We start from the raw sequence: 57671 nt of genomic DNA, 5'->3' as shown, positions 1-57671 counted from the left end.
GCGTTTAGGAGAGAAATTTCAGTATTTCTTTATAGATGAAATGCAAGATACTTCTGAATTGCAATGGCAGAATTTAATTCCGTTAATTCATAACACGCTATCGCAAAACAAAGGTGGATTAATGTTGGTGGGAGATGCTAAACAATCTATTTACAGATGGAGGGGAGGAAAAGCATCGCAATTTGTGGAATTGTCTAATGAAAACGAAAATCAGTTTTTTGTAGAAAAAGAAATTTTAACACTAAACACAAACTTTCGTAGTTATAGCAATGTCATCAACTTTAACAATCAGTTTTTCTCTTTTATTTCATCTTATTTAAAACAGCCTACTTATCAAGAAATATATGATCAAGAAAAAAATCAAGGAGTAAATAGCAAAGAAGGTGGTTATGTAAAATTAGAGGTGTTTGAAAGGGATGAGGAGTTTGAAGCTCATGAATTTTATTCAGAAAAAATTTATCAGCAGATTTTAGATATAGAAGCAAAAGGTTTTAATAGAGGAGATATTTGTGTGTTAACCCGTAAAAAAACAAATGGAATTGCTGTTGCAGATTATTTGGTGTCTAAAGGTGTTGAGGTAATTTCTCCAGACAGTTTGTTGTTAAAAAACAATCAACTTGTACAGTTTTTTATTCGTTTTATGCGATGGTTGGAGAACAATGATGACAAAGAAGAATTGATAGAGATATTGTGTTTTTTTAAAGATCATTTGGGGATTCAAATTCCGGAACATGAGTTTTACGAAACCTGTATTAAAGCAAATAACATAGATGAGTTATTAGTATACTTAGAGGTAGATTTTAAACTATCAGAGTTTTTTGCTCAGTCTTTATATGATGGAGTTGAATATATTATTAGAGCGTTTAAGCTGCAACCCATCATTGATATTTTTGGACAAGCCTTTTTAGATTTGGTTTTACAATTTCAATTAAAAGAATCTGGAGGATTGCAGTCCTTTTTGCAGTATTGGAATAGAAAGCGAGAAAAATTAACAGTAGAGGTTTCGCCAAGTAAAAATGCTGTTCAGATTATGACGATTCATAAATCCAAAGGACTAGAGTTTCCCGTAGTAATTTTCCCTTTTGATTTAGATACAGAATACATTCAGAACGAAAAAGTTTGGTACAATACTAAAGGAAGAGAGCTGTTTCAAGATTTTGAGAGTTTTCAAATTCCAGTTTCTAGTAAGTTAGAACTATATGGAGCTCAAGGAAAAGAATATTTAGATAAAGTAAATGAAGAAATTCAGCTAGATAATTTTAATTTATTATATGTGGCTTTAACTAGGGCTGAAGAACAGTTATTTATTTTGTGCGATACAAAGAATACTAAATCCAATACGGTAAAAAACTATTCAGACTATTTTAAATTGTTTGCTACGGAAAAAGGAGGTGAATTAAGTTACGAAGTTGGAAATCCGGAAAGGTTATCTAAAGTTAAGGATAGTGAAGAGAATTGGGTATTAGATGATTTTTTAAGTATTGATAAAAAAGAGAATCAAATTTTTGTGGTTCAAAATCAAGAAACTGAAGATGAGGCAAGATTGTTTGGAAACCTAATACATCATGCTTTTGAAAAAATTGTATCTATTAAAGATGTTCCATTAGCTTTTAGTTATATAGATCAACAAGCGCTTTCTAGTCAGGTATCTGCAAAAGCTAAACAAATTATAAATAATGTTGTTCAACATAAAGACTTAGTAACTTATTATAAAGAAGGTTTAGAGGTTTTTAACGAACGCTCTTTTATAACTCAAAGTGGTGAAGTTAATATTATGGATAGAATTATTTTTAACCATAAAGAGGTAACTATTATAGATTATAAAACAGGAGTTTTTAATTCCCAACATCAATTACAAATAGAAAATTACGGTAATGTTTTAAGTTCTATGGGCTATGTTGTTAAAAATAAATTTTTGGTTTATTGTAATGATTCTATAGAGATAAGGATTTCATAATTTTATACTATGTGTAGTAAAGCTTGTTATTTTTTTTATATTTGTTAGAATAAAACATAATAAATCATGAAAAATTTAAAAGTATTATTATTGTTCTCATTGTTTGTGTCGTTAACGTCTTTAAAGGCAAATGCACAAGATGAAGAAAATAAATGGGCTATCGGTTTTGGTATTAACATGGTAGATGTTAGTGCTGCAGGTTTGGGAGACTTGGGTTCTCAGGTTTCTGATTATTTTAGTGCTGGAGATTGGAATACATTGCCATCTTTATCTAGATTATCTGTTGCTAGATATTTAGACAAAGGAATTATTGTAGATGGTGCTGTTGCCATTAACACAATTAGTAAATCTCCTTTTGGAAGTCCAGATGATGCAGCGTATTATTCTGTTGATTTTGGTGCTAGATATGATTTAAACGAGTTAGTAGGAGATACTGCTTGGTTTGATCCTTACGTAAAGTTATCTTTAGGTGGAGCATGGGTTGATTCTGAATCTGTAGGATTTGTAATTTCTCCATCTTATGGATTTAACACTTGGTTTAATGAAAATGTTGGTTTAAACTTTGAATCATCGTACAAAACTAGTTCATTAGTAGGAACAAACAATTCAGCTATTGTTTCTTCAGGATACCATTTTCAACACTCAATTTCTTTTGTATTAAGGTTTGATGAGTAATTACTATAAAGAATAAATAACATGCAAAAGGCTATTTCGTAATGAAATAGCCTTTTGTTTTTTTGTAACATAGGTTAATAATTGATGTATGTTAATTTCGTATATTTGCAGTAATTTTAAACTAAAAACTAAAATTAATATGAAAAAAATTAAAATAGTATCGCTTTTAATTGTAATGATTTTTTCAATAAAGTCATTTGCACAAGATGAAAAAAATCCATGGGCTATTGGAGTCGGGATTAATATGATAGATGTTTCTGGATATGGGATATCTAAACCTTTTGATCAGTTGAAAGATTATATTGGTGTAAAAGACTTTAATGCATTACCTGTATTAAGTAGATTATATGTTGCAAAGTATTTAAACAAAGGTTTTACAGTAGATGTTGTTGGGGCATTAAACTCTATTGATGAAATTCCTTCTGGAGAAGTAAGTGAAAAAACATATTATTCTTTAGACTTTGGTTTAAGATATGACTTAAATGAATTGTTTGGACAAACAGGATGGTTTGACCCTTATGCTAAATTTAGTATTGGTGGTGCTTGGGTAGATAGTAACTCTGCTTTAGAATTATCTCCAACTTTAGGTTTTAACACATGGTTTAATGATAAAGTAGGTTTGAATTTTGAATCTGCATACAAAACAAGTTCTTTGTTTGATGCTAACGGAGTTGGTAGTGCACCATACATTGGAGCGTACCATTTTCAACACTCTATTTCTTTAGTGTTAAAGTTTGGAGCTAAAGATACCGATTCTGACGGAGTGTTAGATGCAGATGATGCTTGTCCTCAAATAGTAGGTAAAAAAGAATTACAAGGTTGTCCTGATATGGATGGTGACGGAGTTTCTGATAAAGATGACGAATGTCCTGAATTAGCAGGTACTGTTGCAACTAAAGGTTGTCCTGATGCAGATGGAGATGGTATAGCTGATAAATTTGATGCTTGTCCAAACAAAGCTGGAGAATTTGGTGGTTGTCCTGATACAGATGGAGATGGTGTTGCTGATAACAAAGATTTATGTCCAACATTAGCAGGTCCTAAAAAAGATGCTGGATGTCCAGATTCTGATAAAGATGGATTGTCTGATAACAATGATAAGTGTCCTAAGACTTTTGGAGCAGTTGCTAACGGTGGTTGTCCATGGGCGGATACAGATGGTGATGGTGTAACTGATAATTTAGATAACTGTGTAAACGAAAGAGGACCAAAATCTAACAATGGATGTCCTGTTAAGTTAACAGAAGAAGCAAAAAAATCATTAGGTACATATGCTAAAACAATTCAGTTTAATTCTGGTAAAGCAGCTTTTAAACCTGGAGTAACAAAAACTTTAGATGTAATTGTTAAAGTAATGAGAGAATTTGACGGAGTTCGTTTTGATGTAGAAGGACATTCTGATAGCTCTGGTAACGATGCTAAAAACTTAAAGCTATCTCAAGAAAGAGCACAAGCTGTTGTAGATTATTTAACATCTCACGGAATTGCTAACTGGAGATTAAACGCTGTTGGTTATGGTGAAACTAAACCTATTGCAAGTAATAATACTGCAGCAGGTAGAGCTTTAAACAGAAGAGTTGTTTTAAGTGCAATTGAAAAATAATAAGTTTTAAAATATTCTAAAAGCCGTCTCAATTTGAGACGGCTTTTTTTATGCCTAATTTTTTATACTCTTTAAAAAAACCGTTCCTTTATATAACAGCTTTTTGAACATATATATGAAGACATTTTTAAAAGAAACAGCGAAAGCTGTAATAGATAAACAACAAGATTTAAAAAACACAACTTGTATAGTTCCTAGTGAACGTGCAGGTATTTATCTTAAAAATTGTTTTAAAGATGAGCTAAATGGTAAGGTGTCTTTTTTGCCAAAAATAGTTAGTATAGAAAAGTTTATCAAAGAGATGTCTGGCTTAGAAAGTATGGATCAGGTTTCTTTGGTTTTTGAGTTTTTTAATATTTATAATCAAGAATTTAAAGGCACAGAACCCGATACCTTTGAAAGATTTATTGGTTGGGCAACTATTGTAATTCAAGATTTTAATGAGATTGATAGGCATTTGGTAAATGGAAAAGAAATTTTTTCTTACTTAACAGATCTTCAGAATATAAAAGATTGGTCTCCAGAAAAAGAAACGGAAACAGATACAATTAAAAATTACATGAATTTTGTAAAAGACTTGTATGTGTATTATCAAAAACTGAGCAGTACTTTATTAGATAAAAAAGCAGGATATCAAGGTTTAATTTATAGAGAGGCTTATCACAATCATAAAGAATATTTAGAAACGCGTAAGAATGAATCGTTTCATTTTATCGGATTTAATGCTTTAAACAAAGCCGAAGAAGAAATTTTTAAAAGTTTTTTAGCCAAAGATCACAATCATATTTATTGGGATGTAGATGAATATTACTTAGATGACGAGCATGAGGCTGGTATGTTTGTAAGAAAGTTTTTTAACGAGTGGGAATGTTTGCAAAAAGAAGGACGAAAGAATTTTGTAAACAATCATTTTAAGCAAAAGAAAAATATTCAGGTTTTAGGAACTCCTCTAAATGTTACCGGAATTAAAGCTGCTACGTCGTTTTTAGGAAAGCAAATAGATCCAAAAGATACTGCCTTTGTATTGGCGGAAGAATCTATTTTACCCGTAGTTTTAAATTCGTTGCCAAGTGAGGTGAATAAGGTAAATATTACAATGGGATATGCGTTGAGCAATATTCCTTTAGCAGGTTTGTTTCAGTCTTTGTTTGATTTGCATTTGAATAAGCAAAAATTAGGGAAAGAATCTTTTTATTACAAAGATGTTTTGTCATTTTTTAGACACCCATATGTCAATAAAATTACGGAAAACACCAATAGTAAAGTTATAGACAATATCACCAAAAACAACTTGGTGTTTATTACACAAAATACCATCATCAATCTTTGTGATAAGCATGGTTTTCACAAATCAATTAGTGCTTTGTTTGGAGAGTTTCCTAATGTTTTAGAATTTTTATCTGCAATTATAGATTTTATCAACTACTTAAATAGCAAGTTAGAAGGTATAGAATTATTGTATGTAGAGGGGTACAGAAAAGTGTTTCAAGAAATAATCAACTTAAATAATCAATACAAATACATTAGCAATATTAAAGTATTGTATAAAATATTTAAAAAGTTATTGCCCTTAGAAACGGTAGATTTTAAAGGGGAAGCTTTAGAAGGAATGCAATTAATGGGGGTTTTAGAAACCCGTTGTTTAGATTTTAAAAATGTGATATTAACTTCTGTAAACGAAGGGATCTTACCATCAGGAAAAACAGAGCGTTCTTTTATTTCTTTTGAAGTAAAAAAGCATTTTAACATGCCTACCTATTTGGCTAAAGATGCTATTTTCTCGTATCACTTTTATCGATTAATTCAGAGAGCAGAAAATATTTATTTATTGTACAATACCAAGCCCAATGATTTTGGAGCGGGTGAAATGAGTAGATTCTTAACACAGTTGTTAATTGATAAAGAAAAAGATATTACGTATAAAAATGTAGTGGCTCCTGTTCATAAAAATACGGTAACGGCAAGAGAAGTAGAAAAAACTCCTAGAGTGATGGAATTGTTACTTAACTATTTTAAAAAAGGAGCATCGCCAAGTAGAATTATAGAATATATAAACGATCCACTTAGTTTTTACCAGAAAATTGTGTTAAAAATTAAAGAGACAGATAAGGTAGAAGAAGAAGTTGCTCACAATACCTTAGGAACTGTAGTTCACGATTCTTTAGAGTTTTTATACAAGCCTTATGTGGGTAAAATTCTTATTGCAGAAGATATCAAAAAAATGAAATCGGAAGCTAAAGAAATGGTGGCTTCTAAATTTAAAGAATACTTTAAATCCGGAGATACTACTACAGGGAAAAACAGGTTGATTAATGAAGTTGCTAATCAATTTGTGCTAAATTTCTTAAACAAAGAGTTGGAAGAGATTAAGGCAGGTAAAGAAATTATTGTTAAAGATTTAGAAGGAGAGTATAAGGTAGAGTTAACAACTCCAAATGGGCATAAAGTAGCTTTAAAAGGAAAAATAGACAGGGTTGATGAGGTTGATGGTGTAAGAAGAATTGTAGATTATAAAACGGGAAAAGTAGAGGCCAAAGATTTAAAATTGTCAGATTTGTCTTTAGTGACTTCCGATTATAAATACCATAAAATTCTACAAGTAATGACGTATGTTTTGTTGTATTCAGAAGAACATAAATTTAATTTAGATGAAAGAGTTTTAGAAACAGGAATTTATTCGTTTAAGAATTTTAAAGCAGGATTTTTAGCAATGAATTTTTCTGAAAACCCTAGAAACAAAGAATACACGGTTACAACAGCGCATTTAGAAAGTTTTAAACAAGCATTGTTTGCTTTGATTGATGAGATTTTAGATAACAAACGTACTTTTGTAGAGAATTTAGACAAAAAGTATAAAAAAGAAGTATAATGGTTCACAAAAATATTCAGGTGCAAGGAAAGCACCAAAAACCAATTTTAACAGATTTACATTATACCAAAAATGGACAAAAAAAAGCAATCGTAATTTTTTGTCACGGATACAAAGGATATAAAGATTGGGGGGCTTGGAATTTAATGGCAACTGAATTTGCCAAACAAAATTTCTTTTTTGCAAAGTTTAGTTTTTCACATAACGGAGGAACGGCAGAGCAACCTATAGATTTTCCAGATTTAAAAGCTTTTGGTAAAAATACATTCACCAAAGAAATGGACGATTTACAATCGGTAATAGATTTTGTTTTACAGAATGATGAGTTAGCATCAGAAATAGATACAGAGAATTTAACGTTAATTGGTCATTCTAGAGGAGGAGGAATTGTTACGTTAAAGGCAAATGAAGATACAAGAGTAAAAAATATAATTTCTTGGGCTGGAGTGTCCGATTTTGAAGTTCGTTTTCCTACAGGCTTTAAGTTGTGGTGGTGGAAATTAAGAGGGGTAGCACATATTAAAAATGCTAGAACCAAACAGAAAATGCCACATTACATTTCTTTTTATAAAGATTTTGTCAAAAATAAAGATCGATTTAATATTCAAAACGCTGCTAAAAATTTAAAAGCAAATCATTTATTGGTACATGGAACTAATGATGTTGTGGTAAAAGCCTTTGAATCTGAAAATGTAAAAAAATGGAATCCAAATAGCCAATTGGTTTGGATAGAAAACATGAATCATGCGCTAGGATGTTCTCAACCTTATACAGAAAAAGAAATGCCATCAGACTTAAAAAAGGTTGTAGAAAAATCAATCCAATTTATCAATGGGCAAGCGTAAATTTTCGTTTAAATACATCAATAGTATTGCAGTTCCAGCTATTGTATCTGGAGTTATAGAACCTATACTTTCTTTAACAGACACCGCTGTGGTAGGAAATGTGTCTATAAACGCCACCGAGGCTTTGGCAGCAGTTGGGCTTGCAGGTTCTTTTATTGCAACTTTAGGGTGGATTTTTACACAAAGTAAAGTAGCTATTGCGGCCTTAGTAGCCGAGTATTTAGGAAAAAAAGAATTAGATAAAATTATAGGATTGCCTGCTCAAATGATAGGAATCAACATTGTGTTGGGCTGTGCTATTTATTGTATAACGTATTTTTTAACCATTCAAATCTTTCAACTCTACAATGCTAATGGTTTGGTGTTAGATTATACCGTTTCTTATTATAGAATTAGGGCTTTGGGTTTTCCCTTGCTGTTATTTATAGTTTCTGTATTTTCTATCTTTAGAGGTTTACAAAATACTTTTTGGCCTATGGTGATTAGTGCTACAGGAGCTATTTTAAACATTCTGTTGGACTTTTTATTGGTGTATGGTGTAGATGGGTTAATTCCGGCTATGCATGTAGAAGGAGCAGCCTGGGCAAGTTTAATAGCACAGTTTGTAATGTTTGTTTTTGCTTTGGTGTTGTTATTTGTAAAAACACCTTTCCGTTTAAAAATAATATTTAAGGTACATCCGGAATTAAAAAGAACCATTAGTATTAGTTTAAACATGTTGGTTAGAACCATTGCTTTAAATACAAGTTTAGTGCTCTCTAATGCTTATGCTACCAAATATGGATCTAATTACATAGCTGCTTTTACTATTGCTTTTCAAATTTGGTTATTTTTTGCTTTTTTTATTGATGGATATGCGAGTGTTTCAGCAATTATATCAGGAAAGTTAAAAGGAGAAAATAATTATAAAGATTTAGCGTTATTGGTAAAAACAATTACTAAATATGCTTTGATTGTATCGGTGTCTTTAGCTATTTTGTTTTTTATGTTATATCCGTACATCGGAAAAATATTTACCAATGATCAAGAAGTGATAGATACGTTTGAAAATTTCTTTTGGATGGTGTTAATTATGCAACCTTTAAATGCCATTGCTTTTGTGTATGATGATGTGTATAAAGGAATGGCAGAAGCTGTTAGCTTAAGAAATACACAGCTAATAGCCACTTTTGTAGGATTTGTACCTACTTTGATTATCTTAGATTTCTTAGAATTTAAAATATATGCAATTTGGATTGCTTTTCTCATATGGATGTTGTTAAGAGCCTTACTTTTGCGTATAAAATTTGTAAAGCTTTTAAAATTAAATCTTCAATAAAATAAATAATATGGATTTAGCATATGTAAAGGCTACTTTAACAAATAGAGTAGCGGAAATAGAATTTTATAGTCCTGCTAGTAATTCACTAAATAGTGAGCAATTAAAACAATTAAGTAAGGCTATTTTGTCTTTTGATGATCGTGAAGATGTAAGTGTAATTCATTTAAAAAGTTCTGGAGAAAAAGCATTTTGTGCAGGAGCTTCTTTTGATGAATTATTAGAAATAGAAACGTTAGATAAAGGAACTGCTTTTTTTATGGGCTTTGCCAATGTTATAAATGCCATTCGTAAAAGTCATAAAATAGTGGTGACTTCTATACAAGGAAAAACCGTTGGAGGTGGAGTTGGTATAGCAGCCGCTAGTGATTACGTTTTTGCTACAGATCAGGCTAGTGTTAAGTTGTCAGAACTTAGTATTGGAATAGGTCCTTTTGTAATAGAACCCGCTGTGTCTAGAAAAATAGGATTGGCTAATTTTACAGAGTTAACCTTAAACCCTACAGAGTGGAAAACAGCTGTATGGGCAAAAGAAGTGGGCTTGTATGCTAAGGTAGCAACAAGTGTAGTAGAGTTAAATAAAGGAGTTTCTGAGTTTTTAAAACAATTAACTACCTATAATTCACAAGCTTTATCGGCACTTAAAAGAACTTTGTGGAAAGATAATACTGATGATTGGGGTGAGTTGTTAAAAGAAAGAGCTGCTATAAGTGGTAAGTTGGTGTTGTCAGAAGAAACTAAAAAAGCATTAGCCCAGTTTAAAAATAAATAGGATGAAAAAAATAAGAATTACAAAAAAGTTTGATTTTGAAACAGGTCATGCATTGCACGGTTACGATGGTAAATGTAGAAATGTTCATGGTCACAGTTATAAATTATATGTAACAGTTATTGGTTCTCCTATAGAGGATTCAAGTCATGTTAAAAACGGAATGGTGATAGATTTTACGGATTTAAAAACAATTGTAAAGTCTGAGGTTGAAGATGTTTTTGATCATGCAACAGTGTTTAATAAAAACACACCTCATGTAGAGTTGGCAAAAGAATTACAAGACAGAGGTCATAATGTAATTTTGGTAGATTATCAACCTACAAGTGAAATGATGATTCTTGATTTTGCTGATAAAATTAAAAAACGATTACCTAATCATATAGAATTACACTCCTTAAAACTACAAGAAACAAGTAGCTCTTTTGCAGAGTGGTATGCTAGTGATCAGTTGTAATACATAAAAAAGGAGCCTAATTAGGCTCCTTTTTTATTATATGTCTTCCACTTGTTTTCCGTTGTATTGATTCATAGCATTTCCAATTCCAGCGGTTCCAAAAGCAATAACCAGTTTGGCGGCTTTGTCTAATAGCTCAGGAAAGTAACGTTCTTCCTCCTTGTTCCATTCTCCTAAAACGTAGTTTACTTGTCTGCCTTTTCCAAACATAGCGCTAATTCCAAATCTAAAACGGGCATAGTTTTGATTTCCTAACTTTTCGTTAATGTCTTTTAAACCATTGTGTCCACCCGCACTACCTTTTGCTTTTAATCTAAACGTTCCAAAGTCAATATTTAAATCATCAGAAATTACTAAAATATTTTCTTGAGGAATTTTTTCTTTATCCATCCAATATTTTACAGACTTACCACTTAAATTCATATAAGTAGAGGGTTTTAGTAAAATAAATGTTCTTCCTTTAAATTTAAACACAGCAACATCTCCTAATTTATCAGTACTAAAAGAGGTGTCTTGTTGTTTGGCTAGTTCGTCTAAAACTTTAAAACCAATATTGTGTCTTGTGTTTTCGTATTCTGCACCAATGTTACCAAGACCTACGATTAAGAATTTTTTCATGGGGTGTTCGTTAGAAATTTGTTTAGGCTGAAACCATTTAGAAAAGAATGCCATTGTTGTTTTTGGCAAATATAAGGTTATTGAACAAAAAAAGAGCGTTACCTAGGTAACGCTCTTTTGATTTATATGTAAAATATAATTTATTCTTCAGCAGCAGCTTTTGCAGCGTTACGAGACATTCTTACTTGAGCAACAACAGTGTTGTCATTGTGTAAAATTTGGTAGCTATCGTTTCTTAAAGCAGAAACGTATAATTTGTTACCAATTTGTAAGTTCGTAATATCAGCTTCAATAGTATCTGGCAAGTTAGCCGGAATTGCTTTAATTTTTAACTTACGTAAGTTATGACGTAATGCACCCCCAGCAATAACCCCTTTAGAGTTACCAACTAAGTTTACAGGAATGTTCATAGAAATTTCTTTGTCAGCCTGTAACTGGTAGAAATCTGCGTGAATAATTCTGTCGTGAATTGGGTGGAATTGAATATCTTGTAAGATAGTTTCAATTTTTTCACCGTTTACTTCAATCGTAGCAGTATAAACGTTAGGAGTATACACTAAGTTTTTGAATTGTTTTTCATCTGCTGAAAAGTGTAAAACTTTGTCCCCTCCGTATATAACGCAAGGTACCTGTCCAGCATTACGTAAGGCTTTAGTCGCTGACTTACCTACGCTTTCTCTTTGAGATCCTTTGATTGTAATTGATTTCATAATATATATTAAATGATAAATTTATCCGTAATTGACTTGAAGTTCTGAACTTTATCCATTACCTCCGCAAATAAGGGAGCGCAAGATAGTACTTTTATTTTAGAACTCTGTTGTTTTAATGGAATAGTGTCTGAGGTAATTAACTCTGTTAATTGAGAGTTTTCTATTTTTTCGTAAGCATCACCAGATAAGATAGGGTGAGTTACAATTGCTCTAACACTTAATGCTCCTCTTTCCATCATTAAATCCGCAGCTTTTGTTAATGTTCCGGCAGTATCAGCCATATCATCTACTAAAACAACATGCTGACCAGTAACATTTCCAATTAATTCCATATGAGAAATCACATTGGCTTTAGCTCTTTGTTTGTAACAAATAACCACATCGCTATTTAAGTACTTAGCATAAGCATAAGCTCTTTTAGAACCTCCCATGTCTGGAGAAGCTATGGTTAAGTTAGGTAGGTTTAAACTTTCTATATAAGGTAAGAAAATTGTAGAACCGTATAGGTGATCAACTGGTTTTTCAAAGAATCCTTGAATTTGTCCAGCGTGTAAGTCCATAGTCATTACACGAGTTGCACCGGCAGCTTCTAATAAATTAGCAACCATTTTAGCTCCAATAGCTACACGAGGTTGATCTTTTCTGTCCTGACGAGCCCATCCAAAATAAGGAATTACTGCTGTTACGTGTTTAGCAGATGCTCTTTTACATGCATCTAAGATTAATAACAGTTCCATTAAGTTGTCTGAGTTTGGAAAAGTAGATCCTATAATAAAGACCCTTCTACCACGAACAGTTTCGTTGATTACAGGTTGAAATTCACCATCGCTGAATCTTGCTACAGTTAGGTCACCTAGTTCAGTTCCGTAATGTTTAGCTATAGCATTAGCCAATTCAGTACTTTGTGAACATGCAAAAACTTTTGGAGTTAATTGATTAACAGACATTTGAGATTGTATTGTTGAGTATGGATTAATTTGTTTGCAAAAGTAGAAATTTTTTTGGTTTACAATGTGTCAATACGTTGATATTTTTTTACATTTGCACCACCAAGTCCAAAAAAAGCCTAGGTGGCGGAATTGGTAGACGCGCTGGATTCAAAATCCAGTTTCTTCGGAAGTGCGGGTTCGATTCCCGCCCTAGGTACTAATCCAACTCAGCTCTGAGTTGGATTTTTTTATGCAATAAATCTTATTTTTTACTCTGATTATTAGTGTTTTACGTTTTTTGTTAACGGTTTTTATATATGTTTTTTTGAAATTTATCTAAAAAACCTACCAGTACATACTAGTTTTGTTTATATTTGCTGTATGACATTAACTCCAGTAGAAAGAAAGTTAGGTGTGCCCAAATACAAACAGATTATTACGTCTGTTGAAGAGGCAATTGCAGGAAAAGTACTTAGAAAAGGAGATAAACTTCCATCTATTAGTAAAATTCAGAATGAGAATAAGGTATCTAGAGATACGGTACTAACAGCTTTTAACGAATTAAAAACTAGAGGAATTATTCAATCCATAGCGGGAAAAGGCTACTATGTTTTAAGTGAGCATATAGAAGTAGGAAAAAAAGTTTTTGTGCTTTTTGATGAACTAAACGCGTTTAAAGAAGATTTATATAATTCTTTATTAAAGTATTTAGAAGTAAATACGGAAGTTGATATTTATTTCCATCATTTTAATAATGAGGTGTTTAGTAAGTTAATTTTTGATAGTATAGGGAATTACAGTTCTTATGTAATAATGCCTGCAAATTTAAAGAACACACAACAGGTTATAGAAAAACTACCTAAAGAAAAGGTCTACATCTTAGATCAAATGCATCCTGAATTAAAAGAATACTCTGGTATTTATCAAAATTTTGAAAAAGACATCTATCTAAATTTAAAAAAAGGTATAGAGTCTATTAAAAAGTATGATAAAATGGTGTTGTTGTTTTCCAAAAAGATTCAACCATCAGGAATGTTAAAAGGCTATGAGAGTTTTTGCAAAGATTTTAATATTAAGTATGAAGTAGTTGATTCTATTGAAGATAGAGTTTTAGAAAAAGGAGAGGTATATGTAATTCCTGATGATAGAAACTTAATAAGAATTGTTAAAAAAGTAAAAGAACAAGGTTTACTTCTTTCTGAAAACATAGGGATTATATCGTACAATGATACTTTGTTAAAAGAGATCGTTGAGGGAGGAATTACCACTATTTCTACAGATTTTAACGATATGGGAAAACGTTTGGCACAAATGTTAAATAACAAAGAGCAAGTGCAAATAGAAAACCCTAATCATTTAATTATAAGAGAATCATTATAAAAAAATAAAAAATTGTATACAGTAAAAAAATCACAATCAAACGGATTAAACTATATAGAAATAGGAAATTCGGATGCTACTTCTAATGCTAAAATTTGTTTAGATAGAGGTGGAGCTTTAGAAAGTTTAGTTTTAAAGGCAGAAACAATTATTGAGGATTTAAGTCCTTTAGAATATAGTAGTACTTATGCCTCATCGGTTTTGTTTCCATTTGCAAATCGTATTAAAGACGGAAAGTACAGCTACAATAATCAAGAATTTCAATTAGAGTGTAATGAAGGGAATTTAAACAATGCATTACACGGATTAATTTATAACAAAACGTTTGAGCTTGTAAGCTCAGATGCTTCAGAAAACGGAGCTACTGCTACTTTAAAGTATGTAGAAACTAGTAAAGCTGCTGGTTTTCCGTATTTGTACACTATTTTATTAAGATTTACGCTAACAGCAGCAAATTTTAATTTAGAAATAGGAGTAGAAAATAACGATGTTACAGCATTTCCTTTTACTTTAGGATGGCATCCTTATTTTGTATGTCAAGACTTGTCAAAAAGTAGTTTAGAGTTTTCTAGTGCTAAAACTGTTGAGTTTGATGAGAGAATGATTACACGTGGAATTATAGAAGGAAAAGTAGCAATGCCTTTTGAAATTAAAGAGCAGCAATTAGATAATTGTTACGCTTTAGATCACGGAACGGTTGTTTTTAATACACCAAGTTATAAAATGACGATAGCATCATCTGCTAAAGAAAATTATTTCCAAATGTACACTCCACCAAGAGCTAATACAATTGCTTTAGAACCTGTAACAGGAATTTCAGATAGCTTTAATAATAAGTTAGGATTAGAAGAGTTGCAAGCTGGAGATTCACACAGTGTAACTTGGAGCATAGCCATCAATTAAAAAATAAATCAAATTTAACTTTAAGGTAAAAGTTAGATCATCATTAATAGATAAATTCATAAAAAATGGATACTAAATTAATTCAAAAAGTTTCAGAAAGTTTTGCAAAAAGCTTTAGCTCAGAGCCCGTACTAATTTATTCACCGGGACGTATTAATATTATTGGAGAGCATACAGATTACAATGCTGGTTTTGTTTTTCCTGCTGCAATTGACAAAGGAATTGTTGCTGCTATTCAAAAAAGTGAAAGTGGACAATCTACTGCTATTGCTATTGATATGAATGAAACATATCAGTTTGATACCACTAATTTAGATACAGAAAACTTATCTAGCTGGCATGCTTATGTTGTTGGAGTAGTTGCTGAGACTCAAAAATTAGGAAAAACGGTAGGGAATTTTGACATCGTTTTTGGAGGGAATATTCCTGATGGAGCTGGAATGTCATCATCTGCTGCGTTAGAAAATAGTGTGGTTTTTGGAATTAATACATTGTTTGATTTAGGTTTAACTAAATACGAAATGATTTTAATTTCTCAGGCTGCAGAACATAACTATGTAGGAGTAAAGTGTGGAATTATGGATCAGTACGCATCTATGTTCGGAATTAAAAACAGTGCTTTATTATTAGACTGTAGAACAGCACAAGCAGAACCGTTTACTATTGATTTTAAAGATTATCAATTGTTGTTGTTTAACACCAATGTAAAACACAAATTATCGGACAGTGCTTATAACGACAGAAGAGCTGTTTGTGAAAAGACAGCAGAATTGTTAGGAATTGATGCTTTAAGAGATGCTACAGAAGCAGATTTAGAAAAAGTAAAAGATCAATTGTCTGCTGAGGATTTCCAAAAAGTAGTATATGTTGTTCAAGAAAACAACAGAGCACAAGCTGCTGCCGTTGCTATGAAAAAAGGAGATTTAGTAGAATTAGGACAATTAATCTACGGTTCTCATAACGGATTACAACATCAATATAAAGTAAGTTGTGATGAGTTAGATTTCTTAGTGGATTTAGCGAAAGAAAATTCAGACATTTTAGGAGCTAGAATGATGGGTGGTGGTTTTGGAGGTTGTACAATCAACTTAATTAAAAAAACAGCGGTTGCTGATTTTAAAGAAACTGCAGTAGCAGCTTATACAGAAAAATTTGGACACGCATGTTCTCCTTACGAGGTAGCATTGTCTGATGGAACAAACTTAATTTAATCAAGAAATAAATAACAAATAACATGGATAAGAATTTAGAAGATTATTCACATAAGAGGTTTAATATCTTAACAGGAGAGTGGGTTTTAGTATCTCCTCACAGATCTAAACGTCCTTGGCAAGGTCAGAATGAAGCAGTTAATAACGAAAAGAGACCAGCATACGATGAGTCTTGTTATTTATGTGCAGGAAACACAAGAATTAGTGGAGATGTAAATCCTAAATATACAGGAACGTATGTTTTTACCAATGATTTTGCAGCTTTACAAAGCGATTCACCTTCTTTTGAAGTAAACGATGGTTTGTTACAAGCACAAAGCGAAACAGGTATTTGTAAAGTAATTTGCTTTAGTCCAGATCACTCTAAGAGTTTGGCAGATATGGATGTTCCAGGAATTACAGAAGTAGTAAAAACTTGGCAAAGAGAGTACAAAGAAATAGGGTCTAACGAGGCTATTAACTATGTACAAATTTTTGAAAACAAAGGAGCTGTAATGGGATGTAGTAATCCACATCCACACGGACAAATTTGGTCTCAATCTAGTTTACCAAACGAAGTGTTTAAAAAAGATAATACTCAAAAAGCATACTTTGCAGATAAAAAATCTAGTTTGTTAGGTGATTATTTAGCACAAGAATTAAACGGAGATAGAGAGCGTATTATTTTTGAAAACGATGCCTTTGTTGTTTTAATTCCTTTTTGGGCAGTTTGGCCTTTTGAAGCTATGATTGCTCCTAAAAAACAACAAAACAGCATTCTGGATATGACAGAAGAAGAAGCTGTATTATATGCAGAAGCTATTTCTGTATTAACAAAAGCATACGATGCTTTGTTTAACACTTCTTTCCCATATTCTAGTGGTATTCATCAAGCTCCAACAGATGGACAAGACAATGCTCACTGGCACTGGCACATGAGTTTTTACCCACCTTTATTAAGAAGTGCAACGGTTAAGAAATTTATGGTTGGTTACGAAATGTTTGGTACTCCACAGCGTGATATTACTGCAGAAGGTGCAGCACAAAGATTAAGAGATTTACTATAGTAAATTTAAGGTTTAGAAAAAGAGGCTATACGCAAGTGTAGCCTCTTTTTTGTTTTTACATAACTAGATATTAGCTAGACGATGTGTTTGTTGTATTGAATTCAACATACGTTACTTCTTTAACGCTTTTTATGATTTAATTTTAGAACACTTAAAAATTAAAGAAATATGAGGAGAGCTAATTTTTGGAAAAAAACATCAGTATTGTTGTTTTCTGTATTTATAGCAGTAGGAAGTTGTGCAAGTGATTCTGCAGATTTTATACCACCACCTGCAGAAGAATCAAAAGAAGAAGAACCTAAAGTAGAGGTTAAAGTAATAGATGTAACTAAGGCAGATGTAAATTATCCAACATTTGTATCTTTTGATGATAACACACCTGAAGGAATGGTTTGGGAAAAGGTAGAAGCTTTGTCTGATGAGTTTGAAACTTGGAATAGTGATAAATGGACAAAAACAAATTGGAATTACGGAGGTACTCCTGTAAATATGCTAAATAAAAATTCAGGAGTAACAGATGGAAATTTGTGGATAAAAGCCACTTTAGATTCTACAAGTGAAGATCAATGGTTTGAAACTTCAAGAGTACGATCTAAAACTTCTATTAAATTTCCAATGTATACAGAATGTAGTATTAAAACAGCTCATATATCTGCTTTTAATACGTTTTGGTTAAATAACGGAAATAGTAATGATAGAGATGAAATTGATATTATAGAAAACAATTCAAATCCATCAGCAGAAGCAACTAATAGTTTTGATTTAGATGCATATCCATGGCAAATGAATTCTCAGTACTTTATAGTGAAAGATGGAGTTACCGAAAGAGCTAAAGGAAATTCAAGCAATAAAGATTTGTCAGAAGGAAATACCTTGAGAGGAGTTAAGTGGAACGAAGCTTATCACGTAGTAGGTGCTTGGTGGAAAGATGCATATACGGTTCAGTTTTATTTAGACGGAGAACCTTCTGGAAAAGTAACAACAAAACAACCATTTACGTTAGAGCAATTTTTAATTTGGGATTTATGGACACAAGATTCTGCTTGGGTAGGAGGTTTGCCTAAAAAAGAAGAATTGTTAGATGATACTGTGAATACAATGCGAGTAGATTGGGTACGAACTTGGAAATTAGTTTCAAAATAAATTCTTTTAGCATTAACTATTACAAGGGCAACTATCTTTTAGGAGTGTTTAATTTTTATAAATAAAAAACGAATTATGAGGGTTAAATCTGTATATAAAAAACTTAGTGTGAGTTTTATTTTAGTAATGCTATCTGCTTCTCAAGAGGTAAATAGTCAAGCTAAAGTTTCTGTTAATTTAAATGTAAAACACGTTGTTGGTGGGATATCTGAATTTGATAGAACAAAGTATATCACAATTCATGCAAATCAAATTGAAAATGAGTGGGATGGTGATAATTTTACATCAGATTTAAGAGATCATTTTTTAAATGGCTTTGATGTATATTTAGGAAGAGATACAGGAGGGATTACTTGGAATTTAAATAATATGCAAGAAGATGCTTCTAGACCTGGTTTTGCAAATCCTTCTAACATAATATCAAAAGGTATAAACACTAGAAATAATTATGCTTCTAAAACGCATTTACATGTATATGAAAATAGAAAAAGCAATCATGTAGTCGCAGCACAATTACATCCGTTTTGGACAGGTGAAAGTCAAATAGCTACTAAAGGTACAGGTTGGAAATTGGCAAGTCCAACTGCAACTGGAGAATATATGGGACGTTATTTTAATGAATTTTATGGAGATAATGGAGAGCCTGTACCTAGTTGGATAGAAGTAATTAATGAACCAGCATATGAAGCTCTTGGAGGAAAGAAAAATTTTACAAACTCATTACAAGAGATAGCAGATTTTCATGTAGAGGTAGCAGATGCTATTAAAGTACAAAATCCAAATTTAAAAATAGGAGGATACACAGCAGCATTTCCAGATTTTGAAACGGGTGATTTTCAAAGATGGATAAATAGAGATAAATTATTTATAGATGTTGCGGGTGAAAAAATGGATTTTTGGTCTTGGCATTTGTATGATTTTCCTGTAATAGGAGGAAAAGAAGATATACGATCTGGGAGTAACGTAGAGGCAACTTTTGATATGCATGACCATTATAGTATGTTAAAGTTGGGACATAAAAAACCTTATGTAATTTCAGAATATGGGGCTCAAACACACGATTTTAGAAATGAAGGTTGGTCTTCTTACAGAGATTGGTTGTTTGTAAGGGCTCAAAACTCATTAATGATGTCTTTTATGGAAAGACCAGAAGATATAGCTATGGCAATTCCATTTACAATTGTAAAAGCAGAATGGGGTTTTAATACAGATAAAAATTTACCTTATCCGGCTAGATTAATGCGTAAGGCTAATGAGCCAGAAAGTTATACAGGAGAATGGGTATACACAGATAGAGTTAAGTTTTACGATTTATGGAAAAACGTAAAAGGAACTAGAATTGACACAAAATCTACGGATTTAGACATACAGGTAGATGCGTATGTTGATGGAAACAAAGGATATTTAATTTTAAATAATTTAGAATCTGAGGAAACTGAAATTACTTTAGATGTTTTTGAAAAATATGATAGCAGTATTACAAATATTTTAAAAAGACATTTAACCCTTTCTAGTAATAACGTTGTAATAGAAGAGGAGACTTTTTCATCTTCAATTTCTACAGTCCAATTAGGAGCTGGATCTACAATGATTTTAGAGTATACCTTTGCAAATTCCCTTACCATTGATGAGACTTCTACCGAAGAAAAATATTATGCAGACAGTTGTTTACAGCCTATAGTTGCTTCTCAACCTATTTTGTTTGCTGTTAATAATGTAGTTAAATCGGATACATATGGAGAGGCTGTGTTGAGGTTAGGACTAGGTAGAGATCATGGTAAGTCTTTAAAACCAATCGTAAAAGTAAATAATACAGAAGTGGTTGTGCCAGATGATTGGAGAGGTTACGATCAGGCAGATAAAGGGAGGTTTTTTGGGACTATAGAAATACCTGTCTCGTATGATTTGTTAACTACAAACAATACCGTTTCTGTTGAATTCCCAGACTCTAGCGGACATGTAAGTAGTGTAATTATGCAAGTATTTAATTTTAGTTCAGATATTAGAACATTGTCTGTGAATGATGTTACTGCATCAGATACAAAAACGCTATTGATTTCTCCAAACCCAGTAAAAGATGGAATGTTAAATATGACTATACCAGCAAAATTAAAAAATCCAATAGCTTCTATTTATAATGTTTCAGGTAGTTTGTTAATAAAACAATCAATGAAACATAGTCAAACTAGTATTCCTGTAAACTTATTTGACAAAGGAGTTTATTTATTGGTTCTACAAGATGGAAGTAAAAAAATAGGAGAATCTAAATTTGTAATACAATAACTAAAAATATAAAATTAAAAAGCCCAATACGTTAATGTATTGGGCTTTTTAATTTTAGGTGCTTATCTATTTTTATAAGATGTAGATATGTATCTAAAATTAACTACATCTTTAATTGGTTAAGGAGTGTTTTATAAAATCACATTTTTCTTAATTTCTTCTACAACCTCTGGGTTTAGTAATGTAGAAATATCTCCTAAGTTTTCTGCATCGTTAGAAGCAATTTTTCTTAGAATACGTCTCATAATTTTTCCAGAACGTGTTTTTGGTAAACCGCTAACAAACTGAATTTTATCCATTTTGGCAATAGCTCCAATGGTTTTGGTAATTACTTTGTTAATTTCTTTACGTAAAACCTCTTCATCTGTTGTAACATCGTTGTACTTTGTTACATAAGCATACAGAGCATTTCCTTTAATGTCGTGCGGAAAACCAACAATAGCACACTCTACAATAGCTTCATGTTCGTTAATGGCATTTTCTATTGGAGCGGTTCCTAAGTTGTGTCCAGAAACAATAATTACATCATCCATACGTCCAGTAATTCTATAGTTCCCCATAGCATCACGGTAGGCACCATCTCCTGTAAAGTAGTGACCTGGGAATGCAGAAAAATAAGTTTCTTTGTAACGTTGATGGTTTCCATAAATGGTTCTAGCCATACTTGGCCAAGCTCCTTTAATAGCTAAACTACCTTCTGCAGGAGAATCAGTAAGTTCTTTTCCTGTAGGGTCTAACAATACCGGTTGTACTCCAGGGAGTGGTTGTGTAGCAAAGGTTGGACGTAAAGGTGTGATACCTGCCATGGCAGCAATCATAATAGCTCCTGTTTCTGTTTGCCACCAAGTATCTACAATAGGACAAGTTCCTTTTCCAATATTGTCGTTGTACCAGTGCCAAGCTTCTTCGTTAATAGGTTCCCCTACAGATCCTAGTACTTTTAAACTGGTTAGTTTGTGTTTTTCTACCAAGTGTAAAGGTTGTTTAGCCAAAGCTCTAATAGCAGTTGGAGCGGTATAAAAGTGTGTTACTTTTAATTTGTCTATAATTTCCCAAAAACGTCCGTAATCTGGGTAAGATGGAATTCCTTCAAACATGACCGTAGTGGCTCCGCTAGCTAAAGGTCCATAAATAATGTAAGAATGTCCTGTAATCCAACCAATATCGGCAGTACACCAATACACATCGTTTTTCTTTGCCTGAAAAACATTTTGGAAGGTATAGGTACTTCCTACCATGTATCCTCCACAAGTGTGAACCATTCCTTTTGGAGTTCCTGTAGAACCAGAGGTGTATAATATAAAGAGCATATCTTCACTATCCATATCTTCTGCAGGGCAGTAATCGTTTTCTATTTTTTGCAATTCGTCAAACCAAAAAGTATCTCTACCTTCTTTCATTGCAGTGGGCTCTACAGTTCTTCTGTATACAATTACACTTTCAATACCAGGAGTTTTTTCTAAGGCTTCATCGCAAACTGCTTTTAAATTGATGGGTTTTGTACCTCTGTAAACTTCGTTGGCTGTAATTAATAATTTACAATCAGAATCGTTAATTCTACTTGCCAAAGCAGATGCAGAAAATCCTGCAAATACAATAGAATGTACAGCACCAATTCTAGCACAAGCTAGCATGGCAATGGCTAATTCAGGAATCATAGGCATGTACAAACAAACTCTGTCTCCTTTTTTAATTCCTTTGTTTTTTAACACGTTGGCAAAAGCAGAAACTTTATGGTATAGTTGTCTGTAGGTAATGTGTCTAGATTCTTCTTTAGGATTGTTAGGTTCCCAAATAATAGCTGTTTTGTTTCCTTGTTTTTCTAAATGTCTATCTAAACAATTTTCGGTAATATTTAGCTTTCCGCCTATAAACCATTTTGTTTCAGGTGTGGTAAAATCTGATTCTAAAACCTTGTCCCATTTTTTTCTCCAGACAAAATTTTTGGCAATTTCTCCCCAAAATATTTCAGGGTTTTGAATACTTTGTTTGTAGTCTTCTTTGTATTGACGATATGATTTAATTTTCATTTTTATTGCGATATTTTTGGTTTATGAATTTAATGGTTATTAAATCAATATCAAAAACATTTTTTTGTTGTGATATTTTTTTAAAATGTGCTAGGGATTGAACGGCCTGTTTGAGCTCTTTTGTTTGGTTTTTATCTGTTTTAAAAATAATGCCAAACAAAAAGCGAGTAGTGAAAGCCCGACCTTTGGGAGCACCCTAGAAATAAAGATAGAGGAGTTGTAAAATAAGGGGTTTTGCCTCCGAAAACCTTTTCATTGTTTCTTAGTGTTTTAGCCTTTGTTAATGATTGCTTCTGTTTATATTTGTTACAGAATTAAAATTCAACTACAATGAACAAAAAAGTAATCTTAATGATTCTTGATGGGTGGGGAGTAACTCAAGATCCAAAAGTATCAGCAGTTTTTAATGCAAATACATCATATATTGATTCTTTATACAACAAATATCCAAACGCAACTTTACGTACAGATGGGGAATATGTTGGTTTGCCAGATGGGCAAATGGGGAATTCTGAGGTAGGACACATGAATTTAGGGGCTGGTAGAATTGTATATCAGAACTTAACTAGGATTAACATTGCAGTTAGAGAAAAAACGTTAGGGCAAGAAAAAGTGTTGGTTGATACTTATAAATATGCCAAAGAAAATAATAAAAAAGTTCACTTATTAGGATTGGTTTCTAATGGGGGAATTCACGCTCACATTGATCATATTAAAGGGTTGTTAGATGTAGCGAAAGAAAACGGGGTAGAAGATTTATTTTTACACGCTTTTACAGATGGTAGAGATACAGATCCAAAATCTGGAGCTGGTTTTATTAGCGATATTCAAGAATATATGGCTAAAACTACGGGTGAGTTAGCCTCTATGACTGGTCGTTACTTTGCTATGGATAGAGATAACCGTTGGGAACGTGTTGCCAAAGCTTACAACGCTGTGGTAAATGCTGAAGGAACAAAATCTACCGATGCAATTGCTAGTTTAAATGCAAACTATGCAGCGGGTGTTACCGATGAGTTTTTAGAGCCTGTAATTATGACCAATGCTGATGGAACTCCAAAAGCAAAAATAGAAGAGGGAGATGTAGTGTTGTTCTTTAACTACAGAACTGATAGAGGTAGAGAGTTAACAAACATGTTGTCTCAAAACGATTTTGCAGAATACAACACTAAAAAATTAGACTTGTATTACACCACCATTACTTTATACGATGAAACGTTTAAAGGAATTAATGTAATTTACAACAACGATAATATTAAGAATACCATTGGAGAGGTGTTATCTGCTGCAGGTAAAAAACAAATACGTATTGCGGAAACTGAAAAGTACCCACACGTAACGTTCTTTTTCTCAGGGGGGCAAGAAGATCCTTTTGAAGGAGAGTCTAGGATTTTAAGAGATTCACCTAAAGTAGCTACGTATGATTTAAAGCCAGAAATGAGTGCTTACGAATTAAAAGATGCTTTGTGTGAGGATTTAAAGAAAGGGGAAGCAGATTTTGTTTGTTTAAATTTTGCTAACGGTGATATGGTAGGACATACTGGAATGATGGATGCTGCTATTAAAGCTTGTGAAGCGGTAGATGCTTGTGCAAAAGCGGTTATTGAAACAGGTTTAGAAAACGGATATTCTACGTTGGTAATTGCCGATCATGGTAACTGTGAGGTAATGATGAATCCTGATGGATCTCCAAACACAGCACATACTACTAACCCAGTTCCTATGATTTTAGTGGATAACGACATTAAAGAAATTAAAGATGGAGTTTTAGGGGATGTAGCTCCAACTATTTTAAAATTGATTGGTGTAGATCAACCCGAAGAAATGACAAGATTCCCATTGGTTTAAGGAATTAAAAAATAGATTTTAGTAAAAAAGCTCAACAGATTCTGTTGAGCTTTTTTGGTTTTAAAATTAATAACAATCGGTTAAAATTTGTCCGTTGTTTTTGTAAATATCAAAAGAGTTTAATTGGTGTTTGATGCAGATTTTTTCTAACTGAATAAAGACAGCATTTCTCATAGCGATAGAACCACAGAGCATAAATACATCTCCATTTTTAAGTTTATGGGCAATGGTGATTTCATCTTTTACTAACAAATCTTGTACATAATTAAACGGATGTACTTCTTTAGAAAATGCCAAGTTAAATTGATGCAGTGTTCCTTTTTGTTTGGCTTCTGCTATAAACGAATGGTAAAGTGTTGTTGAGGTTTTTGTTCTAGTTCCCCAATACAAGGTAATGTTTGCCTTTGTTTTTTGATGGATCATTCCTAAGAAAGGAGCAATTCCTGTTCCGTTAGCAATTAAAGTAACACTAGTAGCTTTTTTAGGAAAATGGAATTCTTTGTTTTGTTGAATGCTCGCTTTTAACGTATCGTTTATGTTTAAGTTATTTAAATAGTTAGAACAAACTCCATAATCGTGTTTTTTAATGCTTAATAGCATATCACCTTTAGAATTTGTTCCAATGGAATACAAGCGCTCTGTGCTTTCTTGTGGAGGTGTAATACTTAGCAAATCACCAGCTACAAATCGTTTTCTTTTGGTAGGAGTTAAACTTAAAGTAAAGGTTTCGTCATAAGTATCTTTTATGTTGATTTTATCCGTCACTTTAAAAGCAATTTCTTTTTGTTTTTTGGTTGAGAGTTCTTGTGGAATGGATAGGTTTAAATGATTAGATTTTGCCCATTGTTGTGTCCAATCTCTAAACTGTTGGTAATTCTGATTGTGAATTAACAACGGAGTTTTTTCAGTTACATGAATGTTAGGTTGTATAGTGGCTTGTGCATGAATTTCTTTAGCAAATTCGCAAAACTTAGGATAAGAAAAAGAACCAAAACCAATGACATGACATTCAAAAGGAGTGCTGATTTTAGTTTGTTGTAGTTTGTTTAAAAATAAATTGGCATTACTTGGTGGTTCTCCTTGTCCGTAGGTAGAGGTTAAAATTAGTAATTGTTTTAATTGAGGATAGTTTTGATAATTATTTAAATCATCTACAAATACTTTTTGGTTTGCTTTTAGCAATGCTTGCTGTAATACTTTTCCTAATCTTTTGGTGCCTCCGTTTTCCGATCCTACTAAAATGATGAATTCTGCCTGTTGAGCTGTAAATTTATTTTTGGTTTTAGATCGGATTCTATAATAAGATATCATGGCTCCAGAATACATAAAGTACAAAATTCCAACAGAGCTTATTAATAAAACAATAGACCAAAGAATACTTCCGGTTCCTGTGTGTAAGTTAAAACTTAAGATGGATAGAATTTGAACAAAAGGATAACGAGTTTCTTTAACTATTTCTCCTGTTTTTTGATGGATTTTAAGTTCTCTATCTTTTAAACTGAGTGTAAAATAATCTTCCTCATCTGTAGAAAAGGGAAATTCTAATTTGGTAATTTCTTTAATCTTGGTGTTTTTAAAAATAGCAAACTCAGAAAAAGGAATGTTGTGAGTGTTATTAGGATTGTATGTGTTTACAGAAGCCTTGGTTTTAGGAAGTAAAGACAGTTTTTCCATAGACAAATACGTACCTGTAAAAGCAACAATTACAATAGGAATTAGTAACAATCTACCTAGAGCTACGTGATTGTATTGTATAGATTTATCGTTTACAATTTTGGAGCAAAGTTGAATAAAACCACCTTGTCTTTTAATGGCCAATAACAAACCTGTAATGGCTATTAAAAAAAGTAGAAAAGAAGTAATTCCTACAAAAATTCTACCAGGTGTTTTTAAAAATAAGGATCTATGAAAATTGGTGATAGATTCAAAAAAAGCATTGGACTTTGGTAAATCTGCTAATTTATTTCCATCAAAAGGATTGATGTAAAATTGACCTTCTGCCTCTGTACCAAAAACGCTAGCTTTTACAAAATAGTTGTTGTCTATTTCTACATCTAAAACTTCATCGTATTTGTGAGTTAGCGTGTCTACTAATGTGGACAAAATAACATCTTCAGCCTGATGAATGTAAAAAGGTTGTAGTTTGTCTTGTATGGGTTTAAAAGCCAAAAAAGCCCCCGTAACGGCAGCCAAAAGTAAAAATAAAGAAGAAGATACAGTCAGGTAAAAATGACTGTATCTCCAAATTTTGTGAAGCATGTGCTAATTAGTTTGGTAAAATTCTAACGTAACGAATGTATCCTGTTCCTTCGTATTTGTTTTTTAAATTTTCTGTATTTAAAGAAACTTCTAGATCCTTTAAATAATGTTCTTGATGTTCTACAGCAGTTTCAAATCTAAGTTTGTTACCGTTGTTTAAATCGTTTGGATTTAAGTTAAATACAAATAAAGAACGTTCTCCACCTGCAATGGTAGCTCCTGTAATAGCATCGGTATCTGGTTCTTTTGCTTTTTCAAAAAAGTTCCACCATTTTGGTAAATCTGGGTACCATTTTTCATCATCTCCTAAAATACGTAATGTCTTTACATAATTGTCATCTTTATCTACTACAGATACAATTACATAAGCACCTTCTCCTTCATAATTTTTTAACTGAACCATGCACTTGTATTTTTGTGTAGGTTCTGCATTTTTTAAGGTAGTAAATGCCATTAAGGATAGGCAAATAACTACAAATAAATAGTTGTAAATTTTCATGAGAATTTAAATTAAGATTGTTTTAAAAAGTTGATGTCTGACTTGTTTAGCAATTCGTTTTCTTTTGCCAAATCGTATACACTTTCGTCAAAATCTGTTTTTATAGCTTTATCAGCTCCTTTGTGTAGTAACATTTGTAACAATTTTACATCCTTTGCTTTCATGGCTGCAATGTGTAAAGGTGTTAAACCATCACTATTTTTTTGGTTGATACCGATCCCTAATTCCATGGCTTTCTGAATTAGTTTTCTTTCTCCTTTTTCTATAGCAACGTGTAACAAGGTTGTGTTTTTAGAAGCGTTTTTAGAAGAAACATTTGCGTTTTCTAAAGCAGTAGCAAAAGCATCAAACCCTTTAGCACTTCTTCTGTTGTAAGCATTAAATAGGTGATAGAATAAATTGTTTCCATCAGCATCTACAACATTTACATTTGCTCCCTTTTCTTTTAAAGTAGTAAAAAGAGTTACGTTTACACGTTGTGTAGCAAGGGTAATAGCTGTAAAACCTTCGTTGTTTTTGTGGTTGATGTCTTTTACATTAGGCAATAATTGTTTTACCACCATTTCATTATTTCCTTGTACTGCATTTAAAAATGGAGTGTTTCCATTTTCGTCTTTTTGATGTGGATTTGCTCCTTTTTTAATGAAATAAGCTAGTACAGCTGCATCTTTAGTACCTCTAGCAATGTAATGCAATGCGTTTTGTCCTTTTTTATTTGCCAAAGTAAAATCTAACCCTAAAGAATCAAAATACTGATAGACTTCTAGAGAATTGCTGTAACCTCTTGCTCCATGACTTGCAAAAAGCACAATGTTTTCTCCTTCCGTATTCGTTTTTTTGTAGTCAAATCCTTTAGCGATGTATTTCTTTATCAATTCTAAATTTCCACGTTGTGCAGCATAAAATAACAAGTTGTTTCCTTGTTTGTCTGTTGCTTTAATGTCTAATCCTTTTTGCTCAAAGTAATTTAGAATTTTACCGTCTTTACTATGTGCAGCTAATAATAAAATAGCATTGGCACCAGCTCGGTTGGTTTCTTTTAAATCAACTCCATTAGCAGCCATTAAGTCGTAAATTGCTGTGTTTTCGTGACCAGTATTTACGGTAAATGTAAACCAGTTAAAACCGTGGCTTCCTACTACTTTGGTATCTGCTCCTTTGCTAAGTAACAATTTCATTACCTCAATATCTCCAGCATATCCAGACCACATTAAGTAGCTTCTGTTATCGTGTGTAGACTTGTTTACATTGTTACCTGGTAAAGACAATAAATATTCTATTGTAGCTGTAGGGTTTTTGGTCATAATAGCATAGCTGGTTGCATCAAAAGCAGCTCTATTTTGTTTTACAGCACTGTGACCTTCTTTAATTTTTTCTTTTATTAGAGAAAGACTTGGCTGCTTCTTCCAAAATTCATAGTTGTGAAAAATATTACTATCCTCCTGCTGCGGTCTTTGGGCAAAAGTTAACAACGGAAGTGCAAGCAATAAAAGCGTGATTATTTTTTTCATTTTGTGTTTTATTAGGAAAGTCCCTTTCTGAATTTTAAATTTAGAAAGGGACTTAAGAATTAGTGTTTCTTTGTTGTGTTAGAAAGTACCGATAAAGTGACTTCCTTCTATATTTTTTAATTGAGCACCTTTAGTAACTACTCCAGTTTCTGTGTCTATTACATAGATGTTTCCATCTTGACCAACAGGAGCTTCAGTTACATAAATTTCATTTCCATATACTGCAAAACCTTGGTATTGGAATAAGTAGAAATCTGCGCTGTAAGGAATTTTATTAATTTTTGTAGCTGTTTTAGCGTTTAAATCTACTAAAGCAAAGAATCCTTGTGCACCAGCAGCACCTTCTTCCGAACCTTCGTGACGGTAAGCTAGGACTGCTTTTCCGTTAGCTGCTGGTCTCCATGCTAATACATAAGCACCTGTAACTCCTAAAGCATCATCTAAATTAAAATCAAATGTATCATCGTATTGATTGTTTGTTCCAATTTTTAAGATATGAGAACCTTCTGGATCACTTTGGTTTGCTTGATACACATCTCCGTTATACTCAAAAGCATTAATACTACGGTATCCGTTTGTATTTCCATGTCCTATAGTAGAAGAAATAATAGATGGATTGTCTAATGACGGGTAGTCTAATACAATAGTTTTAGAACCTAAAATTTCGTAATCGCTATCTCCTTCTAAGGTTGTAGGGTCTTTTTTCCTTACCTGTGCACCAATATATAATTTATCTCCACTAGCATTTAAAACAGGCATATCTATTCTAGAAATATAATATCCTTTGGCAGCATCTATATCATTTAAAGATATAGTATGTTCTTTAAATTCATTAATAGCTTGGTCTGCTAAATTAATGGTTACTACAGCAATTTTAGACTCTGTTTTTTGATATACATCATCCGTTACATCGTCTGTACCTTTATCATCTATTATATCGTTTGTAGATACGTATACAGCTGCACCTGTATTATCTCCGTCAAATAATTTAATCCATCTTGGAGCTGTACCTACATATTGAGCAACTGTAACTGGCAATCCAATTTGGTTAAATTCTTGTCCTCCACCTACTGTGTATTTAAAGAAACTTCCTCCAGTATCACCTGCGTAAGTAATATTAAATAATGTATTTCCATCTTCAGAAGCTTGTAATCTTGCCGTCCTGTTAGAAGGTACTACATATCCATTGTCAAAAGGAGCAATTACTTTATTTGGGTCTTTAGCATTTTGGCTACTTACAGTGTATACAAGTGTTCCACCATTACCATCTCCAGGATTGGTACCCATTTTAGCACCCGCTACAGTAATCCATCTGTCTGATGCATCTTTTGTTTCAATAGGAGTACTAGCTCCATCTACTTTATCATCTTCACTACAACCTACAATAAGTAATAAAGAACTTAAGGCTAGTGTTATTGTTTTTAGGTTAAAAAACTGATTTTTCATATTGATTGTATTTAGAATTTATTGATTGTGTAATTTAATTTTAAGTAAAAGCTTCTACCTGGTTTTTGTATAGATAAATTGTCATATGCTGTTTTGTTGAATATATTTTTGGCATCAAAACTTAACACAAAACGTTCTTTAGGGAACGCATAGCTCAAGCCTAGGTCTTGAACTAATTGTAGTGGAACATCTGAAAAGTTTGTATCATCTCTAACACCACTTTCTTGAGATTGTATATAGGAAAACTCATCAGTAAAATAGATGCTATAGAATAGGTTTAAACGAGAGTTTTTTTGAATAAAGTTTTTAATGGAATAACGCGTACCTGCATTCATTGTGAATTTAGGGGTGTTGGGTACATCAACTTCTAGGTTGTTAACAGTGGTTGTTAAATTTAAGCGAGATAAGTTAAAGTTGATTCCAAAATTATTATTATAACTATAGTTTACATCTAAATCTATTCCTTTTGATGTACTAGATTTTTCTAAGTTTACATAGCTGATAACTTCATCATCTTGATTTAATTGCTCACTATTAATAGGAAGACTAATTAGGTCTTGAATATTTCTAGAGAACAAATTGGTAGAAAGTGTAAGTGCATGTTTTTTTATATGGAGCTTACCAAATCGTACCCCTAAATTGTAGTTGTAACTAATTTCTGGTTTAAGGGTTAAATTTCCATCTACATTGTCTCCGGTGTTTCCAAATATTTCGGTTTCATCAGGTAGTCTTACAGCCTTTTCTGCTGATGTAATTAGGGTGATGTTAGGGAACAATACATAAGAAGTTGCAAACCCATAACCATTATATTTTTTTTTGCTTTTGTAAATTTCTTCTATAACTTCTGTTTTTTTTTCGTTAAAAACAGGATTTGTGTTTAAAACTTTTTGGTGATAATGCTTTCCAAAAAGATTAAGTTTTAATTTTTCGTCAAAAGCATTTAGTTCATAGCTTAAAGAGTAAATATTTTTATATAAATCTTTTGTTTCTGTAAATGTATTGGCTAATGCAGATGAGTATTCATCATGATCTTCTCTGTCAATTCCACTGTATACATGGTTTAATAAAACTTTGTGTTGTTTGTTAATTTCATAAGAAACACCTGTTCTTATAGATGATACATTCCTGTCTATGTAATTTAGAATGGGACCATATTCACTTTTTTCTTGTTGCGATCCCCAATTGTATTGTATGTCGTTATTGTTTAAGTCTTTTAACCTTTCTCCCTTCCAGGTATAAATCCAGGGAACTGTATCGTTTACTACTCTGTTTCTTTTACCATACAAACCATTGATGTTTACATTTAATCCTTTGGTAAATAGATCTTTTTTTAAATAGGTTAGGGTAGCAAGTTTAGAATCGGATTCCATAAATCTTCCTTTGTAGGGGAGTGTGGACATGAATGCCCCATTTGGAATTTCTTTATAATCATATGAACCTGTAAATCCTACTAAAAATTGATCAGCCCATTTTACATCTGTAAAACCAACTTGCGCTACTCCTCCTACGGATTCATATGCATTGTTAAACATTGTAGCAGTAATTTCAGTAGTTCTTCCGTTAGGAGCAATGTCTACTACACCTCTTCCCCAAACTTTATAATCATTTGCCGAATAGTTATAAAAGGCTGATGCTTTTATTGTGAAACCAGATTTATCAAATCGATACAGACCATTAACACTTGATTGAAAAGTGTTAAAAGATCCATAAGAGATAGATGCATTAAGATTGCTTTTAGCTCCTTTTTTCATGACAATATTAATAGCTCCTCCTAAAGCATCATCGGCCAAGTGACCTGGTACAACTCCCTTGTAAATTTCAATGTTTTCAATCATAGAAGGAGGAATGCTGTTTAGACTAAAAGAAGATCCATACATAGAAATTGGAATACCATCAATAAAAATACGAACAGAGTTTCCAGACAATCCGTTCAGTGAATATTCTACATTTGAACCTAAACCTCCGTTTTGACGAATTTTAACACCTACGGTTGTGTTTAATAACTCGTTAGTTTGTACGTTTCTAAGACTTGCTTCTTTAGTTTCGACTACATTTACAGCAAAACCTTTAGTTTCAATTTCTGTTTTTTGAGATTTTGCAGATAATTCTACTTTTTGCAAAGATTCTGAACTCTCTTTTAAAGAAAAATGACAATTTATTTTTTGTGATTTTGGGTCTTTACTAACAAAAATTTCTTTTTTTTCTGGAGAAAAACCTAAATAAGATGCTTGTACAATGTGTTTTCCTTCTGATATGTTATGAATAAAATATTCACCCTTATCATTTGCTATAGTTGCATATTTGTTATCGTCTACTAAAATAGTAGCTCCCATTAAAGGCTCTCCGTTATTGTTTGCAATGGTACCTACCAGTATTTGGTGTTTACCATGGTGCTTATGATGTTTTCTTTGTGCGATAGCCACACAACTAACGAAAAGAATAAAGAATAGGATTTTTTTCATCTCCGTTGGAGTTTCTTATTTAGATTTGATAAAAATAAATTACTTTTGCAAAAGTATCTTATGTTTAACTAGTCTAGATAACGCAATAGGAAATTATTATAACGCAAAAGGAATAAATGGAAATCTGTTTAAAAAGTTCAATTTTTAAAACTGGTGAGTTGGTTAAAAAATTTAATAAAGATTTAACTAGTTTAAAATTAGAGGAGAAAGAATGGGTGATTGATAAGGAAGGTGTAGTAGGCTGTGTTAAAGACATACAGCTGAATAAAATATATATTTTGTTTATAGATATAAAGCATACAGGTGCTGTAAAACTATCTACAACTAATAGTTTTCCTTTGTTTAAATTACATTTTCAGTTGGATGGAAATTGGATTTGTAATTTTAAAAACAAAGAAAAAAGTGTTGTAGACGTTTTAAAAGGGATGTATAATTTGTTTTATATACCGGAGTCTAAAGCAAAATGCTCTTTTCATCAACTACATCAAAATTCTATAGAAATATTTTTTACAGAGGCATTGTTGCAAAATATAATGGGTTATTGTTTTACAGGAACTTCTCAAAAATTAAAAAATGCAAAACTAAAGAAGGAACCCTATCCTTTTTTTAAAGGAGGTGTTTTAATGAATGAGCAACTGGTTACCGTTGTAAACGATATTGTGAATTGTAGCTTTAGAGGAGTAATGAAAAAAGCTTTTTTAGAAGCTAAAATTACTGAACTGTTATTAATTTCATTAAACATTAATGCAATAGAGGTTGTTGAAGACGATGAGGTAGATGAGTTGGATAAAGTAAATTTAAAAGAAGTTGAAAAACACATAAGACTCAACTTAAAAAAGGAGCTAACTATTCCAGAGTTATCTTTATTGGCAGGGATGAATACTTCTAAATTAAAAAAGAGTTTTAAACAATTATATGGGACAACTATTTTTAAATATATAACATCTTTAAGAATAGAAAAGGCAAAAGAGTTAATTCAGAAAGAAAAATATACTATTGCCCAAGCTTCTTATGAAGTAGGGTATAAAAATCCTCAACATTTTACAGTTGCTTTTAAAAAAATGTTAGGTTACTTGCCTAGTCAGTTAAAAAAGCATACTTCTCAAATTTTGTATATGATTTGTTTGAGTGATTTTGAAGTGTTTTTTATTTAAGTTTAAAAACTTCTATTGTTTTTAGTTCTGGACTCCCACCTCTATTTCCACTTCCTGAGGCTGTGTAGATTTTGTTTTTGTATACAATTAATTGTGAGCCATGTCTTCCTGTACGTAAAGGAGCTAATGTTGTCCAAGTTTCTGTTAATGTATCGTAGCATTCTACTTCATTATGTGCTAGTTTTTGATGTATACTTTCTCCACCTGCAAATATAATTTTATCCTGAAAAGCCACAGCCATACAACCGGCCCTTTGTGTAGGTATAGGTTGTGTTAATGTAGACCATTTTTGAGTTTTAAAATCAAAAACATCTACCTCTGGAATGGTAATGTTAAATACCTGTTTTGTAATTCCAGAACTTCGTCTTCCTCCAATTAGGTAAAGTTTATTATTTATAATTACCGATGCAGCATGATCTCTTGCTCTTGGTGCATTGGGTAATTTGGTCCATGTTTTTGTTTTAAAATTGTATTCATCAAACCAATTTACATGTCCATTCCAGTGGCCATCTGTAATTCCGCAAATCAAATATAATTTGTCTTTGTATATTTTAGCCATTGCAGAACCTCTTCTTCTGTCTTTAGGGATTTCAAAACCCTTAGTCCAATAATCTTTTTTAGTGTGATAGATATATGCATTTGTTAGTGGAGTTTCGTGAGGATATTTTCCTGTAAATCCGCCAACAACATAAATATTGTTTTGATAAGACATTCCTTCAAAATGATGTAATTCTATAGGTGGTTTAACTCCTTTGTTCCATGAATTGTTTTCGGGATTAAAAATAGAAACGGGCTGAATTCTTCTTCCTCCCAGTAAATAAAATTGATGATTGGCTTCTATAAAAGCAGCTTCGTGTCTTTGTACCGGTTGGTTTGTGGTTTCTATTGTGTGCCAAGAACAATTACTCAAGTTTTGAGCAGTTGAATTAATGTTGCTTGCTAAGATAAAAATTCCGATTAAGCTGTATTTAAGAAACTTCATAGGTGTAGTTTTTAGAATAATAGATCTACCAAATCTTCTATTTTGCTTATTTTAATAATTTCGATATTGCTTTCCTTTTGAGAAGTTTTACAGAATTTAGAAACAAATATTTTTTCGAAACCTAGTTTTTCGGCTTCACTAATTCGTTGTTCTACTCTGTTAATAGGTCTAATTTCTCCGGCCAAACCAACTTCGGCAGCAAAAGCATAATTCTGGGGTACGGGTTCGTCTTCATTGCTAGATAGTACTGCAACTACCACAGCCAAATCAATAGCAGGGTCATCTACAGAAATTCCACCAGTAATGTTTAAAAATACATCTTTAGCTCCTAATCTAAACCCAGCTCTTTTTTCTAAAACGGCTAAAATCATGTTTAAGCGTTTAAGATTATATCCTGTAGAAGAACGTTGAGGAGTACCGTAAACAGCTGTACTTACTAGGGCTTGTACTTCTATCATTAAAGGTCTCATTCCTTCTAAGGTGGCTGCAATAGCAGTTCCACTTAAATCTCCATCTTTTTTAGAAATTAATATTTCTGATGGATTTTTAACTTCACGCAAACCACCGCTTCTCATTTCAAAAATTCCTAATTCTTGAGTAGAACCAAAACGATTTTTCAGTGCTCTTAGAATTCTATAAGTGTGATTTCTATCTCCTTCAAATTGTAAAACCACATCTACCATGTGTTCTAACATTTTAGGGCCAGCAATGCTTCCTTCTTTGTTAATGTGACCAATAACCAATACAGGAGTTCCTGTTTCTTTGGCAAACTTAATAAGTTCGGTAGTAGTTTCTTTTATTTGTGATACAGAACCTGCAGAGCTTTCTACATAATCTGTATGTAAAGTTTGAATAGAATCAATCACCAAAATCTCGGGTTGTTCTATTTGAATGGCTTTGAATATTTTTTGTGTATTGGTTTCTGTTAAAATTAAACAGTCCTGATTTAAGTTTTGAACACGTTCTGCTCTTAACTTTATTTGTGTTTGGCTTTCTTCTCCAGATACGTATAAAACTTTATGTTTCATACTTAAAGCAACCTGAAGCATTAGCGTAGATTTTCCAATACCAGGTTCTCCACCTAATAAGATAATGGATCCGGGAACAATTCCGCCACCTAATACATTATTAAGCTCTGTACTAACGGCATTGTAACGAACTTCGTTTTGAATTTCAATGTCTTTAACTTTTAAAGGAGTGTTGGCTTTCCTGGGAGTTTTATCAATCTTCCAATCTGCTTTTTCTTCTTTAACAACTACTTCTTCTACAATGGTGTTCCATTCTTTACAGGTTCCGCATTGTCCCATCCATTTAGAATGTTGGGTTCCGCAATTTTGACAAAAATATGCTATTTTAGTTTTGGCCATAATGGTTTTTACAAGGAGTTATAAATGTAAATCCTTGCGGGCAAATTAACAACTGTTGTGTGTGGTTTATCTGCTCTTATTTAATAAAGGCAGTAATAAAAAAGAAAGTCCTCCTAGAATAATTACTAAAAGTGTTTGAGAGGTCCACATAATCCAACCAAAACTAGCACCAACTCCCATAGGAACAGCATATAATAATAGTGTTTGTTGAATAATGTATGGATAAGATCCAATTCCTCCATTAGTGGTAGCAAAAGCAAATGTTCCCATTACAAAACAGGTTAAAATGGCACCAAAACCAATGTTAGTAGTTTCTGGCAATGCAAAAATTACTACGTAAAGCATCATTATATAAGCTAACCAAATAAATAAGGTGTGACCAATAAAAGCCCATTTCTTTTCCATGGTTAAAATGGTCTGAATTCCTTCGTACAATCCGGCAGCAAAAGATCTTAGTTTTTTAAAAAAAGGATTTTGAGATTTTTTGGTTGCTCTAAAAAACAGGTAAATTCCTAAAACAATAACAGATACAATTCCAATTAAAAGTATTGGGTTTTCTGGAATTTTAGAAAGTAGTAATTTGCTAATTAATTGATATTGGGCTATAAAAGCCAAAGCAATTAAAAATAAATAAACAATCATGTCTGCTAATCTTTCTGCTACAATAGTTCCAAATGCTTTTTCAAAAGGAACTCCTTCGTATTGATTAATAGTAGCAGCTCTACTAACTTCTCCAGCTCTAGGAATACCCATATTTACCAAATAGGCAATAAATACAGCCATGGCAGAGTTTTGGAATTTAGGCTGATATCCCAAAGGGTTTAACATAAACTTCCAGCGGTAAGCTCTAGATAAGTGACTTAAGGCACCAATTACTAAAGACAAACCAATCCACCAGTAATTAGCGTTGTAAAATGAGTCTTTAATCTGATTTATTTCATCAGTAGTAAGTTTAGAAAGCGATAGCCAAATTAAAAACACCCCTAATAAAAGTGGTAATGCTGTTTTTAATGTTTTTTGGGTACTAGCTTTCAATCTTAAGTAAGTGTGTTTGTTTCCTCGTTAGGGAAAACAATGGCAGGACTAAAAGTTTTAGCCTCTTCAAAATCCATCAAACCATAAGAGATAATAATAATAATATCTCCTGGAGCTACACGTCTAGCGGCAGGTCCGTTTAAGGTAATTTCACCACTATTTTTTTCTCCTGGAATAATATAGGTGTCTAAACGTTCTCCGTTGTTTACGTTTACTATGGATACTTTTTCGCCTTCAATCATGTTGGCAGCTTCCATTAATACTTTATCAATAGTAATACTACCAATATAGTTTAAGTCGGCTCCAGTAACCTTTACTCTATGTATTTTAGATTTAACTACTTCAATTTGCATGGGGCAAAATTAATTATTTATATCTGAATTTAAACTATAACTAGTTAGATAATTCGTAAAGTGCTATGTTATCTATCAATCTAATCTCACCGGCAAAAGCAGCAATAAACCCTCTCTGTTTCTGAGTGTTGCTAAAAGATGTAGCTGTTTTTAAATCATTTTCATTAGCTACAGAAAAATATTCTAATACTAAATTGTGATGATTGTTAAATTTATCACTTACATATTTTTCTACTTCAGATGGAGTAGAGGTGTTTGCCAATTTTTTAGCCTGGGTTAGTGTTTCATAAATAAAAGGAGCACTTTCTCTATGCTCTTTACTTAGTCTAGTGTTTCTAGAACTCATAGCTAATCCGTCAGCCTCTCTGTGTATTGTACAACCAATAATGTTTACAGGTTGTTGGGTAATTTCTACTAGTTTTTTAATAATCTGTAATTGTTGAAAGTCTTTTTCGCCAAAATAAGCATTGGTTGGTGTTGTAATGTTAAATAGTTTTTTAACAATAGTTCCTACCCCATTAAAGTGATTATCTCTAAATTTTCCTTCCATTTCTTTGTCCAAACCATCAAAATCAAAGATTTCTGCTTTTTCATTTGCATCATACATCTCTTCTGTAGTTGGTGTAAATACTAGGTCACAATTTACGCTTTGTAGTTTTTTTAAATCGTCTTCTAACGTTCTAGGATATTTTTCTAAGTCACTAGAATTATTAAATTGTGTAGGATTTACAAATATGCTAACTATCACAATATCATTGTGTTGCTTGGCTTGTTTAACAAGAGCTAAATGACCTTGGTGTAGCGCTCCCATAGTAGGAACCAAACCAATAGATAGACCTTTGTTCTTAAGGTCTAGAATGTGCGATTGAGTTAAATCTCTAGCAGTGAATACTTTCATTCCTTACAATTACATTTGAGCAACTGCAAACTTACTATAAATCCTTATATATTGGGTATTTTTTCATACTTTTGCAAAATTATATTCAATAATTGAATGATTTATGAAAAACAAGAGAGTTTTATACGTTTCTAGTGAGGTAACACCGTATACACCACTAACTGAAATGTCAGAAATGTCTTTCGAGGCCGCAAAAAAAGCACATCACAAAGGAGTTCAGACAAGAATTTTTATGCCGAGATACGGAGTGATTAACGAAAGAAGACATCAGTTACACGAAGTAATTAGACTTTCTGGGATGAATTTAATTATTAATGACATGGATATGCCTTTAATTATTAAGGTAGCATCTATTCCTAAAGAAAGAATGCAGGTTTACTTTATAGATAACGAAGAGTACTTTAAAAGAAAGGCTACGTTTACTGATGAAAACGACGTAATGTTTGATGACAATGACGAGCGTGCTATCTTTTTTGCAAAGGGAGTTGTAGAGACTGTAAAAAAATTAAACTGGGCTCCAGATATTATTCATGTACATGGTTGGATGGCATGTTTATTGCCATTATATTTAAAGGAGTATTATAAAGATGATGCTTTATTTGCAAATACTAAAATTGTAACTTCTGTTTACGACAATGAATTTGAAGGTGCTTTAGCTGGTAATTTAGCAGAAAAAGTAAGTTATGATGAGATTCCTGAGGATAAGATAACAGTATTAAAAGATGCTACTTTTGCAAACATTTTAAAAAGTGCAATTGATAATTCTGATGCTGTAATTAAGGCAAGTAGATTTGTGAATGATGATTTAGAAGATTATTTAGATGAGTTGGAAAAACCATTTTTAGATTATCAAACTGAAGATACTTTTGCTGAAGCTTATTTAGAGTTTTATTCAGAAAAAGTTATGAATCAATAAAGAATAAAAAGAACATATGACACTTTTTAACATAAAGTCTTTTAAAACCATAGCAGCTCTTGGTACTATGGTTTTTTTTGTGAGCTGTAGCAATGATATAGCTACTTCTGCTGATGGATTAATTAACAACAGTAGTTTTGTTAGAGATACAATTAATATTCATCCTGTTATTGAAACAGAAGTTATAGACTCTGTACCTTCAAATTTATTATCAACTTATTTGGTTGGAGATTATACAAGTAGTGATTTTGGAACCCTAAATGCTGGTTTTGTTGGTCAAGTTGTAGCAGATACATATCCTGTAGAAAGAACTGATAACGATACCCCTGCTGACGTAACTACAATTAATGTAAATGCTTATTTGGAAATACCTATAGCGGTTTCTTTAGTTGCAGATGAGACTGATGTGTATGAATTAGCAAATGCTCTTGGAGATATATCAACAGTATTTGATTTTGAAGTTTCTACTTTTGAGACCTATTTAGAACGATTTAATGCGAATGGTGACACAAGAGTATATTATTCTAATGGTAAAAACGATGCAGGAACTAAGGAAAAATTAGTTGATCCAACAGAGTTAGGTGTGTTGTCTGGTTATAGTTTTAATGCTACTTACGAAGAAGCTGATACATTAAGAATTCCTTTAGATTCATATGATTTTAAAACCAATTTTCTAGATGCATTGGATAGTAATACGATTACAAATGATGATGAAATGAGAAAATTCTTTAAAGGGGTAAAATTTGAGGCTACTAAAGTTTCTGGTGATGGCTTAGTTGTTCCTTTTGATTTAGGAGCTGCAAGATTAAAGATAGAATATACCAATCAAGAAGTTGGAAAAGAGGATGTTGATGAGGTATTGTCTTTTAGTTTAAACGGAGCGTTACACAATTTATACAGTCACGATCATGCAAATGCTAACCAGCCAAATGAAGTATATGTTCAGGGAGCAAGTGGTTATCATGCAAAAGTTGATATATCAGAAATAGTTGCAGACTATAGCGTAGACTCTAAAAATGAGGAATGGCTAATTAATCAAGCAATGTTAAAAGTTTACATCAAAGAGGCTGTTGATGGAGATTATTCTGATTTGTTAAGTACATTGCATATTTATGCTGTAAATGATGAAGGAGAGGCTGTTCCTATAAAAGATTATTCTTATTTAGGAGCTAGTAGCTTTGTTGATGGTATTGTTCGGTTTAATGATACAGAAAATAGAACAGATCCATACGTAAGATTTTTGATTACTAAGTTTATAAAAGATGCTTTGGCTGATGGAGAAATTTCGGAATTAAGAATTAAAGAAAGTAGGTCTGAAACTACTTTTGTAGATTTAAGATCTACTACTGCTAAAGGATTGGTGCTTTTAAATGATGTGAGTAGCGAAACTAAAGCTCCAATATTAGAGTTGATTTATTCTAAAATAAATGAATAAGTTTTTAAATAGTTAATATAAAAAAATCCCAACTCATTGAGTTGGGATTTTTAGTTTTGTATAAGAAAATGATTACATCATTCCTGGCATTCCACCACCCATTCCTGCGTGAGCATTTCCAGTTTCTTCTTCTTTAATTTCTGTTAATGTACAAGCGGTAGTTAAAATCATACCTGCAACAGAAGCTGCGTTTTCTAGAGCAACACGAGTTACTTTAGTTGGATCAATAATTCCGGCTGCAAACATTTGAACGTATTCTTCAGTTTTAGCATTGTAACCGTAGTCACCTTTTCCTTCAATTACTTTGGCAACTACTACAGATCCTTCACCACCTGCATTGCTTACAATTTGTCTTAAAGGCTCTTCAATAGCTCTGTTAATAATAGCAATACCTGTTTTTTCGTCAGCATTTTCTGTGTGTAGACTTGCTAATGCTTCTTTAGCTCTAACCAAAGCAACACCTCCACCAGCAACAATACCTTCTTCTACAGCAGCTCTAGTAGCGTGTAAAGCATCATCAACTCTATCTTTTTTCTCCTTCATTTCAACTTCAGAAGCAGCACCAACATACAATACAGCTACACCTCCAGCTAATTTAGCCAAACGCTCTTGTAACTTTTCTTTATCGTAGTCAGAAGTAGTAGTTTCTATTTGAGCTTTAATTTGATTTACTCTAGCAGCAATAGCTTCAGTAGATCCAGAACCATTTACAATAGTTGTGTTGTCTTTGTCAATAGTAATATTTTCTGCAGTACCTAAAGCTTCTAGTGTAGAGTTTTCAAGCGTTAATCCCATTTCTTCAGAAATAACAGTACCTCCAGTTAAGATAGCAATATCTTCTAACATCGCTTTACGTCTGTCTCCAAATCCAGGAGCTTTTACCGCTGCAATTTTTAAAGCACCACGTAATTTGTTCATTACCAAAGTAGCTAATGCTTCACCATCAACATCTTCAGCAATAATTAATAATGGTTTTCCACTTTGAGAAATAGGCTCTAAAATTGGTAATAACTCTTTTAAGTTAGAAATCTTTTTATCGTATAATAAAATATAAGGGTTTTCTAATTCAGCTAACATCTTTTCAGAGTTAGTTACAAAGTAAGGAGATAAGTATCCTCTGTCAAATTGCATACCTTCTACAATATCAACATAAGTTTCTGTTCCTTTAGCTTCTTCAACAGTAATTACACCTTCTTTTCCAACTTTTTCAAAAGCCTGTGCAATTAAGTCACCAATAGAATTGTCGTTGTTTGCAGAAATTGCAGCAACTTGTTGAATTTTATCTGAATCTGAACCTACAGCTACAGATTGAGAAGCTAAACCAGCTACAATAGAAGCAACCGCTTTGTCAATTCCTCTTTTTAAATCCAAAGGATTTGCACCTGCAGTTACGTTTTTTAAACCTTCTTGTACAATTGCTTGTGCCAATACAGTTGCGGTAGTTGTACCGTCTCCTGCTAAATCGTTTGTTTTAGAAGCAACCTCTTTTACCATTTGAGCCCCCATGTTTTCTAAAGGGTTAGATAATTCTATCTCTTTAGCAACAGTTACACCATCTTTAGTAATATGTGGACCTCCAAAAGCTTTGCTAATTACAACATTACGTCCTTTAGGACCTAAAGTTACTTTAACTGCATTTGCCAATGCATCAACTCCACGCTTTAATCCGTCACGTGATTCAATATCAAAAGTTATTTCCTTTGCCATTTTAAGTAAGTTTTTTGTTTAGATAATTGCTAAAATGTCGCTTTCTCTCATGATTAAATAATCGTTTCCTTCGTAAGCTAATTCAGTACCAGCGTATTTACCGTATAATACAGTGTCTCCAACCTTTACAGTAATTGGGTTGTCTTTGGTACCGTTACCTGCAGCTACTACTTTACCTGTTAATGGCTTTTCTTTTGCAGAATCTGGGATAATTAATCCAGAAGCAGTTTTTGTTTCCGCTGGAGCTGGCTCTACCAAAACTCTATCAGCTAATGGTTTAATGTTTACACTCATAATTATTTAATTAAAATTGTTATTTGTTGTTTGTACAGGAACGAAAAGTATGCCAATTCATAAACAAGATTGTTCTAAAACAAAAATGTCATCATGTGGTGACATGATGACATTTTTTTAGGTTGTTTTTTGAGATATTATTCCTCAGTGCTTTCTTCTGTTGCAGAATTGTCATTAATAATGTCTTCTATGTCTGCAGCGTTATCTTGTGCTGGAGCAACTTGATCTCTTTGTTGAATTGTTTCTTGTAATTCAGACTTGCTAGCTTCGTCCCTTGGAATTACTAAACTAGACCCTAAGATTAAAACCATTAAAGTAATAGCTAATGTCCAAGTAGCTTTGTCTAAAAAGTTGTTTGTGCTTTGTACACCTCCAATTGTACTTCCAGAACCACCTGTTAAAGATGAAGATAATCCTCCTCCTTTAGGGTTTTGAACTAAAACAATTAGGATAAGTAGTACTGCAACTACCATGATTAAGATTAACAATATATTATATGTCATGATTTATGTATTTTGTATTTTTTTTATTCTTTGTATTTGGTCTGCAAATAAACCACTTTTTTCTGGATATTTCAAACTTAAAATTTTGTAAGCTTGAATCGCATTGTCATATTTCTTTTGAGCCAAATATACCTTGGCTAGAGTCTCTGTCATTAACTCATTAGAAATGTCTGATTTTGTAGTTTTTAAACCAACAGAACTAGTTTGTGTTGTCTTTTTAACAGGACTTATTTTGGGGTTGTTCTGAATAAATTTATTGATAATATTCAGTTTTGGATTGTTTTCTTTTTTTACTTCTTTAGGTTGTTCTCTTACAATAGGAGTTGCGCTAGATAGCTGTAACCATTGATGAAAACTGTGTTTTTCTGAACGTGTAAAATGAAAAGGAGCTTCTTCTTTGTTAACTTCCGTTGTTGTTTTGGTAGGGAGGACTGGGTCTACATTGTTGTCTGTATTGGTTGTTTTTTCAATAGGTTTAACAATTTCTTCTATATGTGTAATGTAATCAAATAAGACCTCTCTGTTTACGGTGTGTGCAGCAACATTTTTTAAAGTACTATTGTATTTGTAGTGTTCTTGTTGATGATATTTTTTTAATAATATTGTTTTTGCAAACTGAAAATAAGGGAATTCATCAGCAATTCCTTCTAGATTTTCAATACTAAGGGATTCTATTTGATTAGATTTTATTGCTTGTGTGAATTCTTGCATAGTTTACCAGTTAGCTACAGAAGCATTAAAAATATTTTGATTTATTCTTTCGAATATTTCTTCAAAGGCAGTTTCTAAAGTAGTCCCTTGTAAAATTTCGTTGGCATCGTAATCGTAAAAATGGCTAAATCTTTTTTCAAAGTTTTTAGTTTCATCAGTTCTATTGTAAAAACGAACATTAAATTCAATGGTTAATCTGTTTTGTGCAGCAGTTTGATCTGCTGTGGCAGTCATTGGAGTAATGGTGTATCTGGTAATTTCACCTTCAAATTGTAAATCTCCTCCGTTTTTTACCAAGTTTAAATTGGTTTGAGTAATAAAGAAATCTTGTAGGTTAATGGTAAAATCCTGACTTAAACTAGGCTCAATTAAATCTGCATTGTTGTTAAAAAAATCTATTTGTATGGTTTTAGCATCTCCAGTATCACCTCCTGTAAAACTGTAAATACCACAACTAATAATAGTAGTTAAGGCTATAAGTGCTGTAATTTTTGATAGAATTCCTTTTAACATAATGTATTTAACTTGATGAACAAATATAGTTTATAAATCGTACTGTTTTATTTTTCGATACAAAGTTCGTTCTGAGATACCTAGTTCCTTTGCAGCTAGTTTGCGTTTGTTGCTATTGCGTTCTAAAGATTTTTTAATCATTTCTATTTCTTTGTCTTGCAAAGACAAGTTTTCGTCTTCTTCAATAGTTTCTATGTAAGGATATTCTTCGTCGTTTTCTTCTAGAGTTTCTTCTTCCTCTTTTTGATAAGCTAATAAGCTAGGATTTTTTGCAATAGGAGCCGCTAGTGCTTTAGGTAAAGAGTTTTCTATAAAAGCTTCTTTTTCTTTACCATTGTGCATAATGTTTAAGGTTACTTGTTTTAGTTCATTTAATTCTGAACGTAACTCATAAATCATTTTTAATAAGCTCGATTTTTCTTCTCCACTAAAAGATTTCTGTTCTTCTAAAATCATTGGTAAAGATGATTTGCTTAAGTCGGGTAAATAATGCTTAAGTGTTTCGGCATTTATATTTCTACTTTCTTCAATAATAGAAACTTGTTCTGCAATGTTTCTAAGTTGACGAATGTTTCCAGGGAAATGATATCTAGATAATAAATTGATGGCCTCATCATTTAAACGAACCGTTGGCATTTTGTATTTCTGAGCAAAATCTGAAGCAAACTTTCTAAACAATAAATGAATATCCTCGTTTCTATTTCTTAATGGAGGCAATTCAATTTCTATCGTACTTAATCTATAATATAAATCTTCTCTAAAAGTTCCTTTTTTAATAGCCTCTATCATTTTTACATTGGTAGCGGCTACAATTCTTACATTGGTTTTTTGAACCTCAGAAGATCCTACTTTAATAAATTCACCATTTTCTAAAACACGTAACAATCTAACTTGAGTTGTTAGCGGTAATTCTCCAACTTCATCTAAAAAAATAGTTCCACCATCGGCAACTTCAAAATAACCTTTACGAGCATTGGTTGCTCCCGTAAAAGCACCTTTTTCGTGACCAAATAATTCACTATCAATAGTTCCTTCGGGAATAGCTCCACAGTTTACAGCAATGTAATTGTTGTGCTTTCTGTGAGATAGGGAATGAATAATTTTAGGAATACTTTCTTTACCAACACCACTTTCACCAATAACCAATACAGAAATATCGGTAGGAGCTACACGTGTAGCTTTTTCGATAGATCTATTTAGTTGAGGATCGTTACCTATAATTCCAAATCTTTGTTTAATTACTTGAACAGATTCCATAGATGTTTTTTGTAATATTATTAAGCTTGTTCTACATATTCTCCTAATAAAGTAGCAGAGGTACAATCGGTAATTTTAATTTTTACAAAATCTCCCACTTTTTGCTCTCCTTTAGGGAAAACAATGGCATAGTTTTGAGAGTTTCTAGCCATCCAATGTTGATCAGATTTTTTAGAATTTCCTTCTACCAAAGCAACTACTGTTTTTCCTAAATAAGCCTGTGTATTGGCAAGACTCATTTTTCTTTGTAAATCAATAACTTCTTGTAAACGTCTCTTTTTAACTTCAGCAGGAACATCGTCTGGGAATTTTTTCTCAGCCAAAGTTCCTGGTCTTTCAGAATAAGAAAACATAAATCCATAGTCATAATTTACATATTCCATTAAACTTAAAGTGTCTTTGTGTTCTTCTTCTGTTTCTCCACAAAAACCAATAATCATATCTTGAGAAATAGCACAATCTGGTAACAAGGTTTTAATAGTATCTATTAATTCCATGTATTCTTCGCGGGTGTGCTGACGGTTCATTCTTTCTAATACGGTTGTACTTCCAGATTGAACAGGTAAATGTAAGTATCTACAAATGTTAGGATATTTTACCATGGTATGTAATACATTAATATCCATATCCTGAGGGTTGTTTGTAAAAAAGCGAACCCACATTTTTGGAAACGTACTTGCTACCATTTTTAGTAAATCAGCAAAACCAACAGCTGTAGCCTGGGCAATATCACTTGCTTTGTTAAAATCTTTTTTAAGACCACCACCGTACCATAGGTAGCTATCTACGTTTTGTCCTAATAAGGTAATTTCTTTATATCCTTTAGCTTGTAAATCTTTAATTTCAGAAATAATACTTTGCGGATCTCTACTACGTTCTCTACCACGTGTAAAAGGAACTACACAAAATGTACACATATTGTCGCAACCACGTGTAATGGTTACAAAAGCAGATACTCCGTTAGAATTTAAACGAACAGGAGAAACATCAGCATAAGTTTCTTCTTTAGATAAAAGTACGTTTACAGCATTTCTACCTTCGTTTACTTCTCCTAATAAATTAGGTAAATCTCTATAAGCATCTGGACCTACAACTAAGTCTACAATTTTTTCTTCTTCTAAGAATTTAGATTTTAAACGCTCTGCCATACATCCTAAAACCCCCACTTTCATGTTTGGATTTATTTTTTTGATGGCATTGTATTTTTGCAAACGCTTACGGATGGTTTGTTCTGCTTTTTCGCGAATAGAACAGGTGTTTACCATTACCAAATCAGCTTCTTCTAGGTTAAGAGTTGTATTGTATCCTGTTTCTGCTAGAATAGAGGCAACAATCTCACTGTCATTCATGTTCATTTGGCAACCATAACTTTCTATATAAAGTTTTTTGGTATTACCTTCCTTTTGGTCAGTAGAAAGTGGATGCCCTTGTTTGTTGGCATCAATAATTTTTTCTTCTGTCGTAATTCTGCTCATTTTGTGTAAATTTCTAAGGATGCAAATTTACACAAAATATTACGACTTGTGACAAGATGTCATAATATATCTGGTTAAGAAAATCTTAAAACATAAATTAAGAACGTAGGTTTTAATTTTTCTCCCTACTTTTGTGCCATATTAGAGTACTAAATAAGGAAGAAATTAACATATGGCAAGTAATCTTGTAATAGTAGAGTCACCAGCAAAAGCAAAGACAATAGAGAAGTTTTTAGGGAAAGAGTTTCAAGTGGAGTCCAGTTTTGGACACATTGCAGATTTGCCTTCAAACGGTCTCGGAATTGACGTAGATGGTGATTTTTCGCCAACCTATTTAGTTTCTGACGATAAAAAAGCAGTTGTTAAAAAATTAAAAGCCTTGGCTAAAAAAGCAGACATTGTTTGGTTAGCAAGTGATGAGGATCGCGAAGGAGAGGCAATTGCATGGCATTTAAAAGAACAGTTAAATTTAAAGGAAGAAGATACAAAGCGTATTGTTTTTCATGAAATTACTAAGACTGCAATTTTAAAAGCGGTAGAAAATCCAAGAAAAATTAACTATAATTTAGTTGATGCTCAGCAAGCACGTAGAGTCTTAGACAGAATTGTAGGATATGAATTATCTCCGGTTTTATGGAGAAAAGTAAAAGCAGGGTTGTCAGCAGGTAGAGTACAATCTGTAGCTGTACGTTTAATTGTAGAAAGAGAACGTAGTATTTTAGAGTTTGTAAGTGAGGCTAGTTACAAAGTAGTTGCAGAGTTTTACAATGATGAAGGAAAAAGCTTTAAAGCTACTATTTCAAAAGCATTTGATACTAGAGAACAAGCCCAAGCTTTTTTAAACGAATGTGTTGGGGCTGAATTTAAAATTACGGATTTAACCACAAAACCAGCAAAAAAATCACCAGCAGCACCTTTTACAACATCTACTTTACAACAAGAGGCAGCAAGAAAGTTAGGATATTCAGTTTCTAAAACCATGACTGTTGCTCAGCGTTTGTATGAAGCGGGGATTATTACTTACATGAGAACAGATAGTGTAAACTTATCTGAGGATGCTAAAAAAGCAGCCGCAGAAGAGATTACATCTTCATATGGGGCAGAATTTAGTAAGCCTAGAAATTATAATACTAAGTCTAAAGGAGCACAAGAAGCGCATGAGGCCATCCGTCCTACAGATATGAGTCGTCATGAAATTAATCAAGAATACGATCAAAACAGATTGTATGATTTAATTTGGAAAAGAACTTTAGCTTCTCAAATGAGTGATGCTCAATTAGAACGTACCAACGTAAAAATTGAGAACAATAAAAACAGCAAAGTGTTTACCTCAAATGGGGAGATGATTAAGTTTGAAGGTTTCTTAAAGGTATACTTAGAAGGAACAGATAACGAAGATGAAGAGCAAGATGGAATGTTGCCACGTTTAACTGTAGGTGATGTTTTAGAACACGAATATATTACGGCTACACAGCGTTTTTCAAAAGCACCTTATCGTTTTACAGAAGCATCTTTGGTAAAGCAATTAGAAGAGTTAGGAATTGGTAGACCGTCTACTTATGCACCTACTATATCTACTGTTTTACGTAGAGGATATGTAGAAAAAGGAACTATTGAGGGAGAGGAAAGAGCATATGAGCAATTTATTTTGCAAAACAACAAAGTAGCGGCTAAAACGTTAACAGAAAAAGTGGGTTCTGATAAAGGAAAATTAGTTCCTACAGATATTGGAAACATTGTAAATGACTTTTTGGTAGCACATTTCGAGAAAATTTTAGATTATGGGTTTACTGCAAAAGTAGAAGCTCAGTTTGATGAAATAGCAGAAGGAAATGAGGAGTGGATTGGAATGATCAAGGAATTTTATCAAGGATTCCATACTGTTGTAAAAGATGTTGCCGAAAATGCAGAAAGAGAAAGTGGAGAACGTATTTTAGGAACACATCCAGAATCTGGTAAAACCGTTTTAGTTCGTTTAGGTAAATTTGGTCCTTTGGCTCAAATTGGAGGTCCCGATGACGAAGAAAAAGAATTTGCTAGCTTGTTAAAAGAGCAAAACTTAGGAACTGTTACCTTAGAAGAAGTTTTAGACCTATTCTTATTACCTAAAAACTTAGGAGAATATAAAGGAGAAGAAGCCGTAGTTTCTAACGGTCGTTTTGGTCCTTATATTAAATACGGAGCTATGTACGTTTCTTTAGATAGAGGAGAAGATCCTATGTCTGTAGATTTTGACAGGGCTGTAGAATTGATAGAAGCAAAAATAAAAGCTGATGCTCCTATTGCAGAGTACGAAAATTTACCTGTACAAAAAGGAGTAGGTCGTTTTGGACCTTTTATCAAATGGAATGGAATTTTCATCAACGTAAATAAAAAATACGATTTTGATAATTTATCTTATGATGATATTGTTGAATTAATTGAGGTTAAGAAGCAAAAAGAGATAGATAAAGTTGTTCATAACTGGGAAGAAGAAGGTATTAGAGTAGAAAAAGCTCGTTGGGGAAGACATAATATTTTAAAGGGAAAAACAAAAATTGAATTAGCTAAAACAATAGATGCACCTGCTTTAACGTTAGAAGAAGTAAAAGATATTATAGAGAAGAATGCTCCTAAGAAAAAAACAAGAGCAAAAAAAGCCCCAGCTAAAAAAACAGCTGTAAAGAAAACGACTGCAAAGAAAACAGCAACTAAAAAAACTCCTAAGAAGTAAGCTTAGTTTATGATTCAAGATTTTTTTACGCCCATACCTAAAGACGTTTTTAGTGAAAACGAAAATTCTGGAGATTTTTTCGAAAGTCAGATAGCAAAGCACACTAGTGAACAGGGGTTTCCTGATTTAGAAAATGTTAGTTTGGCTATTTTTGATGTTAGAGAAGGTAGATTAGCGGTGGGAAATCAAGAAACAGCTATTGGAGCGGACGATATTCGTAAAGAATTGTACAAACTTTATTTAGGTAATTGGAATGTTTCCATTGCTGACTTAGGAAGTGTCAATCAAGGAAATAGTGTTTCCGATACGTATTATGCCGTACAAGAAACAGTTTCTTTTTTAGTAAAGAAGAATATAGTTCCTATTATTATAGGAGGTGGTCAAGATTTGGTGTATGCAAATTACAGAGGATACAATCAACTAGATCAGGTGGTTAATTTAGCAGTAGTGAGTCCAAAATTTAGTTTTGGAAATATAGAAGAAGAGTTAAATTCAAATTCTTATTTAAGTAAGATTATTTTAGAAGAGCCTTGTAATTTGTTTAATTATGCCAATTTAGGATATCAAACCTATTACAATTCTCAAGAAGAAATATCTTTAATAGAGACCCTGAGCTTTGAAGCCTATAGAGTTGGTGCATTAAAAGATATTACCATTGCAGAACCTGTAATGAGAGATGCCGATATTGTAGCCATAGATATGGGAGTTGTAAGATCTAGTGTAGCTCCTGCTAATGGAAATGCAAATCCAAACGGATTGTTTGGAGATGATATTTGTGCTATTGCAAGATATGCGGGAATAAGCGATAAAGTAACCTCTTTTGGTATTTATGAATACAACAAACTGTTTGATGTAAATCATCAAACAAGCAAGTTGATTTCTCAGATGATTTGGTATTTTATAGAAGGGTTTTCATTAAGAACAAATGATTATCCATATGGTTCAAAAGAGAGCTATTTAAAATATTTAGTCCCGTTTGAAGGGGAGGTAATTAGTTTTTATCAAAGTGATAAAAGCCAACGTTGGTGGATGCAAGTAGATGTACCCACAAAAAGTAAGTACAATAGACATGTTTTAGTGCCATGTTCTTACGATGATTATGTAAAAACAATAGAGCAAAAAGTACCCGAAAGATGGTTTAATGTTCACAAGAAGTTAACTTAGTTTAATAGCTTTATAATATGCTGTAGACTTTCATTGTAGGTTTGGATTTTTTTTCTAAGTTTACGAAATTCTATACAAAATAGATAATAAGACAATATGAAGAAAATACTGTTCCTTTCCATGATAATAACTACACTGGTTAGTTGTGGAGGTTTTGGTGATCGTGGAGAACTTATAGGATCAAAAGCAGAAACTGCATGGTTTGCAGAAAAACCGTTCGGTATGGTTTTGGTTCCAGGAGGTTCTTTTACTATGGGTAAAACAGAAGAAAATAGGTGGGGTGGATTTGAAGTTCCTCCTAGATCTGTATCTGTAAAAGAATTTTTTATGGATGATACTGAAATTACCAATAGCGAATATAAAGAATTTGTATACTGGGTTAGAGATTCTATCGTAAGAACAGAGTTAGCCAATTATGCAGAGTCTATTGTTGGTGCTTCTAAAGAAGATGATAAACGTTTTTCTATTGCAGATTACAAATACATCGAACCAAAAATAGGAAGTGCTGCTGAAGAAGAAAACTATACTCCTTACCAAAAATACATGATTAAAACTTATGGAGTGATTAGTCAAAATCATAAAGGAACTTTGCCTTTAAATTGGAGTGTACCCTTAATGTGGAGAGCTGATGAGTTTCCAGATGAAGAATATGCAGAGGTAATGGATCAATTATATTTACCAAGCGATGATGCTGGAAATGTTAGAGTTTTTGATATTTCTTTATTAAAGTATTCATATTTATCTAAGCACAAAAGTAACATTATGAATGTTGCTAAAAAGAATGTTTATGATGAGGTAGATATTAATGTATATCCAGATACAGCTGTGTGGGCTAAAGATTTTGCTTACTCTCATAACGACGTAATGGTTAAGAATTACTTTTGGCACACGGCTTACGAAGAGTATCCGGTTGTTGGAGTTAGCTGGAATCAGGCTAAAGCTTTCTGTAATTGGAGAACTAAAAAGAAAAATGACTATTTAAAAGCAATAGGGTCAGGAGTACAAACACCAGATTTTAGATTACCTACAGAGGCTGAATGGGAATTTGCTGCTAGAGGAGGTATAGAAAACGGTAAATATCCATGGGGAGGTCCATATGTAACGGATAGACATGGTTACTATTTAGCAAACTTTAGACCTAAGCGTAATAATTTAGCTGCAGATGGATTTACTTATACTGTAGAAGCTTTATCATTTCAAGCAAATGATTATGGATTGTATAACATGGCAGGAAACGTGTCAGAATGGACATCTACAGCTTACAATACTTCAGCATCTTATGTAACATCATCTTTAAATGTTGATGTAGATGATCCTACCAATAAACGAAAAGTAATTAGAGGTGGATCTTGGAAAGACATTGCTTATTTTTTAGAAGTAAGTACACAAGATTACGAATATGCAGATTCTGCTAAATCTTACATTGGATTTAGAACTGTACAAGACTATTTAGGTGAAGCTAGATGGGGAGGATTAGATTATTAAAAAAACTAGATTAAATAAATTATACTATACTATGTTACACTCAAAAGGATTTAAAAAGTTTATGGCAATGGCCTATGGTATTGGAGGAGCTATCGTTATTATTGGGGCTTTGTTTAAAATTATCCACATGCCTAATGCAAACCTAATGTTAATTGTAGGTTTAGGTACCGAAGCTTTAATTTTCTTATTATCAGCATTTGAACCTTTGCCACAAGAGGAGTTAGATTGGTCATTAGTGTATCCTGAATTAGCAGGAGGTATGGGATCTACAAAAAAAGAAAAAGAAAGTCCAGAAGGAGTTTTAACTAAAAAGATAGATGAAATGTTAGCTGCTTCTAATTTAGATGCAGATGTAATTAACAAATTAACAACAAGCATGAATAATTTGTCTGCTGCTGCAAAACAAATTGGAGAAAGTTCAAGTTCTGTTGCCGATACTAGTAAGTATAACAAAGAAATTAATTCTGCAGCAAATCACTTAGAAAAGATTAACTCTATGTATGCTACTCAAGAAGATAGTATGACGAAAGTACAATCTGCTCAAATGGAAGTATTAAATAATCAATCTAAGTTGGTAAGTTCAGTTTCTGAAAAATCAGAAGAATTAACAAAACAAATGGAAACGTTGTCTAAAAATATAGCTTCATTAAATAATGTGTATGGAGGTATGTTAAGTGCAATGGGGAATAAGTAATCTCTGCATATAAGCTAGTAATAACAAAAAAACTAAATTTTTATGGCAGTAGGTAAACAAAGCCCTAGACAGAAAATGATAAATCTGATGTATTTAGTGCTAATGGCAATGTTAGCATTAAACGTATCGTCGGAGGTTATGGAGGCTTTTTCTAAATTGTTTGATAGTTCTGAAAGTACTATAGAAACAAACATAGTTAAGAATAAAGAGACTTTAGCAGAGTTAAAAAGATTGAGTCAAGAAAATGAAGCTCAATATGGAGTGTTATACAAAAAGGGAGAACAGGTAAGAGAATTATCTGAAGAATTGATAAATGAATTAACTCTTTTAAAAACTAAAATTATATCCTCAGTAGAAAAGGATCCTGAAACAGGTAAATTACCTGCAGCAGATATGGATAAAAGTGAGGTGGTAGATAGTTATTTATTTAGTGCAAATGGTGCTTCTAAAACGGGTAAAAGATTTATAGAAACAGTTCAAAAGTATAGAACAGAAATGTTACAATTGGTAGAAGATCCAACTGTAAAAAATCAGATAAATGCGAGTTTTGATACAAAGCCAACAAAAGTTGATGGTGTTAACATTCCATGGTTAAACTATAATTTTTACGGTTTGCCATCTATAGGTTCTTTAGCTGTATTATCTAGCATGGAGAATGTAGTGTTGAGTATTGAAAACGAAACATTAAGTAGTTTTATTTCTGGACGTTTAAAGAAAGCTACATCAGCAACAAATTTAGAAGCTTTTGTAAAGTTAAATAAGAATACATTTAGCCCAGGAGACAATGTAGAGGCAACAGTATTTTTAGCAAGTAAGGATGATACAAAAGTTCCTAATGAAGTTAAAATTAACGGAGCTAAAATAGATTTAAAAAATTCTAAAAACTTTGTAGACGGTAAGGTTGTTTATAAATTTAAAGCGGGAGCAGTAGGAGATAGACCTATTGTGGGAAGCTTTACATTTATTGAAAACGGTAAACCAGTAGTGGTTCCTGTAAATGGAAATTATTCAGTAGTAGCAGGCTCTAATCAAGCTATTGTTTCTGCAGATAAAATGAATGTAGTTTATAGAGGTTTAGACAATCCTATTACTATTTCTATGCCAGGTATTAGCCCTACAAAAGTAAAAGCAAGTGCTTCTGGTTTAAGAAAACAAAGTGGATCTAGCTATATGTTAAAACCAGGTACAGGTAAAACTGTAAGTATAAATGTTAGTGGAACAACAGACTCTGGAGAAACAATTAAATCTCCACCAGTAACGTTTAGAATTAAAGATGTACCGCAAGCAATGGCAAGTATTAGAGGTGAATATGGTTCTATAACAATGCCTAAAACAAGTTTAGCAAAATCATCTGTAGCAGCTGGTTTACCTGATTTTGTTTTTGATTTAGATTTAAAAGTATTAAGTTTTAAAGTAAAGGTTCCAGGTAAAACTACTGTAATAGTAAACGGAAATAGAATGAATTCTCAGGCTCAAAAAGCGATTGCATCTGCTAAAAGAGGAGATATTGTTACTATCTTTGGTATTAGAGCAAGTATTATTGGAAACTCATCGTATAAGCTTAAAGAAGTATTACCAATTAGTGTAGAAATTTCTAATTAAGAACTAGAATGAAGAATTATAAGTTAGTTAGTGCATTTATGTTTTTGTTTTTTGCAACAACTTTAATTGCTTTTTCACAATCAAACTACGGTTTGTTAAATGCAAAAAAGGCAAGTGAAATTGGAGCAAAGTCAGAAGACAGAGTGCGTTTAGATCACGACAAGCCATTACCATATGAATATGTTGATGAGCGTGATATTTTGTGGTCTAAAGTAGTTTGGGAGTCTATAGATTTGTATCAAAAACAAAACTATAGATTGTATTATCCAATTAATGAAGAAAATGTATTAGCCAATACAAAGTCTTTGTTTTCAACTTTGTTAGACAATATCAGAAATGGTAAAATTACAGAGGTGTATGAAGATTCACAATTCATTAATAAATTACCTGTATCTGAGGTTGAAAAGAAATTAGTAAGAATTGATACAGCTAGTTATGGTTATGACATGTTAAATCAAGGAGAGACTAATATTGATGAGTATATTGATAAAAACTTTATCAAAGCGCAAGATATTCAATCATATCAAATTAAAGGAATTTGGTATTTTAATAAGATAACAGGTCAAATGAATTATCGTTTGTTAGCCATTGCACCTATGGCTCCAGATGTACAAACTATTGGTAGAGATGATATTATGGATGATGCATTTTATCCTTTGTTTTGGGTGTTCTATCCTGATGCTAGAACGGTATTGCACAACTCTCATCCTACTAAAAATGGATTTGCAGCTCACGTAGAATCTTATGATTATATTTTAAATACTAGAGCGTTTTCATCGGTAATTATTAAAGAAGAAAACATGTTTGGTAATAGAAGTATTAACGAATATATAAGAGGGAATTCTTTATTCCAATTAAGAGAGGCAGAAAAAATTAAAGATGAAATTAGAAATCTAGAATCCGATATGTGGACCTATTAGATTACAATTTATTAATATTTATATAAAAGAAACCTTCAGTAATGCTGAAGGTTTTTTTTTATTCTTGCTAGCTATGAATTAATAGTTTGATTATGTCGTTAGTGAGTTCAAAAGATTTTGCAGCTTTATTAAAGCTTGATAAGATTCCTGTATTAGGTTTTTTAATAGGGAAGTTTTTTTTATTCGTTACCCAACTAAACAAAGCGAATAAGGTGTATGACAAATACAAACACAAACCCATTTTACCTTATTTAAATGGTTTGTTAGAAGAGTACGAAATTAAGTTTCAAGTTTCTCAATCGGACTTAGATAAAATTCCAAGAGAAGGAAGTTTTATTACCATTTCTAATCATCCTTTAGGAGGAATAGATGGAGTTCTATTGTTAAAAAATGTGTTAGAAATTAGAGCTGATTATAAAGTCATCGCAAATTTTTTATTACAAAAACAAGCTCCTGTAAGCCCATATATTTTACCTGTAAATCCCTTTGATGATCGAAAACAAGATCAATCTAGTGTTAAAGGATTAATCACGGCTTTAAAACATTTAAAAGAAGGTAATTCTTTAGGTATTTTTCCTGCAGGAGAAGTTTCTACTACAAAAGAGAGAAATATATATGTTGATAAAACTTGGGAAGATGGAGCTATTAGGCTTATCAAAAAAGCAAATGTACCTGTAGTCCCAATTTATTTCCATGCTAAAAATAGCTGGCTTTTTTATTTGCTAGCTAAATTAAGTCCTGTGTTAAGAACGTTAAAATTACCATCGGAACTTGGTAATAAAAAAAGACAAGTCATTCATATTAAAATTGGAGCACCCATTAAAGAAAAGGAAATCCAAAAAATAGATGACTTAACTGTTTTAAACAACTTTTTAAGAGAGAAAACTTATTTGTTGTCCAAATCCTTTCTAAGGAAAAAAAAGTTGGTAAAACAATACAGAAAACGTTTAAAAAAACGCGTTAAGCAAGTTGCTTTGCCCAAAAATCAAGAAGATATTTGCAAAGAGATTGATGCTATTAGAGAACAGAAAAAAAGATTGTTTGTATCTAATGAGTATGAAGTGTTTTTTACCAAAGCCGTTTTAATTCCAAACTTAATGGAAGAGATAGGTAGACTTAGAGAAATTACCTTTAGGTTGATTGGAGAAGGAACTAATAAAAAATGCGATACCGATAAATATGACGATTATTACCATCATTTAATTTTGTGGAATAAAGAAGAGCAAAAATTTGTAGGTGCTTATCGTATGGGGTTAGGGGAAGAAATTTTTAAGCGTGGAGGTTTTCAAAGTTTTTACGTAGCTAATTTTTTTAAATTTTCATCAGAAATGGATGTAAAGCTTCCGGAAACTATAGAAATGGGAAGGGCTTTTATTGTGCCAGAATTTCAACAAAAACCTATGCCTTTATTTTTACTATGGAGAGGAATTGCTGCCGTAACTGTTAAATATCCTCAATATAAATATTTAATGGGAGGAGCCACTATTAGTAATTTGTTTACCAATTATTCAAAATCTACGTTGATGTACTTTTTAGACAAGTACTATAGCAATAATGAGGTTAAAAATTACATAAGCTCTAAAACCCCATTTGAGGTTGACTTAACAGATAGTGAAAAATTTTACTTAGAGAATCAGATTAACGGTGATGTTAAAAAGCTAGATAAGTTGATTAAAGAGGTAGAGGGTGATAAATTACGACTGCCTGTTTTAATTAAAC

The 57671-nt window shown here is 32.4% G+C and carries 46 protein-coding genes and 1 tRNA gene (2 of these 47 cut by a window edge); 26 read left to right on the top strand and 21 right to left on the bottom strand.

The features are described 5' to 3' along the window. The 8 genes from GGR97_RS03960 to GGR97_RS03925 all read left to right on the top strand — a co-directional run. Positions 1 to 1957: the 3' portion of a UvrD-helicase domain-containing protein gene (locus GGR97_RS03960; protein ID WP_167897171.1), read on the top strand. Its footprint begins 1154 nt before the window's first position; only the last 1957 of its 3111 coding nucleotides appear in the window; the start codon falls outside the window, past its left edge; the stop codon is at positions 1955 to 1957. A gap of 66 nt (positions 1958 to 2023) precedes the next feature. Beyond that, on the top strand, positions 2024 to 2632 hold the full coding sequence (locus GGR97_RS03955; RefSeq protein WP_167897169.1) for a hypothetical protein: 609 nt from the start codon (positions 2024 to 2026) through the stop codon (positions 2630 to 2632). A 139-nt stretch (positions 2633 to 2771) separates the two neighbouring features. Beyond that, positions 2772 to 4235 carry an OmpA family protein gene (locus tag GGR97_RS03950; protein WP_167897167.1) on the top strand — a complete coding sequence of 488 codons (1464 nt, stop codon included), beginning with the start codon at positions 2772 to 2774 and terminating at the stop codon, positions 4233 to 4235. Positions 4236 to 4350: 115 nt separating this feature from the next. Next, the gene (locus tag GGR97_RS03945; RefSeq protein ID WP_167897165.1) at positions 4351 to 7104 is read left to right on the top strand and encodes a PD-(D/E)XK nuclease family protein; all 2754 of its coding nucleotides are present in this window, start codon (positions 4351 to 4353) and stop codon (positions 7102 to 7104) included. Next, complete coding sequence (locus GGR97_RS03940) at positions 7104 to 7949, top strand: alpha/beta hydrolase family protein (protein ID WP_167897163.1); 846 nt, start codon at positions 7104 to 7106, stop codon at positions 7947 to 7949. Before GGR97_RS03945 ends, GGR97_RS03940 begins: the two co-directional genes overlap by 1 nt. Next, entirely contained in the window at positions 7936 to 9267 is a 1332-nt protein-coding gene (locus GGR97_RS03935) for an MATE family efflux transporter (protein WP_167897162.1), read from the top strand. The genes GGR97_RS03940 and GGR97_RS03935 overlap by 14 nt, the downstream gene beginning before the upstream one ends. A 10-nt stretch (positions 9268 to 9277) precedes the next feature. After that, positions 9278 to 10039, top strand: a complete 762-nt coding sequence (locus tag GGR97_RS03930) for an enoyl-CoA hydratase/isomerase family protein (RefSeq protein WP_167897160.1) — start codon at positions 9278 to 9280, stop codon at positions 10037 to 10039. Position 10040: 1 nt separating this feature from the next. Next, a complete protein-coding gene (locus tag GGR97_RS03925) occupies positions 10041 to 10493 on the top strand; it encodes a 6-pyruvoyl trahydropterin synthase family protein (RefSeq protein ID WP_167897158.1) in 453 nt (150 codons plus the stop codon). Positions 10494 to 10529: 36 nt separating this feature from the next. On the opposite strand, the gene pth is transcribed toward GGR97_RS03925, so the two are convergent. The 3 genes from pth to GGR97_RS03910 form a co-directional block, all read right to left on the bottom strand. Continuing rightward, on the bottom strand, positions 10530 to 11165 hold the full coding sequence (gene pth, locus GGR97_RS03920; protein WP_167897156.1) for an aminoacyl-tRNA hydrolase: 636 nt from the start codon (positions 11163 to 11165) through the stop codon (positions 10530 to 10532). An 86-nt stretch (positions 11166 to 11251) separates the two neighbouring features. Next, the gene (locus GGR97_RS03915) at positions 11252 to 11821 is read right to left on the bottom strand and encodes a 50S ribosomal protein L25/general stress protein Ctc (protein WP_167897154.1); all 570 of its coding nucleotides are present in this window, start codon (positions 11819 to 11821) and stop codon (positions 11252 to 11254) included. A gap of 8 nt (positions 11822 to 11829) precedes the next feature. Further along, positions 11830 to 12771: a ribose-phosphate pyrophosphokinase gene (locus GGR97_RS03910; protein ID WP_167897152.1), complete on the bottom strand. Its 942-nt coding sequence runs from the start codon at positions 12769 to 12771 to the stop codon at positions 11830 to 11832. Between the two features lie 117 nt (positions 12772 to 12888). Here GGR97_RS03910 and GGR97_RS03905 point away from each other — a divergent pair. The 7 genes from GGR97_RS03905 to GGR97_RS15380 all read left to right on the top strand — a co-directional run bounded on the left by GGR97_RS03905 (position 12889) and on the right by GGR97_RS15380 (position 20719). After that, positions 12889 to 12970: transfer RNA gene (locus tag GGR97_RS03905), tRNA-Leu, on the top strand. 164 nt (positions 12971 to 13134) lie between these two features. Continuing rightward, positions 13135 to 14133: a GntR family transcriptional regulator gene (locus tag GGR97_RS03900; RefSeq protein ID WP_167897150.1), complete on the top strand. Its 999-nt coding sequence runs from the start codon at positions 13135 to 13137 to the stop codon at positions 14131 to 14133. A gap of 12 nt (positions 14134 to 14145) precedes the next feature. Continuing rightward, positions 14146 to 15036, top strand: a complete 891-nt coding sequence (locus GGR97_RS03895) for an aldose 1-epimerase (RefSeq protein WP_167897148.1) — start codon at positions 14146 to 14148, stop codon at positions 15034 to 15036. Between the two features lie 65 nt (positions 15037 to 15101). Further along, positions 15102 to 16247 (top strand): galactokinase, encoded by a 1146-nt coding sequence (gene galK, locus GGR97_RS03890; RefSeq protein ID WP_167897146.1) that lies wholly within the window; start codon positions 15102 to 15104, stop codon positions 16245 to 16247. Positions 16248 to 16270: 23 nt separating this feature from the next. Next, complete coding sequence (locus tag GGR97_RS03885; RefSeq protein ID WP_167897144.1) at positions 16271 to 17293, top strand: UDP-glucose--hexose-1-phosphate uridylyltransferase; 1023 nt, start codon at positions 16271 to 16273, stop codon at positions 17291 to 17293. A gap of 168 nt (positions 17294 to 17461) precedes the next feature. Next, complete coding sequence (locus tag GGR97_RS03880) at positions 17462 to 18436, top strand: LamG domain-containing protein (protein WP_167897143.1); 975 nt, start codon at positions 17462 to 17464, stop codon at positions 18434 to 18436. Positions 18437 to 18544: 108 nt separating this feature from the next. Further along, the gene (locus tag GGR97_RS15380) at positions 18545 to 20719 is read left to right on the top strand and encodes a T9SS type A sorting domain-containing protein (protein ID WP_167897140.1); all 2175 of its coding nucleotides are present in this window, start codon (positions 18545 to 18547) and stop codon (positions 20717 to 20719) included. A gap of 131 nt (positions 20720 to 20850) precedes the next feature. Here GGR97_RS15380 and acs read toward each other — a convergent pair whose 3' ends face one another. Next, positions 20851 to 22749: an acetate--CoA ligase gene (acs, locus tag GGR97_RS03870; protein ID WP_167897138.1), complete on the bottom strand. Its 1899-nt coding sequence runs from the start codon at positions 22747 to 22749 to the stop codon at positions 20851 to 20853. Between the two features lie 330 nt (positions 22750 to 23079). On the opposite strand from acs, the gene gpmI reads away from it, so the two are divergent. Beyond that, positions 23080 to 24597, top strand: coding sequence for a 2,3-bisphosphoglycerate-independent phosphoglycerate mutase (gpmI, locus tag GGR97_RS03865; protein ID WP_167897136.1), 1518 nt, complete (start codon positions 23080 to 23082; stop codon positions 24595 to 24597). A gap of 66 nt (positions 24598 to 24663) precedes the next feature. Here gpmI and GGR97_RS03860 read toward each other — a convergent pair whose 3' ends face one another. From GGR97_RS03860 to GGR97_RS03840, 5 genes are all read right to left on the bottom strand, one after another. After that, entirely contained in the window at positions 24664 to 26856 is a 2193-nt protein-coding gene (locus GGR97_RS03860; RefSeq protein WP_167897134.1) for a PepSY domain-containing protein, read from the bottom strand. 7 nt (positions 26857 to 26863) lie between these two features. After that, on the bottom strand, positions 26864 to 27355 hold the full coding sequence (locus GGR97_RS03855) for a DUF2271 domain-containing protein (protein WP_167897132.1): 492 nt from the start codon (positions 27353 to 27355) through the stop codon (positions 26864 to 26866). Positions 27356 to 27366: 11 nt separating this feature from the next. Then, positions 27367 to 28866, bottom strand: a complete 1500-nt coding sequence (locus tag GGR97_RS03850) for an ankyrin repeat domain-containing protein (protein WP_167897130.1) — start codon at positions 28864 to 28866, stop codon at positions 27367 to 27369. 78 nt (positions 28867 to 28944) lie between these two features. Next, a complete protein-coding gene (locus GGR97_RS03845) occupies positions 28945 to 30312 on the bottom strand; it encodes a hypothetical protein (RefSeq protein ID WP_167897128.1) in 1368 nt (455 codons plus the stop codon). Between the two features lie 11 nt (positions 30313 to 30323). Continuing rightward, positions 30324 to 32774, bottom strand: coding sequence for a TonB-dependent receptor (locus tag GGR97_RS03840; RefSeq protein ID WP_167897126.1), 2451 nt, complete (start codon positions 32772 to 32774; stop codon positions 30324 to 30326). Positions 32775 to 32932: 158 nt separating this feature from the next. Between GGR97_RS03840 and GGR97_RS03835 the strand changes: the two genes are divergently transcribed. Further along, positions 32933 to 33928 (top strand): helix-turn-helix domain-containing protein, encoded by a 996-nt coding sequence (locus GGR97_RS03835; protein ID WP_209272316.1) that lies wholly within the window; start codon positions 32933 to 32935, stop codon positions 33926 to 33928. Here GGR97_RS03835 and GGR97_RS03830 read toward each other — a convergent pair. The 5 genes from GGR97_RS03830 to panC form a co-directional block, all read right to left on the bottom strand. Then, a complete protein-coding gene (locus GGR97_RS03830; protein ID WP_167897122.1) occupies positions 33921 to 34910 on the bottom strand; it encodes a Kelch repeat-containing protein in 990 nt (329 codons plus the stop codon). The two genes, GGR97_RS03835 and GGR97_RS03830, sit on opposite strands and share 8 nt — an antisense overlap. An 11-nt stretch (positions 34911 to 34921) precedes the next feature. Then, positions 34922 to 36277: a DNA repair protein RadA gene (radA, locus tag GGR97_RS03825; RefSeq protein WP_167897120.1), complete on the bottom strand. Its 1356-nt coding sequence runs from the start codon at positions 36275 to 36277 to the stop codon at positions 34922 to 34924. Positions 36278 to 36343: 66 nt separating this feature from the next. Then, positions 36344 to 37312, bottom strand: a complete 969-nt coding sequence (locus GGR97_RS03820; RefSeq protein ID WP_167897118.1) for a lysylphosphatidylglycerol synthase transmembrane domain-containing protein — start codon at positions 37310 to 37312, stop codon at positions 36344 to 36346. A gap of 2 nt (positions 37313 to 37314) precedes the next feature. Further along, positions 37315 to 37665 carry an aspartate 1-decarboxylase gene (gene panD, locus GGR97_RS03815; protein WP_167897116.1) on the bottom strand — a complete coding sequence of 117 codons (351 nt, stop codon included), beginning with the start codon at positions 37663 to 37665 and terminating at the stop codon, positions 37315 to 37317. 40 nt (positions 37666 to 37705) lie between these two features. After that, positions 37706 to 38563 (bottom strand): pantoate--beta-alanine ligase, encoded by an 858-nt coding sequence (gene panC / locus GGR97_RS03810; protein ID WP_167897114.1) that lies wholly within the window; start codon positions 38561 to 38563, stop codon positions 37706 to 37708. A gap of 103 nt (positions 38564 to 38666) precedes the next feature. Between panC and GGR97_RS03805 the strand changes: the two genes are divergently transcribed. Both GGR97_RS03805 and GGR97_RS03800 read left to right on the top strand, forming a co-directional pair. Beyond that, a complete protein-coding gene (locus GGR97_RS03805; RefSeq protein ID WP_167897112.1) occupies positions 38667 to 39479 on the top strand; it encodes a glycogen/starch synthase in 813 nt (270 codons plus the stop codon). Between the two features lie 16 nt (positions 39480 to 39495). Continuing rightward, positions 39496 to 40914 (top strand): DUF4270 family protein, encoded by a 1419-nt coding sequence (locus GGR97_RS03800; RefSeq protein WP_167897111.1) that lies wholly within the window; start codon positions 39496 to 39498, stop codon positions 40912 to 40914. A 72-nt stretch (positions 40915 to 40986) separates the two neighbouring features. Here the strand turns inward: GGR97_RS03800 and groL are convergent, their stop codons facing one another. The 7 genes from groL to miaB form a co-directional block, all read right to left on the bottom strand. Then, positions 40987 to 42621, bottom strand: coding sequence for a chaperonin GroEL (groL, locus tag GGR97_RS03795; RefSeq protein WP_167897109.1), 1635 nt, complete (start codon positions 42619 to 42621; stop codon positions 40987 to 40989). 18 nt (positions 42622 to 42639) lie between these two features. Further along, the gene (locus tag GGR97_RS03790; protein WP_167897108.1) at positions 42640 to 42915 is read right to left on the bottom strand and encodes a co-chaperone GroES; all 276 of its coding nucleotides are present in this window, start codon (positions 42913 to 42915) and stop codon (positions 42640 to 42642) included. Between the two features lie 137 nt (positions 42916 to 43052). Then, positions 43053 to 43418, bottom strand: a complete 366-nt coding sequence (secG, locus tag GGR97_RS03785) for a preprotein translocase subunit SecG (RefSeq protein WP_209272315.1) — start codon at positions 43416 to 43418, stop codon at positions 43053 to 43055. Between the two features lie 3 nt (positions 43419 to 43421). Then, positions 43422 to 44129 carry a hypothetical protein gene (locus tag GGR97_RS03780; RefSeq protein WP_167897107.1) on the bottom strand — a complete coding sequence of 236 codons (708 nt, stop codon included), beginning with the start codon at positions 44127 to 44129 and terminating at the stop codon, positions 43422 to 43424. Between the two features lie 3 nt (positions 44130 to 44132). Next, a complete protein-coding gene (locus GGR97_RS03775; RefSeq protein WP_167897105.1) occupies positions 44133 to 44642 on the bottom strand; it encodes an LptE family protein in 510 nt (169 codons plus the stop codon). Positions 44643 to 44672: 30 nt separating this feature from the next. Continuing rightward, positions 44673 to 45899, bottom strand: coding sequence for a sigma-54 interaction domain-containing protein (locus GGR97_RS03770; protein ID WP_167897103.1), 1227 nt, complete (start codon positions 45897 to 45899; stop codon positions 44673 to 44675). Positions 45900 to 45919: 20 nt separating this feature from the next. Next, positions 45920 to 47374 (bottom strand): tRNA (N6-isopentenyl adenosine(37)-C2)-methylthiotransferase MiaB, encoded by a 1455-nt coding sequence (gene miaB, locus GGR97_RS03765; RefSeq protein WP_167897101.1) that lies wholly within the window; start codon positions 47372 to 47374, stop codon positions 45920 to 45922. 172 nt (positions 47375 to 47546) lie between these two features. Between miaB and topA the strand changes: the two genes are divergently transcribed. The 7 genes from topA to GGR97_RS03730 all read left to right on the top strand — a co-directional run. Further along, positions 47547 to 50087 carry a type I DNA topoisomerase gene (topA, locus tag GGR97_RS03760; protein ID WP_167897099.1) on the top strand — a complete coding sequence of 847 codons (2541 nt, stop codon included), beginning with the start codon at positions 47547 to 47549 and terminating at the stop codon, positions 50085 to 50087. Positions 50088 to 50096: 9 nt separating this feature from the next. After that, positions 50097 to 51251 (top strand): formimidoylglutamase, encoded by a 1155-nt coding sequence (locus GGR97_RS03755; protein WP_167897098.1) that lies wholly within the window; start codon positions 50097 to 50099, stop codon positions 51249 to 51251. A gap of 96 nt (positions 51252 to 51347) precedes the next feature. Next, positions 51348 to 52736 carry a T9SS ring complex lipoprotein PorK/GldK gene (porK, locus tag GGR97_RS03750; RefSeq protein WP_167897097.1) on the top strand — a complete coding sequence of 463 codons (1389 nt, stop codon included), beginning with the start codon at positions 51348 to 51350 and terminating at the stop codon, positions 52734 to 52736. Positions 52737 to 52767: 31 nt separating this feature from the next. Continuing rightward, positions 52768 to 53430 (top strand): type IX secretion system motor protein PorL/GldL, encoded by a 663-nt coding sequence (gene porL, locus GGR97_RS03745; protein WP_167897096.1) that lies wholly within the window; start codon positions 52768 to 52770, stop codon positions 53428 to 53430. Positions 53431 to 53472: 42 nt separating this feature from the next. After that, complete coding sequence (gene porM / locus GGR97_RS03740) at positions 53473 to 55032, top strand: type IX secretion system motor protein PorM/GldM (RefSeq protein ID WP_167897095.1); 1560 nt, start codon at positions 53473 to 53475, stop codon at positions 55030 to 55032. Positions 55033 to 55040: 8 nt separating this feature from the next. After that, positions 55041 to 55952, top strand: a complete 912-nt coding sequence (porN, locus tag GGR97_RS03735) for a type IX secretion system ring subunit PorN/GldN (protein WP_245229445.1) — start codon at positions 55041 to 55043, stop codon at positions 55950 to 55952. Between the two features lie 92 nt (positions 55953 to 56044). After that, a protein-coding gene (locus GGR97_RS03730) for a lysophospholipid acyltransferase family protein (RefSeq protein WP_167897094.1) crosses the window boundary here: on the top strand, positions 56045 to 57671 show its 5' portion. 149 nt of this gene lie beyond the right edge of the window; 1627 of the gene's 1776 nt are visible here — the first part of the coding sequence; it begins with the start codon at positions 56045 to 56047; its stop codon lies beyond the right edge, outside the window.

This window comes from Wenyingzhuangia aestuarii, assembly GCF_011927765.1.
GTDB classification, from domain to species: Bacteria; Bacteroidota; Bacteroidia; order Flavobacteriales; family Flavobacteriaceae; genus Wenyingzhuangia; species Wenyingzhuangia aestuarii.
Note: the sequence above shows the minus strand (reverse complement) of the source record. Positions and strands in the feature narration are given on the sequence as shown.

Coding starts and splice junctions, on each gene's coding strand:
- GGR97_RS03955 (WP_167897169.1), top strand. CDS start 2,024: ATGAAAAATTTAAAAGTATTATTATTGTTCTCATTGTTTGTGTCGTTA.
- GGR97_RS03950 (WP_167897167.1), top strand. CDS start 2,772: ATGAAAAAAATTAAAATAGTATCGCTTTTAATTGTAATGATTTTTTCA.
- GGR97_RS03945 (WP_167897165.1), top strand. CDS start 4,351: ATGAAGACATTTTTAAAAGAAACAGCGAAAGCTGTAATAGATAAACAA.
- GGR97_RS03940 (WP_167897163.1), top strand. CDS start 7,104: ATGGTTCACAAAAATATTCAGGTGCAAGGAAAGCACCAAAAACCAATT.
- GGR97_RS03935 (WP_167897162.1), top strand. CDS start 7,936: ATGGGCAAGCGTAAATTTTCGTTTAAATACATCAATAGTATTGCAGTT.
- GGR97_RS03930 (WP_167897160.1), top strand. CDS start 9,278: ATGGATTTAGCATATGTAAAGGCTACTTTAACAAATAGAGTAGCGGAA.
- GGR97_RS03925 (WP_167897158.1), top strand. CDS start 10,041: ATGAAAAAAATAAGAATTACAAAAAAGTTTGATTTTGAAACAGGTCAT.
- pth (WP_167897156.1), bottom strand. CDS start 11,165: ATGGCATTCTTTTCTAAATGGTTTCAGCCTAAACAAATTTCTAACGAA.
- GGR97_RS03915 (WP_167897154.1), bottom strand. CDS start 11,821: ATGAAATCAATTACAATCAAAGGATCTCAAAGAGAAAGCGTAGGTAAG.
- GGR97_RS03910 (WP_167897152.1), bottom strand. CDS start 12,771: ATGTCTGTTAATCAATTAACTCCAAAAGTTTTTGCATGTTCACAAAGT.
- GGR97_RS03900 (WP_167897150.1), top strand. CDS start 13,135: ATGACATTAACTCCAGTAGAAAGAAAGTTAGGTGTGCCCAAATACAAA.
- galK (WP_167897146.1), top strand. CDS start 15,102: ATGGATACTAAATTAATTCAAAAAGTTTCAGAAAGTTTTGCAAAAAGC.
- GGR97_RS03885 (WP_167897144.1), top strand. CDS start 16,271: ATGGATAAGAATTTAGAAGATTATTCACATAAGAGGTTTAATATCTTA.
- GGR97_RS03880 (WP_167897143.1), top strand. CDS start 17,462: ATGAGGAGAGCTAATTTTTGGAAAAAAACATCAGTATTGTTGTTTTCT.
- acs (WP_167897138.1), bottom strand. CDS start 22,749: ATGAAAATTAAATCATATCGTCAATACAAAGAAGACTACAAACAAAGT.
- gpmI (WP_167897136.1), top strand. CDS start 23,080: ATGAACAAAAAAGTAATCTTAATGATTCTTGATGGGTGGGGAGTAACT.
- GGR97_RS03860 (WP_167897134.1), bottom strand. CDS start 26,856: ATGCTTCACAAAATTTGGAGATACAGTCATTTTTACCTGACTGTATCT.
- GGR97_RS03855 (WP_167897132.1), bottom strand. CDS start 27,355: ATGAAAATTTACAACTATTTATTTGTAGTTATTTGCCTATCCTTAATG.
- GGR97_RS03850 (WP_167897130.1), bottom strand. CDS start 28,866: ATGAAAAAAATAATCACGCTTTTATTGCTTGCACTTCCGTTGTTAACT.
- GGR97_RS03845 (WP_167897128.1), bottom strand. CDS start 30,312: ATGAAAAATCAGTTTTTTAACCTAAAAACAATAACACTAGCCTTAAGT.
- GGR97_RS03840 (WP_167897126.1), bottom strand. CDS start 32,774: ATGAAAAAAATCCTATTCTTTATTCTTTTCGTTAGTTGTGTGGCTATC.
- GGR97_RS03830 (WP_167897122.1), bottom strand. CDS start 34,910: ATGAAGTTTCTTAAATACAGCTTAATCGGAATTTTTATCTTAGCAAGC.
- radA (WP_167897120.1), bottom strand. CDS start 36,277: ATGGCCAAAACTAAAATAGCATATTTTTGTCAAAATTGCGGAACCCAA.
- panD (WP_167897116.1), bottom strand. CDS start 37,665: ATGCAAATTGAAGTAGTTAAATCTAAAATACATAGAGTAAAGGTTACT.
- panC (WP_167897114.1), bottom strand. CDS start 38,563: ATGAAAGTATTCACTGCTAGAGATTTAACTCAATCGCACATTCTAGAC.
- GGR97_RS03805 (WP_167897112.1), top strand. CDS start 38,667: ATGAAAAACAAGAGAGTTTTATACGTTTCTAGTGAGGTAACACCGTAT.
- GGR97_RS03800 (WP_167897111.1), top strand. CDS start 39,496: ATGACACTTTTTAACATAAAGTCTTTTAAAACCATAGCAGCTCTTGGT.
- groL (WP_167897109.1), bottom strand. CDS start 42,621: ATGGCAAAGGAAATAACTTTTGATATTGAATCACGTGACGGATTAAAG.
- GGR97_RS03790 (WP_167897108.1), bottom strand. CDS start 42,915: ATGAGTGTAAACATTAAACCATTAGCTGATAGAGTTTTGGTAGAGCCA.
- secG (WP_209272315.1), bottom strand. CDS start 43,418: ATGACATATAATATATTGTTAATCTTAATCATGGTAGTTGCAGTACTA.
- GGR97_RS03780 (WP_167897107.1), bottom strand. CDS start 44,129: ATGCAAGAATTCACACAAGCAATAAAATCTAATCAAATAGAATCCCTT.
- GGR97_RS03775 (WP_167897105.1), bottom strand. CDS start 44,642: ATGTTAAAAGGAATTCTATCAAAAATTACAGCACTTATAGCCTTAACT.
- GGR97_RS03770 (WP_167897103.1), bottom strand. CDS start 45,899: ATGGAATCTGTTCAAGTAATTAAACAAAGATTTGGAATTATAGGTAAC.
- miaB (WP_167897101.1), bottom strand. CDS start 47,374: ATGAGCAGAATTACGACAGAAGAAAAAATTATTGATGCCAACAAACAA.
- topA (WP_167897099.1), top strand. CDS start 47,547: ATGGCAAGTAATCTTGTAATAGTAGAGTCACCAGCAAAAGCAAAGACA.
- GGR97_RS03755 (WP_167897098.1), top strand. CDS start 50,097: ATGATTCAAGATTTTTTTACGCCCATACCTAAAGACGTTTTTAGTGAA.
- porK (WP_167897097.1), top strand. CDS start 51,348: ATGAAGAAAATACTGTTCCTTTCCATGATAATAACTACACTGGTTAGT.
- porL (WP_167897096.1), top strand. CDS start 52,768: ATGTTACACTCAAAAGGATTTAAAAAGTTTATGGCAATGGCCTATGGT.
- porM (WP_167897095.1), top strand. CDS start 53,473: ATGGCAGTAGGTAAACAAAGCCCTAGACAGAAAATGATAAATCTGATG.
- porN (WP_245229445.1), top strand. CDS start 55,041: ATGAAGAATTATAAGTTAGTTAGTGCATTTATGTTTTTGTTTTTTGCA.